This window comes from Microbacterium sp. 3J1 (assembly GCF_001049495.1).
Classification (GTDB): Bacteria; Actinomycetota; Actinomycetes; order Actinomycetales; family Microbacteriaceae; genus Microbacterium.
The window spans coordinates 226,405-276,741 of sequence record NZ_CDWI01000009.1; the positions used below are offsets into that span (position 1 = coordinate 226,405).

General features: G+C 70.4%; 31 protein-coding genes. 20 read left to right on the forward strand and 11 right to left on the reverse strand.

Translation table 11 applies throughout. The features are described from left to right. Nucleotides 1-107: 107 nt before the first annotated feature. Nucleotides 108-1,004, reverse strand: a complete 897-nt coding sequence (locus BN2660_RS07650) for an aldose 1-epimerase family protein (protein WP_255305074.1) — start codon at nucleotides 1,002-1,004, stop codon at nucleotides 108-110. Between the two features lie 294 nt (nucleotides 1,005-1,298). Between BN2660_RS07650 and BN2660_RS07655 the strand changes: the two genes are divergently transcribed. Next, nucleotides 1,299-3,635: a DEAD/DEAH box helicase gene (locus BN2660_RS07655; protein ID WP_091229558.1), complete on the forward strand. Its 2,337-nt coding sequence runs from the start codon at nucleotides 1,299-1,301 to the stop codon at nucleotides 3,633-3,635. Nucleotides 3,636-4,317: 682 nt separating this feature from the next. Here BN2660_RS07655 and BN2660_RS07660 read toward each other — a convergent pair. After that, complete coding sequence (locus tag BN2660_RS07660) at nucleotides 4,318-4,857, reverse strand: YaeQ family protein (RefSeq protein ID WP_091229561.1); 540 nt, start codon at nucleotides 4,855-4,857, stop codon at nucleotides 4,318-4,320. 49 nt (nucleotides 4,858-4,906) lie between these two features. Next, on the reverse strand, nucleotides 4,907-6,001 hold the full coding sequence (locus tag BN2660_RS07665; protein ID WP_091229564.1) for an Rv2578c family radical SAM protein: 1,095 nt from the start codon (nucleotides 5,999-6,001) through the stop codon (nucleotides 4,907-4,909). An 81-nt stretch (nucleotides 6,002-6,082) separates the two neighbouring features. Between BN2660_RS07665 and BN2660_RS07670 the strand changes: the two genes are divergently transcribed. Together BN2660_RS07670 and BN2660_RS07675 are read left to right on the forward strand one after the other, a co-directional pair. After that, nucleotides 6,083-7,015, forward strand: coding sequence for a M15 family metallopeptidase (locus BN2660_RS07670; RefSeq protein ID WP_091229567.1), 933 nt, complete (start codon nucleotides 6,083-6,085; stop codon nucleotides 7,013-7,015). A gap of 153 nt (nucleotides 7,016-7,168) precedes the next feature. Continuing rightward, complete coding sequence (locus BN2660_RS07675) at nucleotides 7,169-8,332, forward strand: acyl-CoA dehydrogenase family protein (protein WP_091229570.1); 1,164 nt, start codon at nucleotides 7,169-7,171, stop codon at nucleotides 8,330-8,332. 446 nt (nucleotides 8,333-8,778) lie between these two features. On the opposite strand, the gene BN2660_RS07680 is transcribed toward BN2660_RS07675, so the two are convergent. From BN2660_RS07680 to BN2660_RS07700, 5 genes are all read right to left on the reverse strand, one after another. Next, the gene (locus tag BN2660_RS07680; protein ID WP_091229573.1) at nucleotides 8,779-9,339 is read right to left on the reverse strand and encodes an ECF transporter S component; all 561 of its coding nucleotides are present in this window, start codon (nucleotides 9,337-9,339) and stop codon (nucleotides 8,779-8,781) included. Beyond that, entirely contained in the window at nucleotides 9,336-10,211 is an 876-nt protein-coding gene (locus BN2660_RS07685) for a siderophore-interacting protein (RefSeq protein ID WP_091229575.1), read from the reverse strand. The genes BN2660_RS07680 and BN2660_RS07685 overlap by 4 nt, the downstream gene beginning before the upstream one ends. A gap of 11 nt (nucleotides 10,212-10,222) precedes the next feature. Next, complete coding sequence (locus BN2660_RS07690) at nucleotides 10,223-11,041, reverse strand: energy-coupling factor transporter transmembrane component T (RefSeq protein ID WP_091229578.1); 819 nt, start codon at nucleotides 11,039-11,041, stop codon at nucleotides 10,223-10,225. Then, nucleotides 11,038-12,783, reverse strand: a complete 1,746-nt coding sequence (locus tag BN2660_RS07695; protein ID WP_091229581.1) for an ABC transporter ATP-binding protein — start codon at nucleotides 12,781-12,783, stop codon at nucleotides 11,038-11,040. Before BN2660_RS07695 ends, BN2660_RS07690 begins: the two co-directional genes overlap by 4 nt. An 81-nt stretch (nucleotides 12,784-12,864) precedes the next feature. Beyond that, a complete protein-coding gene (locus BN2660_RS07700) occupies nucleotides 12,865-13,407 on the reverse strand; it encodes an ECF transporter S component (RefSeq protein WP_091229584.1) in 543 nt (180 codons plus the stop codon). 165 nt (nucleotides 13,408-13,572) lie between these two features. On the opposite strand from BN2660_RS07700, the gene BN2660_RS07705 reads away from it, so the two are divergent. Next, nucleotides 13,573-16,608, forward strand: a complete 3,036-nt coding sequence (locus BN2660_RS07705) for a S8 family peptidase (protein WP_176697131.1) — start codon at nucleotides 13,573-13,575, stop codon at nucleotides 16,606-16,608. 91 nt (nucleotides 16,609-16,699) lie between these two features. Here the strand turns inward: BN2660_RS07705 and BN2660_RS07710 are convergent, their stop codons facing one another. Both BN2660_RS07710 and BN2660_RS07715 read right to left on the reverse strand, forming a co-directional pair. Beyond that, entirely contained in the window at nucleotides 16,700-17,617 is a 918-nt protein-coding gene (locus BN2660_RS07710; protein WP_091229726.1) for a pirin family protein, read from the reverse strand. Next, nucleotides 17,617-17,934, reverse strand: a complete 318-nt coding sequence (locus BN2660_RS07715) for a GNAT family N-acetyltransferase (RefSeq protein WP_091229590.1) — start codon at nucleotides 17,932-17,934, stop codon at nucleotides 17,617-17,619. The genes BN2660_RS07710 and BN2660_RS07715 overlap by 1 nt, the downstream gene beginning before the upstream one ends. A gap of 110 nt (nucleotides 17,935-18,044) precedes the next feature. Between BN2660_RS07715 and recQ the strand changes: the two genes are divergently transcribed. After that, a complete protein-coding gene (gene recQ, locus BN2660_RS07720) occupies nucleotides 18,045-20,093 on the forward strand; it encodes a DNA helicase RecQ (RefSeq protein ID WP_091229597.1) in 2,049 nt (682 codons plus the stop codon). Between the two features lie 28 nt (nucleotides 20,094-20,121). Here recQ and BN2660_RS07725 read toward each other — a convergent pair whose 3' ends face one another. After that, complete coding sequence (locus BN2660_RS07725; protein ID WP_255305075.1) at nucleotides 20,122-21,399, reverse strand: TetR/AcrR family transcriptional regulator; 1,278 nt, start codon at nucleotides 21,397-21,399, stop codon at nucleotides 20,122-20,124. A 136-nt stretch (nucleotides 21,400-21,535) separates the two neighbouring features. Here BN2660_RS07725 and BN2660_RS07730 point away from each other — a divergent pair, with 136 nt between their 5' ends. From BN2660_RS07730 to BN2660_RS16595, 15 genes are all read left to right on the forward strand, one after another. Further along, a complete protein-coding gene (locus BN2660_RS07730; protein ID WP_091229606.1) occupies nucleotides 21,536-22,834 on the forward strand; it encodes an MFS transporter in 1,299 nt (432 codons plus the stop codon). Nucleotides 22,835-22,836: 2 nt separating this feature from the next. Continuing rightward, nucleotides 22,837-24,591: a glycoside hydrolase family 3 protein gene (locus BN2660_RS07735; protein ID WP_091229609.1), complete on the forward strand. Its 1,755-nt coding sequence runs from the start codon at nucleotides 22,837-22,839 to the stop codon at nucleotides 24,589-24,591. Between the two features lie 306 nt (nucleotides 24,592-24,897). Next, entirely contained in the window at nucleotides 24,898-29,514 is a 4,617-nt protein-coding gene (locus BN2660_RS07740) for a choice-of-anchor G family protein (protein ID WP_176697132.1), read from the forward strand. Between the two features lie 89 nt (nucleotides 29,515-29,603). Continuing rightward, on the forward strand, nucleotides 29,604-30,419 hold the full coding sequence (locus BN2660_RS07745; protein ID WP_255305076.1) for a DUF5819 family protein: 816 nt from the start codon (nucleotides 29,604-29,606) through the stop codon (nucleotides 30,417-30,419). Next, on the forward strand, nucleotides 30,416-31,627 hold the full coding sequence (locus BN2660_RS07750; RefSeq protein WP_091229618.1) for an HTTM domain-containing protein: 1,212 nt from the start codon (nucleotides 30,416-30,418) through the stop codon (nucleotides 31,625-31,627). The genes BN2660_RS07745 and BN2660_RS07750 overlap by 4 nt, the downstream gene beginning before the upstream one ends. Before the next feature lie 120 nt (nucleotides 31,628-31,747). Next, complete coding sequence (locus BN2660_RS07755; RefSeq protein ID WP_091229621.1) at nucleotides 31,748-33,811, forward strand: acyl-CoA dehydrogenase family protein; 2,064 nt, start codon at nucleotides 31,748-31,750, stop codon at nucleotides 33,809-33,811. Nucleotides 33,812-33,942: 131 nt separating this feature from the next. Next, nucleotides 33,943-34,989, forward strand: a complete 1,047-nt coding sequence (locus tag BN2660_RS07760; RefSeq protein WP_091229624.1) for an NAD(P)-dependent alcohol dehydrogenase — start codon at nucleotides 33,943-33,945, stop codon at nucleotides 34,987-34,989. Between the two features lie 133 nt (nucleotides 34,990-35,122). Next, nucleotides 35,123-36,694, forward strand: a complete 1,572-nt coding sequence (locus tag BN2660_RS07765) for an HNH endonuclease signature motif containing protein (protein ID WP_091229627.1) — start codon at nucleotides 35,123-35,125, stop codon at nucleotides 36,692-36,694. Continuing rightward, the gene (locus BN2660_RS07770) at nucleotides 36,691-37,260 is read left to right on the forward strand and encodes a DNA-3-methyladenine glycosylase I (protein WP_091229631.1); all 570 of its coding nucleotides are present in this window, start codon (nucleotides 36,691-36,693) and stop codon (nucleotides 37,258-37,260) included. Before BN2660_RS07765 ends, BN2660_RS07770 begins: the two co-directional genes overlap by 4 nt. A 121-nt stretch (nucleotides 37,261-37,381) precedes the next feature. Next, nucleotides 37,382-38,515 (forward strand): serine/threonine-protein kinase, encoded by a 1,134-nt coding sequence (locus BN2660_RS07775; protein ID WP_255305077.1) that lies wholly within the window; start codon nucleotides 37,382-37,384, stop codon nucleotides 38,513-38,515. After that, a complete protein-coding gene (locus tag BN2660_RS07780; protein ID WP_091229638.1) occupies nucleotides 38,515-44,481 on the forward strand; it encodes an Ig-like domain-containing protein in 5,967 nt (1,988 codons plus the stop codon). Before BN2660_RS07775 ends, BN2660_RS07780 begins: the two co-directional genes overlap by 1 nt. Nucleotides 44,482-44,578: 97 nt before the next feature. Then, on the forward strand, nucleotides 44,579-45,544 hold the full coding sequence (locus tag BN2660_RS07785; RefSeq protein WP_091229731.1) for an AAA family ATPase: 966 nt from the start codon (nucleotides 44,579-44,581) through the stop codon (nucleotides 45,542-45,544). Further along, nucleotides 45,541-46,911 (forward strand): DUF58 domain-containing protein, encoded by a 1,371-nt coding sequence (locus BN2660_RS07790; RefSeq protein WP_091229641.1) that lies wholly within the window; start codon nucleotides 45,541-45,543, stop codon nucleotides 46,909-46,911. The genes BN2660_RS07785 and BN2660_RS07790 overlap by 4 nt, the downstream gene beginning before the upstream one ends. Beyond that, nucleotides 46,908-49,475, forward strand: a complete 2,568-nt coding sequence (locus BN2660_RS07795) for a transglutaminase domain-containing protein (protein ID WP_091229645.1) — start codon at nucleotides 46,908-46,910, stop codon at nucleotides 49,473-49,475. Before BN2660_RS07790 ends, BN2660_RS07795 begins: the two co-directional genes overlap by 4 nt. Then, on the forward strand, nucleotides 49,472-50,337 hold an 866-nt coding region (locus tag BN2660_RS16595), incomplete at its 3' end, for a DUF5684 domain-containing protein (protein ID WP_255305078.1). The genes BN2660_RS07795 and BN2660_RS16595, both read left to right, overlap by 4 nt.

The following is a 50,337-nucleotide window of genomic DNA, read 5'->3' on the forward strand; positions in this document are numbered from 1 at the left end:
CCCGATGCCCGCCCGGAACCGTTTTCCGGGCGGGCATCGGCGCATTCATGCTGAATTGTGAACGCCCCAGGTGCCGCAACTCCGGAGTTATGGAACCGGAGGGGAGGTCAGTCCAGCGTGATGCCCCACTGCAGGGTCCACGTCTCGCCAGGGGACAGCCGGCGGACACCGAGCCCGCTGTTGAACGCATCGGCGGGCGCCGTCATGGGCTCGATCGCGAGCGCGAGCGCCTGCCCGGGGTACTTGACCGTCGTGAAGACCTGCACGAAGTCGAATCCGGCACCCTGCCACAGGGTGAGACGCCTGCCGTCCGGAGCGGTCACCGACGTGCGGACCAGGCCATCGGGATCGCGCTCGAGGTCGGTGAATCCGGTGTCGAGCTTCGCGTCGCCGAGACGGATGCCGTCGCGAAGCGCCGCATCCGCGGGACGGGTGCCCGTGGGCAGCATCCGCTCGTCGGTCTCGAACGCGGTCTGCGCCGGGACGCGCAGCACGAGGTCGTGCGGATCCACGTCACCGATCGTGAGGAAGGGATGCGTGCCGACGGCGACGGGCGCGGCGGTCGCCGATCGGTTCGTGAGGGCGTGCGTGACGTCGATCCCGTCCGTCCGGAGCACATAGGTGACGCTCGTCTCGACCAGATACGGGTAGCCGGTCTGCGGGAAGATCGTCGCGCTCAGCGTCGTCGCCGACGCGGTCTCCTCGACCGTGTAGGCCGTGTACCGCAGCAGTCCGTGGCTGGCGTTGCCGAGCTTGGGCTCGCTGATCGCGAGCTGCCGCTCGGTGCCGTCGTCGTCCCACCGGCCGTCGCGGATCCGGTTCGGCCACGGCACCAGCACCACTCCCGAGCCTGAGGGCGTGGGTGCGTCCAGCGGGTAGGGGGCGATCAGATCGACGGATCCGATGCGGAGCGAGCGGAGCGAGGCGCCGACCTGCGCGATCTGCGCGCTGACGTCGCCCAGCTGGAGGTGCACCTGTGTGCCGGTGGGGGATGCTGAGTTCACTCCGCAATCGTATGGCGCGCCGGGTCGCCGCGGGGACCGGGGTTTCTCCCAGGTGCGACCGCTACACTTGTCGGGTCGGCTTCGGACACCCGCGCATGGCGCGGACGTTTTTGTGTAAGAAGTGTGAGTCCAGGGGCCGATGGTGAGCGTCGATCGACGTAAATCAACCATCACATGAATGGCCCCGGCCGCTGACAGTCCGGAACCCCGAGCCCGATCACGTTGGATCAGGCGCAGGGTGCTCGCGCGTGTGCGCAGCGCTGTTCTCGTGCGAGAACTCAGAAGGACACCTCCATGCCCAAGAACAAGAAGCCGCGCGGCGGACGCCCCGCCGCCAACTTCGAGCCGCGCTACGGCGCGAACAAGACCTCGTTCCACGACCGCCACGCGGGTGGACGCGACGCGGGTCGCGACTCGCGTGACGCACGAGACACACGCGGCGGCCGAGCGGATGCCGGTGAGCGGCGCGCCCCGTCGGCCGGATTCGACCGTCGTCCCGGCAGCCGCAGCGCCGGCCACCGCGGCTACCGTCCCGCTGAAGAGGGCGGTGCCCCCAAGCAGCGCTGGTCCGCGCAGGAGCGCGCGGGCCGCGATGAGGCCCGCGGCATCCGCAACCGCGCCGAGTCCGGTCGCCGCGAGGCGCCCCACCGTCGTGATGAGCGTCCTCGCTTCGAGGAGCGCACCGAGCGTCCGCGTTTCAGCAACGACCGTCCGACCGCAGGCCGGCGCTTCGACGACCGTCCCCGCCGCGACGACCGCGGCGCCGAGCGCACCGAGCGTCCGCGTTTCGATCGCGACAGCCAGCGCTCCACCGGACCCGGAACCTACCGCGACGACCGTGGCGGCCAGCGCTTCTCGCGCGATGACCGCCCGCAGCGCGATGACCGCCCGCAGCGCGATGACCGCGGCTACGGTGACCGTCCGAACCGTGGTGGCGACGCCGCGGGCCGTGGCGGCGCGAACCGTGGTGCCGACCGTCCCCGCTTCGATCGGAACGACCGTCCGCAGCGCGATGACCGCGGCTACGGCGACCGTGCGAACCGTGGCGGCGACCGCACCGAGGGCCGTGGGGGCGACCGCACCGAGCGTCCGCGCTTCACCGACCGTGGTGCCGACCGTCCCCGCTTCGATCGCAACGACCGTCCGCAGCGCGATGACCGCGGCTCCGCGGAGCGCCCCGAGCGCTCCTTCGACGCCGATCGCGCGCGTCGCGCCTTCGACCGCGACCGCACCCAGCGTTCGTTCGACGGCGGCGAGCGTTCGCGTCCGTCGACCGGTGGCGCGTACCGCACCGACCGTCCCCGTCGCGACGACCGCCCGCGCGATCAGCGTCCGAGCCGTGACGACTGGAACAAGAAGCCGAAGGCGGCGTTCGAGCCCACCGATGACGTCGTGCACGAGCGCCTCGAGGCGAAGTCCGTCGCGGCTGTCGAGGTCGACGGTGTGACCTTCGGCGACCTGGGTCTCGGATCCAACATCGTCGAGACGCTGGTCGGGATGGGCGCGGCGACGCCGTTTCCGATCCAGGCCGCCAGCATCCCGGCCGTGCTCGAGGGTCGTGACGTTCTCGCCCGTGGCCGCACCGGATCCGGCAAGACCATCGCGTTCGGTGCGCCGCTCGTCGAGCGCGTGCTGCAGTCGCAGGCTGGCAAGCGTCGGGAGTTCGGCCGGTCGCCGCGTGCGATCATCCTCGCTCCGACGCGCGAGCTCGCGCTGCAGATCGACCGCACCATCCAGCCGATCGCCCGCAGCGTCGGCCTCTTCACCACGCAGATCTACGGTGGCGTGCCGCAGGGCCGCCAGGTGGGTGCGCTGAAGAAGGGCGTCGACATCGTGATCGGCACGCCCGGACGCATCGAAGACCTCGTCAACCAGGGCAAGCTCGACCTCTCGGACTGCCGCATCGCGGTGCTCGATGAGGCCGACCACATGTGCGAGCTCGGATTCGTCGAGCCCGTGCAGCGCATCCTGCGACACACCGCCGACGGCAGCCAGAAGCTCCTCTTCTCGGCGACCCTCGACCGTGAGGTCGCGGCGCTCGTCGACGAGTTCCTCGTCGACCCGGCCGTGTACGAGGTCGCCGGTGAGGACCAGGACTCGAGCACGATCGAGCACCGTGTGCTCGTGATCGAGCACCGCGACAAGGCCGACATCCTCACCGCGCTCGTCGACCGCGACGGCAAGACCCTCGTCTTCGCCCGTACCCGTGCGTACGCCGACATGCTCGCCGAGCAGTTCGACGACGCCGGCATCCCCGCGGTCTCGCTGCACGGCGATCTCAATCAGGCCAAGCGCACGCGCAACCTCGAGCGCCTGACGTCGGGTCGCGTGAACGTGCTCGTCGCGACGGATGTCGCCGCGCGCGGCATCCACGTCGACGACATCGATCTGGTCGTCCAGGCCGATGCGCCCGACGAGTACAAGACGTACCTGCACCGGTCGGGTCGTACCGGTCGCGCCGGTCGCTCGGGACGAGTCGTGACGCTGATCACGCGTCAGCGTCAGCGCCGCATGACCGAGCTGCTCGAGCGCGCCGAGATCGAGGCGCCGTTCGAGAACGCTCGCGTGGACGACGACCTGATCGAGGAGATCGCGGGTCGCGTGCCGACCGCCGCCGACCTCACCTCCTGACGCGTCTGACACGAAGGCCCCGCCACGGCATCCGCCGGGCGGGGCCTTCGTCGTCTCCGGGGGCCGCGGGCAGCCGTCACGGCGTGAGCGGAGTTCTCCGTGTGGGGCGGCGCGCTGAGTGGGCTTGCCTCGTGGGGTGTGGGTCTCCCCGTGGGGCGGCGCGCTGAGTGGGCTTGCCTCGTGGGGCGTTGGTCTCCTCGTGGGGCGGAGTTCTCCGTGTGGGGCGGACGAATCGGAGTGAATTCTCCGCCCATGGGGGAGTTCTCCGCCCGAGACGGCGCTACCGGGAGGGCGGGGCATCTGTAGGGCGGCGCGCTGAGTGGGCTGGTCTCGTGGGGTGCGGGTCTCCCGTGGGGCGGAGTTCTCCGTGTGGGGCGGACGAATCGGAGTGAATTCTCCTCCCATGGGGGAGTTCTCCGCCCGAGACGGCGCGCCCGAGACCGCGCTACCGGGAGGGCGGGGCATCCTGTGGGGCGGCGCGCTGAGTGAGCTGGTCTCGTGGGGTGCGGGTCTCCCCGTGGGGCGGAGTTCTCCGTGTGGGGCGGACGAATCGGAGTGGATTCTGCTCCCATGGGGGAGTTCTCCGCCCGTGGCGGCGCGCCCGGGGGCAGACCCCGGGAGGGAGCCAGGCCTAATCAGGCAGGCCCCGGCGGGACGACAGCGGATGCCGCAGCATCCGCCGTCAGGAGAGCTCGTGCTCGTGGATCGGCGTCGTCAGGCTCGTGCCGTTGAGATCGAGGTACATCGTGCCCTCGGTGACGGTGATCGTCATGGTGTTGCGGCGTTCGATCAGCGGGGCCGCGGCGTCGATGAAGCCGGGGTCGAAGCTGAAGACGCGGATGTCCTCGGCGCGGTGGATCCGCTTGTCCGCCCACGGTGCCATCACCTTGGCGGGGTCGCGATGCGTGTAGACGACGGTGCGTTCGGACAGGCGGCTCCCGTAGTGCAGCCGCTCGGCATCCGGAGCGCCGACCTCGACCCACGCGGTGATCGCGCCGGTCAGGTCTCGGACCAGCACGGCGGGCTCGTCTGTCTGCGAGATCCCTCCGCCGAATGCGATGCCCTCGCCGAACTCGAGGCCGTAGGCCAGTACGCGCGTGAGCATGTAGGCGTCGGTCTCGGACGGATGCCGGGCAGCACGGAGCGAGAAGTCTTCGTAGACGCCCCGATCGGTGTCCGCGAGCTGGACGTCGAACGTGTGCATGGTGGAACCGATCGCCATGCCTTCGAGCCTAGGCTCTCGGGGGAGCGCCGCCCGACGCGGTCGCGCCTCAGAACAGCATGGGCTGCGTCGAAGCAGATGCGGATGACGTCACAGGCCGCACGGGACCGCCGCCCACCCCCGACGGTCGCGCGGGGCGGGTCGACGAGGTTCCCGACCAGGTGCCTCGCACCGGGTAGTCGTCCTCATGTTGTCCGTCGAGGCCGTGGAGGCGGATGAGCGGGCGGGCGCGCTTGGCCAGCCATTGCCGGTAGCCCTTCGGCGCCTCCGCCGAGACTCCCGGATACAGGCCGCGATAGGACGAGACCAGGTCGGGTCGGAACTCGCCGAGCCACTGCATGAACCACGGCTTGACGCCCGCGCGCAGGTGCAGTGCTCCGTAGATGACGCGCGCGGCCCCCGCCTCCTTGATGCGCCGCAACGCGGTATCGATCGCCTCCACCGAATCGGTCATGTGCGGCATGATCGGCATCAGGAAGACGGTGACGCGGAAGCCGGCATCCGTCAGCGCTCGCACCGTGTCGAGCCGCGCCTGGGTCGAGGGCGTGCCGGGCTCGATCGCCTTCTGCAGCTCGTCGTCGTACATCGCGATAGACATCTGGACGTCGACGGGTACCCGCTGGGCCGCCTTCACCAGCAGCGGGATGTCGCGACGGATCAGCGTGCCCTTGGTGAGGATGGAGATCGGCGTCCCCGAAGCCGCGAGCGTCTCGATGATCCCCGGCATCAGCTTGTAGCGGCCTTCGGCGCGCTGGTACGGATCGGTGTTCGTGCCGAGCGCGACCGTCTCGTGCTCCCAGCTGCCGCGTCGCAGCTCCCGCTGCAGCACCTCGACCACGTTCACCTTCACGACGATCTGGGAGTCGAAATCGGAGCCGCCGTCGAGGTCGAGGTACTCGTGCGTGCCGCGGGCGAAACAATAGACGCACGCGTGACTGCACCCGCGATACGGATTGATCGTCCAGGCGAACGGCATCCGTGACGCGCCGGGGACGTGATTGAGCGCCGACTTCGACAGGACCTCGTGGAAGGTCATCCCCGCGAACTCCGGCGTCGTGACCGTGCGCAGCACCCCGGCCCGGTTCTCGAGTCCGGGCAGCGCAGCGTCGTCGACGTCACCGAGCTTCTGACCTTGCCACCGCATACGGACATTCGAACATAAGAACGAATGCACGTCAAGACGAACCGCATCTGTGTTCGAATCGACTTAAGAGACAATGGAGGCATGTCCTCCGTGCCGCAGCCTCAGCATGCGGCGCCACGCTCCCCGATCCGCGGACCGGCTCTGCCGATCGGCCTCGCGGCGACCGCCGTCGGCATCCTCCTGTCGATCGCGAGCGCGCCCGTCGCGACGTCGGCGGAACGTGCGGAGATGCCCGAGCCGGTCGTCGTGCGGGAGGTCCCGTCAGTGCAGGTCGGCGCCACCACGGCGGCCGATCCGTGCTCGGAGCCCCGCGTGCTCGAGGCGATCTCGGTCGCCGACGACGCGGCGATCATCGCGGGTTTCGGGGGCGGCGAGAGCTTCCGTGCGGCCGTCGTCGCCGGCAATGCGCCCTGCATCTCGCTCGGCGACCCGGCTCACGTCTGGGTGGTCGTGAACAAGGCCAGGCCGCTCGATCCGCTCACCTTCGCGCCCACGTCGCTCGCCGAGCTCCCGCTGCAGATGACGACGCGATCAGGGCAGGCGAGGGGCGACGCTGCGGCCGCGGTGGGCGAGCTCGCGGCAGCGGCCGCTGCGGAGGGCGCCGGGCGGATCGGCGCCAACAACGGCTATCGGTCGTACGACCTGCAGGTCGCGACGCACGCCTCGCACGTGCGCGAGAACGGCCAGGCCGAAGCGGATGCGGCGTCGGCACGCGCCGGGCACAGCGAGCATCAGACCGGGCTCGCGGTCGATCTCGTCGCGTGCGATGCGTCGTGCGGCGGCATCGAGACCTTCGGCGAGAGCGTGCAGGCCGCGTGGGTCGCCGAGAACGCGTGGGAGTACGGCTTCATCGTCCGCTACGAGCAGGTGGGCGCCGGCGTCACCGGCTACATGCCGGAACCCTGGCATCTTCGCTACCTCGGGCACGAGCTCGCGGCGGCCTACCACCACGGCGGCTACCACACGCTCGAGGAGTTCTTTGGGCTCCCCGCGGCACCCGACTACGCCCACTGATCCCGCGGAAAGCGGCCGGCTGGCGGCATCCGACAATCGCGGTACCCGGTGTCACCGGATGTGGGACGCATTCTCACAACGCGTTGTTCCGGTGTCGGAGGTCCGGCATACAATCGCCGGAGCAACGACGCACGACACGTTCGGGAGGACGCCATGGAACGCGACATCTACGAAGAGGATCACGAGGCCTTCCGCGACCTCGTCAAGGACTTCGTCAAGCGCCACGTCACGCACGAGGCCATCGAGAGGTGGGATGCCGCGGGCGAGGTCGACCGCGGCACGATGCTCGCCGCGGGTGAGGCCGGGATCATCGGGCTCTCCGTCCCCGAGGAGTTCGGCGGCGCCGGCATGCTGCAGGATTACCGCTTCCGCGCCGTCGTGAACGAGGAGGTCATCGCCGCCGGAGCAGGGTCCCTGGCCGGGGCCTTCGGCATCCAGGACGACCTGGCCGTGCCCTACCTCGTGCACATGGGCACGCAGGAGCAGAAGGAGAAGTGGCTGCCCCGCATGGCGACGGGTGAGGTGATCGGCGCGCTCGCGATGACCGAGCCCGGCGCCGGTTCCGACCTCCGCGGCATCAAGACCACCGCGAAGAAGACCGACGGCGGGTACATCGTCAACGGTGCGAAGACGTTCATCTCCTCGGGGGCGACCGCCGACCTCGTCGTCACGTTTGTGAAGACCGGTGAGGGGAACCGCCCCGATGCGTTCAGCCTGGTGCTGATCGAGAACGGCATGGAGGGTTTCGACCACGGCAAGAAGCTGCACAAGATGGGCTTCCAGGGGCACGACACCGCCGAGCTGTCGTTCAGCGACGTCTTCGTGCCGGAGGAGAACCTCATCGGGGGCAAAGAGGGCATGGGCTTCATCCAGCTCATGATGAACCTGCCGCTCGAGCGCCTGTCGATCGGCGTCGCCGGAGCGGCGGCAGCCCAGGCCGCCCTCGACTGGACCGTCGCCTACACGAAGGACCGCGAGGCCTTCGGCGAGCGGATCATCGACTTCCAGAACACGCGTTTCAAGATCGCCGACATGGCCACCACCGTCGACGCGCTCTGGGCGTACATCGACCGCGCGCTGCTCGCCTACAAGGAGGGCAAGCTCTCGGCCGAAGAGGCTGCGAAGGTCAAGTTCTGGGCGACGGAGCGCGAGTGGGAGGTGCTCGACACCGGCGTCCAGCTGCACGGCGGATACGGGTACATCACCGAGTACCCGATCGCCCGTGCGTTCCTCGACGCTCGCGTGCACCGCATCTACGGCGGCACGAACGAGATCATGCGCGAGATCGTCGGTCGCCAGATCGCCGGCAAGCGCTGACGCCAGACAGACACAGACAGAAGGGCCTCGGATGCCGGCATCCGGGGCCCTTCTCGCGCCCTTGGGGGTGGGAGTCCTGAACCCGGGCCCGTCGTTGCCCCCGCGGCCCCCGCCCCTGCCGCTGCCCCTGCCCCCTGGGCACAACTTCGGAGATCGGGCGCGACGCGCCGTGAGCGGATGCCGGAACCCGGCGCGCCGGACACCGGTATCCGAAATTGTGCGCGGAGGCCGGGTCCCAGGCGGAGCCCGCCCTGGCCCGTCGTCGCTCACCCGGGTCCGTCCTCGCCCCCGCCCCCTGGGCACAACTTCGGAGATCGGACGCGACGCGCCGTGAGCGGATGCCGGAACACGGCGCGCCGGACACCGGCATCCGAAGCTGTGCGCGGAGGCCGGGCACCAGACGGGAGCCCGAGGCCGAGCCCGAGCCCGAGCCCGAGCCCGAGCGCTCAGCGCGGCAGACGCGCTCCGACCCCGGCACGACGCAGCCGGTCGGCGATGAGGATGCCGAGGGCGGTACCGCCCGCGCAGCTCGCGAGCGTCACGGCGAAGAAGACGACCTGCAGGCCCACATCGAAGCTGCCGAGGTCGAACGACGCCCACGCCAGCACGGGGTAGACGATGCCGACGACGAGGGCGCCGACGTAGTGCAGCCAGGTGCCCCAGTAGCGCCACAGCACGAACAGGAAGGGCAGCTCGGTGAACGCCGCCCACCACAGATTGGTGGCGACGCTGCTGAAGCCGTAGCCCGAGAACGGGACGATGACGAGTCCGGCGAGGAGTCCGACCAAGAGCCCGACGAGCGGCCGGCGCAGCAGACGCAGCGCGATCACGGAGGGCAGCAGCCAGAGTCCTGCGAGGGCGACGCTCACGAACGGGAGACCGGGGAACAGGATGGTCGAGATCCAGTTGGCGGGTGCGAGGAGCGCTCCGCCCGCGACACCGAGGGCGGCGCAGGTCAGGAGGATCGCGGTCGGGAACCGGAACCGGCTGCGCGTCCCGGTGGTCATGCGAGCGGCTCCGCAGCAGTCTCGCGCGCAGACTTGGAGGCGGGCGACGCGGCGCCGATCTTCCAGTACCCGCAGAAGCTGACGGCATCCTTCGACACTCCGCGCTCGCTGACGAGGAGCTTTCGAACACCGGACGCCAGGGACTGCTCGCCGGCCGCGTAGGCGTGGAACGGCTCGTCGGGGAGCGGCAGGTCCCGCAGGACCGGGAGTGCGCGAGAGCCGGGCGGGAACTCGTGCGGCCGGACGGTCCAGACGACGTCGACTCCGGGTGGATGCGGGAACTCGAGGGCGTCCTCGTCCGACGGCGCCTCGATGATGGCCGTGCCGGTCGCGGTCTCCGGAAGAGACGCGCAGATGGAGGCGATCGCCGGCAGCGCCGTCTCATCGCCGACGAGCACGACCCGGTCGACGCCGCGCTGCGGGTTGAATGCGAGTCCCTCGTCGATGATCAGCACGTTCTCTCCGGGCCGGCACGTCTCCGCCCATCGGGAGGCGGGCCCGGCGGTGCCGTCGGACGCCGAGCCGTGCAGCACGAAGTCCACGTCGATCTCGGCGCCGGCATCCGCGGTCGCCGGGCGGTGGGCGCGCACCGTGTAGTTGCGCATGACAGGGCGCTCGCCGTCGGGGATGCGCAGGAACTTCAGATAGCCGAACATGCGGTTGGCCTTGGCGGGCACGCGGTCGAGACCGGCATCGCCTCCGATGGGCAGGAAGAGGCGGAACCACTGGTCGAACCCCATCGGGCGGAACTTCTCGATCTCGCCGCCCCCGAGCGTGACCCTCATCCAGTGCTCGGAGAGTCGTTCGGTGCGCACCACGCTGAGATGGATGAGCTCGGACGACTCGGGCTTGACCAGTTTGCTGTATGCCATGAGGGCGCCTTTCAGGGCAGCTGCCAAGGGAAGAAGAACGCGAAGATCGAGGCGGATGCTGCGAGGCAGCAGACGATGAAGACGGTGTCCCGCACGCGGAACGGCACGAGGTGGCGTTCGGTGCGTGTCGGGTGGGCGCCGAAGGCGCGGGAGTCCATGGCGAGAGCCACGCGCTCGGCGTGACGGATCGCCCCGGCGAGGAGCGGCACGATGTACCCCCATCCTCGGGCGATCCGCGCGAACGGCCCGCTGCCGCCGTGGTGGCCGCGCACGCGATGAGCGGCTCGGATCACCGCGAGCTCATGCCCGAACCGCGGCACGAATCGGAACGCGGCGAGGGCGGTGTATCCGATGCGGTACGGCACCCGCAGCTGCTGCACGGTCGAGCGGACGAGGTCGGGGCCGGTGGTCGTGAGTCCGCCGATGAGAGCCAGGGCGACGATCGCACCGAGACGGAGCGCCGTGGCGAACCCGATCGCGAGGGCCCCCTCACGCAGAGTCCATTCGCCGATCTGCAGCGTCGCCGGGGTGTCGCCGACGAGCGCCGGATCGACCCAGAGGGAGAAGCCGATGCCGATCGCCAGGATGCCGATGGGCATCGCGCCGAAGAGCAGGGCGACGGTGCGCACGGTCAGACGCGCACCGATCACGATCGTGAGGAGGGCGAGCACGAGGAACGCGGCCGGGGTGGCGAGGTCGCGGACGAAGATCAGGACGAGCATCGCGGGGGCCACCGCAGCGACCTTGGCGAGGGGATTGAGGGCGTAGAGGAACTGCCGCGGCGAGGTCGCGACGACTGCGGCGTAGGGGTCGAAGGTCGATGCGCTCACGCGACACTCCTGCCTGCCGCGGCCAGTACTCGCTGCAGTGCCGGAAGACGCAGCCCCGCCTGCGTGAACGTCGTCTCGTCGCGGAAGAGCTCGTTCGTCGGCCGGGCGGCGTGCACGCGCCCGTCGGCGAGGATCACCGTGTGCGACGCGTGCTCGGCGACGAGCTGGAGGTCATGGGTGACGATGAGGATGGTCGTCCCCTCGCCGCGCAGGTCGTGCAGGAGTGCGAGGAGCTCGGAGGCCCTGGCGCGGTCCTGGCCGAACGTCGGCTCGTCGAGGGCCAGCACGGTCGGCCGCGTGATCAGCGCCGTGCCCACGGAGAGTCGTCGCTTCTCGCCGCCGGAGAGGAGGAACGGGTGCACGTCGGCCTTGGCCTCGAGCCCGAACCGGTCGAGCATCGCGCCCACGCGCTCCGAGATCGCGGCATCCGGTGTGCGGCGCAGCCGGAGTCCGTGCGCCAGCTCGTCGAACACCGTGTGGGCGATGAACTGGTGCTCGGGGTTCTGGAACACGAAGCCGATGCGGTTCGAGAGCTCGCGCGGCGACGCGGAACCCGGATCGATGCCGTCGACGGTGACCTGATGCCTCGGTGGAGCAACGACACCGGCGAGCGACTGCAGCAGCGTCGTCTTGCCCGCGCCGTTCGCTCCGACGATCGCGGTCAGCGTGCCGGCCTCGACGTCGAGGTCGATGCCGTGCAGGATCTCGGTGCGTTGACGGCGGACGGTGAGGCCCCGGGCGCGGATGAGGGGGGCGGGGCGTCTCGTCTCGGTGCTCCGCGGCTCGCTCGACGACCGGGAGGGAGCGGTGCTCCGCTCCTCGCTCGACGGAGCGCCCCTCTCGGTCGTCGAGCGAGCGGAGTGAGACGGCACGGGCTGAGGCGTCTCGGGAAGCGCGAGCGCCGCAGCGAGCTCGCCGGGCGTCAGCGGCAGCTCGTCGAAGACGGCGCCGGCGGCCCGCATCCGCAGTGCCGCGAGCGTCGCCGCGGGGAGCCAGACCCCCATCGCGACGAGCTCGTCGGCGTGGGTGCGGATGATCTCGGCGGCCGGACCGTCGAAGGCGACGCGTCCGGCGCGGTCGAGGACGATCGTGCGGGTCACGAAGCCCATCGCGGCGTCGAGGTTGTGCTCGACCAGGAGGATCGCCCGGTCACCCGTGGCGATCACGTCGGTCAGAGCGGCGTAGACGTCGTCGATCCCCTGCGGGTCGAGGTTCGCCGTCGGCTCGTCGAGCACGATCAGCGGCGACCCCATCGCGAGCGCGCAGGCGATCGCGAGGCGCTGCCGGCCGCCGCCGGACAGGCGATCGGGGTTCTCGTCGCGCCGTGCCCAGAGACCGACGCGACGCAGCGCGTCCTCGATGCGCGCGCGGACGTCGTCGAGCGGCAGTCGGAGGTTCTCGGGACCGAAGGCGACCTCGTCGTACACCGTGCCCGTGACGATCTGGGCGTCCGGATCCTGGAACACCATCGCGACGTGGGTGCTCAGGGTGGCCGTGAGCTCGTTCGCCGTGTCGAGGCCGCCGGCCTCGACGGCTCCCGTCATGGTCACGGGCACCGCATGCGGGATCAGACCGTTGAGCGCGAGGGTGAGGGTGGACTTGCCCGACCCGGACGGGCCGAGGAGCAGCACGATCTCGCCGGGGTGGATGTCGAAGGTGACATCGGCGGGCGAAGGGTGCGCCGCATCGGCGTGGGTGATCGAGAGGTCACGCACGCGCAGAAGGGGGGCGGATGGGCGCACGGCGAGCCTCGGTTCGGCGGGTGATACCCGTCTAACTTAGCTGAGCCTTACCTGAACCGCCACGGAGCGATGCCGGACGGCTCAACGACGGGCGACGCCGGCGCGACTCAGGGAGGTGCCGATCGCGAGACCGACGGCCGTCCACGCGACGGGGCCGAGCACCGAGATCGCGAGGTAGGCGATCTGCACCCAGAGGGGGAACGCACCGAGGTCGACCGCGAAGAAGACCACGACGGCCACGAGCACGCCGATCACGCCGGCCGACACGAAGAAGCGCCATGCTCCCCACGCGCGATAGCGAGTCACTGCGGCGATGCCCTCCTGGATCGCGCCGAAGAGCAGGGCGGTCCCGATGAATCGCACCGACCATGCCGGGTTGAACGCGCTCGAGATGAGGGCTGCGATGAGGTGGGTCACCAGCGCGACGAGGGGGCGACGGAGCACCTCCTGCGCGATGATCCCCGGCAGCACGTGCGAGCCCAGCACGAGCCCGTAGAGGTAGGGAGTGAGCACGATGACGCCCGGTGTGATGAGCCCCGCGATGCCCCCGAGGATGCCCGTGGCGACGCCGATCGCCGCGCAGACCAGCAGAACGCGGGTCGTCAGGACGGGGGAGGATGCCACCGTTCCAGCCTACTGTCGACCAATGGCGAGGCGGCTGGCCGTTCGTCCAGGAATAATCCCCGACTCTGGTGTGGGGACGGAAGCCCGGCGTAGCTTGAGCGGCGGTGCGGCACCCAGCCGCACCGTGATCATCGGGAGAAGCACATGGGTCGAACACCCCTCCGGATGGCAGCTGCCACCACCCTGGCCACGCTGTTCATCGCATCGACGGCAACCGCAGGCTACGCAGGCGTCGAGGAGGTGACCACCGCTCCCACGCCTGTCGAGGGCACGCCGGGACATTACATCGTCGTGATGAAGTCCGACCCGCTCGCGAGCTACACCGGCGACGTGAACGGCCTGAAGGCGACGAAGCCGGCCGAGGGCGAGCAGCTCGAGACGCAGTCGGATGACTCGCAGCGCTACGTCCAGCATCTCGAGACCGAGCAGAAGAGCCTCGCGCAGGAGGTCGGCGTCACCCCGGACACCACCTATCAGGTCGTGCTCAACGGCTTCAGCGCCCAGCTCTCGGGCGAGCAGGTCGACAAGCTGCGCGCCTCGAAGGACGTCTACGGCGTGTACCCCGACTTCGTCCGTCACCCGGACGCGCAGACCTCGACGGACTTCCTCGGTCTGGGCGACGATCGCAAGGGACGCGGTGGCGTCTGGCAGCAGACCGGTGGCGTCGACAAGGCCGGCGAGGGCGTCGTGGTCGGCGTGATCGACACGGGCATCGCTCCCGAGCATCCCTCGTTCGCGGGCAAGAAGCTGAAGAAGCAGAAGAAGGACAACAACCGCCACAAGGGCTCGCAGCCGTACACGGATGGCTCGTTCGTCTACTTCGACAAGTCGGACGGCGGACGGTTCCAGGCCGCGATGGTCGAAGGTCAGGAGTGGGACCGGAGCGACTACTCGAGCAAGCTCATCGGCGCCCAGTACTTCTACTCCGGCGCGGAGGCTGCGGAGTTCGACTTCCAGTACGACTACCTCTCGCCGCGCGACGGCGACGGACACGGTTCGCACACCGCCAGCACCGCGGCCGGCAACTTCGGCGTCGAGGCCGGGATCGAGGACGTCGACTTCGGGAGGATCTCGGGAGTGGCCCCCGCCGCGAAGATCTCCGCCTACAAGGCTTGCTACGTCGGACCCGACGTCACCGTCACCACCGACGACATCTGCGCCGGCAGCGACCTCATCGCCGCGATCGACCAGGCCGTCGCCGACGGCGTCGACGTGATCAACTACTCCATCGGCGGCGGTGCGGCGACGACCGTGCTGGCTCCGGAGGACATCGCGTTCTTCAACGCGGCCGCGGCCGGCGTCTTCGTCGCCACGAGCGCGGGCAACGACGGACCGGATCCGGTGACCGCCGACCACGCGTCGCCCTGGTACACCACGGTCGCGGCATCCACCGTCCCGACCTGGGAGGGCACCGTGCAGTTCGACGGGTTCGCGCAGGCCGGCGCCTCGGTGAGCGTGCCGTTCGGCGAATCCGTGACGGGGCCGTCGGTCTACGCCGGAGACGCCGCCGCTGCAGGTCAGCTGGCCGCCGATGCGGCGCTGTGCCTTCCCGGCAGCCTGGACCCGGCGAAGGTCGCGGGTCACATCGTGGTCTGCGATCGCGGCGGCAACGCCCGCGCAGAGAAGTCGCAGGTCGTGAAGGATGCCGGTGGCATCGGCGTCGTGCTCGTCAACGTCCCCGGCGGCGCCGACTCGCTCGACAACGACTTCCACGCCGTGCCCACCGTGCACCTCTCATCGGTGCACCGTGCGGCCGTGCTGGCCTACGTGCAGGGCGGCGTCGACCGCCCGATCACCCTCGTCGGCGAGAACACCACGGGCGTCACGACCCCTGTGCCGCAGATCGCGGGCTTCTCGAGCCGCGGGCCCATGCTCGCCGACGGCAGCGACATCATGAAGCCGGACATCGCGGCCCCCGGCGTGGCGATCCTCGCCGCGACGCACAACGCCCCGGGAGAGGCGCCGACCTTCGGCATCCTGTCGGGAACCTCGATGGCATCGCCGCACATCGCCGGTCTCGCGGCGCTGTACCTCGGCGAGCGTCCGAACGCGAAGCCGGCCGAGATCAAGTCGGCCATGATGACGACGGCATACGACACCGTGAACGCGGACGGCACGAAGAACACCGACCCGTTCCAGCAGGGCGCAGGCCAGGTGGACGCGAGGCGGTACTTCAGCCCCGGGCTGCTGTACCTCAACGACGTGGCGGACTGGACGGCGTATCTCGAGGGCAAGGGCCTCGCCGACTTCCCGGGCGACCCGATCGACGGCAGCGATCTCAACGTCGCCTCGTTCTCGATCGGTTCGCTCGCGAGCGCGCAGACCGTGACCCGCACGGTGACCGCGACGGAGAAGGGCACGTTCACGGCATCCGTCGATCTGCCCGGAGTGGCCGTCACGGTGCAGCCGTCGACGCTGAAGTTCGACAGGCCAGGACAGACCGCGACGTACACGGTCACGTTCGACAACCAGAGCGCGCCGGTGGAGCAGTGGGCGACCGGATCGCTCACATGGACGAGCAAGACCAACACGGTGCGGTCCCCGATCGCGGTGTTCCCGGTCACGGCGGATGCTCCGGCCGAGGCCTCGGGCACCGGCGTCGACGGCTCGACCGTCGTGGAGATCACGCCCGGTGTCGACGGAGACCTCGCCCTCGGGCTGTCGGGTCTCACGCCGTTCACGCTGCTCGATGACCCCGACGGCCGTGTCGTCGGACACTCGGGCGACGAGGCGTCGGGCGACGAGAACAAGGACGTCGCGTGGATCGTGGAGGTGCCCGAGGGCACGACCCTCTCGCGCTTCGACCTCGACTCGTCGGATGACGCGGGCAGCGATCTCGACCTCACGGTCTACCGGATCGTCAGCCCCGACGACCAGCGCTACTACGAGAGCTGGCAGTCGGCGTCGGGCTCGGCGGATGAGCAGGTGACGATCGCGGCACCGACGGCGGGTACATACCTCGTGGTCGCGAACGTGTACGCCACCTCGGCGCCGATGACGTGGGACATGACCTACGCCAACGTCCAGCCGGAGGGGGAGGGCGCGTTCACCGCGACGCCGAACCCGATCGCCGCCGTGCGCGGGGAGAAGACGAGCTACGAGCTCAGCTGGACGGGCCTCGAGGCCGGCACCCGCTACCTCGGCGTCGTGCAGTACGGCGACTCCGCGGTGCGCACGGTGGTCACGGTCGACGCCCCGTAGCCGAGCATCGGAACGAGACGCGGTGGGGCGCAGAGATCGCCTCACCGCGTCTCGTCTGTCGAGGCGTCACCGGCGTCGCCGGGTCCTCTCGTCAGATCTTGCGGCCCCGAGGCATCAGACGAACGTCGGGCAGCGGGGGCGCGGGAATCCGGACGTCATGTCCCTCGACGACGCCGAAGCGGTCGGATGCCGCCTCCCAGCCCTCGCGGGCCTCGACGATCTCCTCGTGCGTGCGGCCGGCGAAGTTCCACCACATGACGATGTCGGCCTCGAACGGCTCTCCGCCGATGAGGAACAGCAGCGCGCCGTCGGTGCTCGTCACCTCGACGGCATCCCTCGAGTCGCCGAGGTACAGCATGTCGTTCTGCGACAGCGGATGCTCGGCCACGGCCGCATCGCCCTCGACGAGCATGAGGGCGTGCTCCCACTCGGGCCGCAGCGGCAGCCGCACGGCGGACCCGGCGGGGATGACGATCTCGGCACCGACGATCGGCGTGTGCACGGTCGCCGGCGACGAGGTGCCGGAGAACTCGCCCAGCACGACGGTGGCCGTGGCATCCTGGCCCGTCGTCGCCGGCAGCGAGACCGCGGGCAGATCCGTGTGCCGTTCGAAGCCGCCCTCCCCGTGGCGCGCCCCGTCGGGCAGGACGACCCAGAACTGCAGGGCGTCGAGGGGGATCGGATCGTCGCCGACGGAGTACTCGGAGTGCGAGATCCCGTTGCCGGCGGTCATGAGATTGAGCTGCCCTCGACGCAGGTCGGCGTCGCTGCCGAGCGAGTCCCGATGACGGATCTCGCCGACGAGCGGCCAGGTGACGGTCTGCAGGCCGATATGCGGATGCGGCTCCACCCGCATCCTCGTGTCGGCGGGGCCGAATCGGTCGAGGAAGCACCAGGCGCCGATGGTCGGCAGGTTGCGGTGCGGCAGCACACGCAGCACGTTCATCCCGCGCACGCCGCCGAGGGGGACCTCGCGAGGCTCGAGCACGAGGCGGCGCTCGCCGATCATCATGCCTCTGCGGGGGCTGCGCCCGGGCGCTTCGGCCAGCGGATCTCGGCGCCCTCGATGTCGTGGGTCGTGAGGTACTTCGCGATGTACGGGCACAGCGGCACGATCGCGTCGCCGGTCGCGGCGGCATCCTTCAACGCGTCCGCGGCCAGTACGCTCGCGAGCCCCTGACCCTGGAAGACCGGGTCGATCTCGGTGTGGATGAAGCGGATGGCTCCAGGACGCAGCTCGAACTCCGCGAAGCCGGCGAGCGTGTCGCCGGAGCGGATCTCGTAGCGCGAGGCGTCGTCGTTGCGGGTCACGGTGATGTCGGTCATCAGAGGCTCCTTCGGGCGTCTGCGTCAAACCTACGCCCGCGGGGCGCTCCTGGCGCCGGGGAGGCCCCGCCGGCGCCTCCGACGTCGGCGGGGGTCGTTACGCTGGAGGGATGCCGCAGACTCCCCGTGACCCGTACGAGGATCTGCCCTATGCAGACGCACCGTGGGACGACGGAGGGTGGGAGCCCTCCGAGCCCCCCGAGCCGATGGACTGGGAGCCGCAGGGCGCCGGATTCGAGCCTCCGCTCGACTGGGGCCCCGGCCCGTCGACGCCGGTCACGGCGTCGGCCGCACGCCCTGCGCCCTCGGTGACGCGCGCGACGCCGAGCAGGTATCCGACGGCCCGCGAGGCTCTGCACACGGTCTTCGGCTACGACGACTTCCGCGGCGATCAGGCGGCGATCGTCGACCAGGTGATCGGCGGCGGAGACGCGGTCGTGCTCATGCCGACCGGCGGCGGCAAGAGCATCACCTACCAGGTGCCCGCGCTCGTGCGTGAGGGCACCGGACTCGTCATCAGCCCGCTCATCGCCCTCATGCACGATCAGGTCGACGCGCTCCGCGCGAACGGCGTGAACGCGGCCTATCTCAACTCGACGCAGTCGATCGACGAACGCCGCGACGTCGAGAGGGCCTACGTCGCGGGGGAGCTCGACCTCCTCTACGTCGCGCCCGAGCGGCTGTCGTCCTCGCAGACGACGGCTCTGCTGCAGCGCGGCACCCTCAGCGTCATCGCGATCGACGAGGCGCACTGCGTGTCGCAGTGGGGACATGACTTCCGCCCCGACTATCTCGCCCTCGGCGACCTCGGCGAACGGTTCCCCGGCGTCCCGCGCATGGCGCTCACCGCGACGGCCACGCGCGCCACGCACCAGGAGCTGACCGAGCGACTGCATCTCGACACCGCGAAGCACTTCGTGGCGAGCTTCGATCGTCCGAACATCCAGTACCGGATCGTGCCGAAGGTCGACCCGCGCAAGCAGCTCGTCGCCTTCATCCGCGACACGCTCGGTCAGTCGGCGGGGCCCGATCAGGGCGCCGGGATCGTGTACGCGCTCAGCCGCAAGTCGGTGGAGCAGACGGCGACGTATCTCGTCGCCCAGGGCTTCGACGCGCTCCCGTATCACGCGGGTCTCCCGTCTGAGGTGCGCGCCGCCAATCAGTCGAGGTTCCTCCGCGAAGACGGTGTCGTGATGGTGGCGACGATCGCGTTCGGCATGGGCATCGACAAGCCCGATGTGCGCTTCGTCGCGCACATCGACCTCCCGAAGTCCGTCGAGGGGTACTACCAGGAGACCGGTCGCGCGGGTCGCGACGGCGAGCCCGCGGTCGCGTGGATGGCGTACGGGCTGGGCGACGTGGTGCAGCAGCGGCGGCTCATCGACCAGAGCCCCGGCGACCGCACCTTCAAGATGCGCATGGGCCAGCACCTCGACGCGATGCTGGCGCTGTGCGAGACGGTGGAGTGCCGCCGGCAGAACCTGCTCGGGTACTTCGGCCAGGACTCGACGCCCTGCGGCAACTGCGACACGTGTCTCGAGGACACCGCGACGTTCGACGGACTCATCCCCGCGCAGAAGCTGCTCTCGACGATCGTGCGTCTGAAGCGCGAGCGCAATCAGGCGTTCGGCGCCGGACACCTGATCGATGTCCTCCGCGGATCCTCGACGGAGCGCATCCGTCAGCAGGGGCACGACAAGCTCGCGACCTACGGCATCGGGGCCGAGCTCTCGGAGCAGGACTGGCGCAGCGTCGTGCGGCAGCTGCTGGCACGCGGCATCCTCACCGCTCAGGGGGACTACGGCACTCTCGCGCCCGGTGAGCAGGCGGCCGGCGTGCTGCGAGGCGAGACGCCGGTGCCGCTGCGCAAGGACACGATCGGGCGGCCCTCCTCTCCCTCGCGTGCGCGCAAGGCGAGTGCGGCGGATGCCCTCGACGCCGGCGACCGGGGGCTGTTCGAGGCCCTGCGCTCCTGGCGGGCGGAGACGGCGCGCGAGCAGGGGGTGCCGGCGTACATCGTCTTCGGCGATGCCACGCTGCGCGCGCTGGCCGAGCATCGACCCGCGTCGCTGGCGGACCTCGAGGGCATCACGGGAATCGGCGCGAAGAAGCGAGACGCCTACGGTGAGGGCGTGCTCGCGGTCGTCGCCGCGAACTGACGGCTGCGCGCTCGGCGACCGCCGCTGATCAGCGTCGCGGCAGCACGTCGTCGAGGTGCGCGCGCAGCTGAGCCGCGACGTCGACGGCCTCGCGGTCGTAGAGCCACTGGTACTGCAGCCCGTCCCAAAGGGCGACGAGCCAGACGGCCTCGTGCGCCGGGTCGCGGTGCTCCGGCAGGTCGCCGTCGAGCTGCGCCAGTCGGAACAGCTCGGTGAAGTAGTCGATGGCCTGGTCGAAGCGCCGCGTGAAGTACTCGTGGGCCGGGTGCGCCTCCGGCACGGCCTCGCACGACAGCACGGCGTACACCTCCACGAGTCCCGGCTCGTCGAGGGCGCTCACCCTGGCACCGTCGGGGATGCTCCGCAGGGCGGCGCTCGCCCTATCGGCGACCCCTCCGGAGTTGCGTTCACGGATGGCCGTGTCGCGCTCGGCGAGGACGGCGCTGAGCAGCACCTCCTTCGACGGGTAGTGGTGCAGCAGGGTCGACTTCGAGACGCCCACGGCCTCGGCGATGTCGCGCAGGCTCGTGTCGCCGTACCCGCCCCGGGCGAACAGCCGCGAGGCGTCGGCGAGGATCTGCGTTCGCCGCCGGCGGCCCACCGCGTATCCGGGCTCGTCCTCACCGGACGGCTCGGTGCCGAAGAGCGGGGGCAGCGGACCGGAAGCGCGCTCGGTCGGCGTCGCGGCGTCGGGTTCGTGCCATCCCGGGGGCAGCGCCCACAGCGACTCCCGCTCCTCGAGCATGTCCACGACGTCGACGCGATCCGGCAGATACTGCGACAGCAGCTGCAGGCCGTCCCATCCGGCCATGTGCCGCGTGGTCTCGCCGTCGACGTCCCGATCGCGATCCACAGCCCCGTGGAATCGGGCGTCCTCCATGACCTCGGAGCTCAGGGTGCGGAGCCGCGCATACCGCGTGCGCATCCGCTCGTGTGCCGGGTGGCCCGGTGCCGACGCCTCGCCCGTCAGCGCGGCGAAGAGCTGCAGGTATCCGGGTGTGCGGGCGTTCCGGCGGGCGACGTCGGCGAAGACCAGCTCACCGGGCTCGGCGGCGGCCGAGACCATGTCGAACGCCGTCTCGTTGTCGACCTCGAAGCCGGCGACGACCTCGGCGAGCAGGTCGTCCTTCGAGGCGAAGTGGCCGAGGAGCCCCGGATGACTGACGGATGCCGCGGCGGCGATGTCGCGGAGCGAGGTCGTGCGGTAGCCGCGGGTGACGAAGAGGTCTCGGGCCGACTCGACGATGCGCTGCCGGGTCGCCGCGGCGCGCGTGCTCCGTGCGCCCGTCGCCGTGATCGTCGTCATCGCCGCCTCCTCCTGCATCCTATCCTCGCTCATTACCAATCGGTCGACATTCACTTACCAAACGGTCGAGATTCGGGTATCGTCGGGTCAGCCCCGCGTCGCCGATGACCGGAGCCCCTTGCCCGAAAGGAATCTCATGACAGAGTTGTCACCCGCCGCGAACGCGGCGGCCGTCGGAACGACCGGGGTCAAACTCCCCGGAACCACGCCCGCGCGCACCCCTCGCGGCTACGCCCCTGGCCTCGCCGCCGTGAACTTCGGGGTCTTCCTGGCGCTGCTGACCCCGGTCATGGTGTCGATGGCATTCAAGATCCAGCGCATCGACCCCGTCACCACCGAGGCGAGCCTGGGACTGGTCATGGGCGTGGGCGCGGCTTTCGCCCTCGTCGCCAACCCGCTGGTCGGCCGCCTCTCCGACCGCACGACGTCGTCCTGGGGCATGCGCCGCCCCTGGATCCTCGGCGGAGCGATCGTCGGCCTCGGCGGCTTCGTGCTCATCGGCGTCGCCACGTCGCTGTGGGTCGTGCTGCTCGCCTGGTGCCTCGTGCAGGCCGCGATGAACGCCGTGCTCGCCGCCGCCAACGCGACGCTGCCCGATCAGGTGCCCGTCGGAAGCCGCGGCAAGGTCTCCGGCCTCGTAGGCATCACCACGCCCATCGGCATCCTCGCCGGAAGCTTCATCGTGAACTTCCTGCCCGGCGACTTCGAGCGCTTCGTCGTGCCCGGAGTCATCGCGCTCGTGCTCGTCATCGTCTTCGTGCTGGTGCTCAAGGATCGTCGTCTGACGCAGAAGCCCGCCGAGCGGTTCACCATCGGCATGTTCTTCGGGTCGTTCGTCTTCAACCCGCGCAAGCACCCCGACTTCGGGTGGACCTGGCTGACGAAGTTCTTCGTCATGTTCGGATACGCCGGCATCGCGACCTTCCTCCCTCTGTACCTGGTCGCGAAGTTCGGCCTCGACGAGCAGGGCGCCGTGGGCACGATCCTGCTCGCCAACCTCGCCTCGATGGCCGCGATGGCGATCTCGGCGCCGCTCGGCGGCTACCTCTCCGACAGGATCGGCAAGCGCCGCCCGTTCGTCGCGGTCGCCGGCCTCATCATGGTCGTCGGTCTCGTGATCCTCGCGGTCGCCCCCAGCATCGAGGTCGTGATCGTGGCACAGGCCATCATCGGCCTCGGCGCCGGATCCTTCCTCTCGGTCGACCTCGCGCTCGCCACCGAGGTGCTGCCCAACCCCGACGACGTCGCGAAGGACCTCGGCGTGCTCAACATCGCGAACGCGCTGCCGCAGTCGATCGCACCCGCCCTCGCCCCCGCGATCATCGCGCTGGGTGCGGCGACGCCGCTGGGCGGCTACACCACCTGGTACCTGTTCGGCGCGCTCGTCGCGCTCGCCGGTGCCGTGCTCGTCTACCGCATCAAGGGAGTCAAGTGACCATGACCGAAGTGACCACCGCGCGCCCCTGGCTCGACACTGACCTGCCCGTCGACGAGCGGGTGGAGCTGCTGCTCGGCGAGATGACCGTCGAGGAGAAGGCCGGACTCTTCTTCCACACGATGATCGCGATCGGCGATCTCGACGAGACCAACCCCGTGTTCGGCACGCCGAGCGCCCGCGAGTTCGTGGACGTCAAGCAGATGACGCACTTCAACCTGCTCGGCGCGGCGCCGACCGGACGCGAGATCGCCGCATGGCAGAACTCGCTGCAGAGGCTCGCGGCATCCACGCGTCTCGGCATCCCGGTGACGCTCTCGACGGATCCGCGCCACTCCTTCAGCGAGAATCCCGGCGCCTCCATCCTCGCCGGACCCTTCTCGCAGTGGCCCGAGACCCTCGGTCTCGCGGCGACGCGCGACCCCGCTCTCGTGGAGCGATTCGGCGATATCGCACGTCAGGAATATACGGCCGTCGGACTCCGGGTCGCCCTGCATCCGCAGGTCGATCTGGCGACCGAGCCGCGATGGGCGAGGCAGACCGCCACGTTCGGCGAGGACCCCGAACTGTCGGGCATTCTCGGTGCGGCATATATCCGCGGCTTCCAGGGCCAGGCGTTCGGGCCGGGCTCGGTCTCGACCATGACGAAGCACTTCCCGGGTGGGGGGCCGCAGAAGGACGGCGAGGACCCGCACTTCCCGTACGGGCGCGAGCAGGTGTATCCGGGAGGCGAATTCGAGCTGCACCTCAGGCCGTTCGAGGATGCTCTCGCCGCGGGCACGAGGCAGATGATGCCGTACTACGGCATGCCCGTGGGGACGGAGTACGAGGAGGTCGGCTTCGGGTTCAATCGATCGGTCATCACGGGTCTGCTGCGGGAACGGTTCGGGTTCGACGGCCTGGTGTGCACGGACTGGGGTCTGATCAACGACGCCGAGATCTTCGGTCAGCCGTTCCCGGCGAGAGCCTGGGGCGTCGAGCACCTGACGCCGAGGGAGCGCATGCGCAAGGTCCTCGACGCGGGCGTCGATCAGTTCGGCGGCGAGGACTGCCCCGAGCTGCTCGTCGAGCTCGTCGCGGACGGGTCGGTCTCCGAGGACCGCCTCGACGTGTCGGCGCGGCGCATCCTGCGCGAGAAGTTCGAGCTCGGACTGTTCGAGAATCCCTACGTCGACGAAGATGCCGCCGATGCGATCGTCGGCCGGGCCGAGTTCCGCGCGGCGGGCGAAGCCGCGCAGCGCGCCTCCATCACGGTGCTCACGAACGACGGCGCCCTGCCCTTCGCTCCCGGTCTGAAGCTCTACGTCGAGGGCGTCGACCGCGCGGTGGCGGCGTCCTACGGCACGACCGTCGACGACCCGGCGGCGGCCGACCTCGCGGTGATCCGACTGCAGGCCCCGTTCGACGAGCGCGAGACGATGTTCGAGAACTTCTTCCACGCCGGATCCCTGGAGTTCCCCGCCGACGTGATCGCCCGCATCCGGAGCATCGCCGCCGTGGTTCCGACGGTCGTCGACGTGCTCGCCGACCGTCCGCCCATCCTCGAGCCGATCACGGATGCCGCGTCGGCCGTGACGGTCAACTGGGGTGCGTCGGGTGCCGCGCTGCTCGACGTCCTGGCGGGAGTCGTTCCCGCCCAGGGCCGGCTTCCGTTCGACCTCCCGAGGTCGATGGCGGCGGTCGAGGCGTCGCGTCCCGACGTGCCGTTCGACACCGTTGATCCGCTCTTCCGATTCGGGCACGGCCTCACGGTGTAGTCGACGACCCGTCCGTCCGAACCGCCCCGCAGGAGTCACCTGCGGGGCGGTTCTGCGTCGGGCGGCAGAAATGTCTCATGTGATGACGTGAACGGAAAGAAGTCTGGACAAACGCTGGACTTTCTCTTCGCGGTCAAGAAACACTGTCTGCACATGAGCTCGGCCGACTCCTGTCGGCGCCTGGGGAGGGCCTTGTGACGCGGAACATCTGCATCACGGGAGAGGCGAATGGTTTACTCGGAGGGGAGGGTTCTGCGGCGACGCAGAGTCCTCGGAGGGGGCATCGCGGGCACGACAGCCGCGGCTGTGGTCCTGGCAAGTGCATTGATCCCATCGGCGGCGAATGCGCTGGATGCGGCGGATCCCAGCGATCCGTCGGTCGCGCAGGGCCAGATCATCCAGCTGCCCGCCGGGTTGCTGGGCGGTCTGGACATCGCGGCGCTCGGTCACACCGTGACGAGCAATCCGTCTGCTCCCGGCTCGGAGCTCGGCGGTCTCGATGTGGGCGTGCTGGAGGCACTGAGCATCGACGTGGGCACGCTCAACGTGCCGCTGCTGACCGACGGCACGACGCCGGGTCTTCTGCAGCTCGGTGATCTGGGCGGAACGCAGAGCTTCAGCTCCTCGCCCACGCAGACACAGTCGGTCGCCTCCTCCGGGACGGTCACCTCGGGTGGTGCGATCGACACGGGCGCGATCGACGGCAGCACGACCCCTGCGCAGCTCGAGCTCACGGACCTGTTCGACCAGCTCGGCGTCGCCGGGCTCACCGACGCGATCCTCGACGAGGCGTCGATCGGCATCGGGGCGCTCGCCTCACGGGCCGACTCGACCACCGGCGTCGCGACATCCGAGTACCGCATCTCGGACCTCGGCCTCGATCTCCACAGCAACCTCGTGGCCGGCCTGTCGACCACTCTCGCCTCCACCATCCAGGGCACGCTGACCCCCGTGAGCGACCTCGTCGGTCCGACCGGCGCCCTCACGGGTCTGGTCACGACGGTCGTCAACACGATCGACGCGATCCCGAACATCCCGCTCGTCGCCGCCTTCGAGGCGACCGGGGGCACCGTCTCGATCGCCGGGCTCGACACCGTCGGCCAGACCGTGGCATCCGAAGTTCTGCTCGAGCCGCTCGAGAACACCACCGGCTCGGTGCTGGTGGATCTCAGCGACGGCACCATCTCGGTCGACCTCGCGGCGATCCTCGTCGAGACGGGGGCAGGAGCAGATCTCAACTCGCTTCCCGCCAACACAGACGTGCTGTCCGCCACGACCATCGCGGCGATCCAGCAGGGAATCACGTCGGCACTCACCGGCACTCACCCCGAGAGCCTGAACGGCAAGATCACGTCGATCCTCGACACGACCATCGAAGCTCTGCAGGCCACCATCACGGTCGGTGTGGACCTCACGAACCCCCTCACCGGCATCGATCTGGTCTCGGGAGACGTGACGATCCAAGGCTCCCTCGCGCAGTTCGCAGGAACCGCGACGCCCGCACCGACCGTCACCACCGACATCTCGCTCGCCGGCCTCAACATCGGCGCTCTGCTGAACCCGGTGGTGAGCGCGCTGACGGGCGCCATCGCCGGCTCGACGGGCCCGCTCGTCGACACGGCGCTGACCAGCGTCATCCCACTGCTGCAGCCGGCGCTCGCCGCCACCACCGGGCCGGTGCTGACCGCTCTCGACCCCGTGCTCGCGGGCGTGCTCTCAGAGGTCGCGGACATCACGATCAACGAGCAGCTCATGCCGGGCGGCATCCCGGGCGACAGCTTCACGGTCCGTGCACTCGCCGTCGACCTGCTCCCCGCAGTGGGTGGCGGGGTGTCTCTGGACCTCGGATCGTCGACCGTGAAGGCCGCGGTCGCCGCGGTCGCTCTCCTCGACGCCGCCGAGACGGTGCAGGCGGGCATCGACCTCGCGGTCACGGGCTCCGGCTGGCCGGCGAGCACCGAGGTGTCGGTGCAGCTGACCGCTCCCGGCGGCGCCGCCGTCGGTGCTCCGGTGCCGGTGACGACGGACGCGACAGGCGGCTTCACGGTCGCGTATCCCGTTCCCGCATCGGCTGAGGCGGGCGCCGGATACACGGTCACCGCCACGGCCGGCACCGTCTCGGCGACCGACACGACCGAGGTCACGGCCGCCGCTGCGGTGGATGCCGCACCCGCCGTGCAGGAGGGCACCGACCTGGCTGTGAGCGGCACGAACTGGCCCGCGAGCACTCAGGTGTCGGTGCAGCTGACCGCACCGGGCACCGGAGCGGCCATCGGCGGACCCGTCGTCGTGACGACGGACGGGACAGGTTTCTTCACGACCGCATATCCGGTTCCCGCGGGGACCCCGGCCGCGACCGGCTACACGGTGACCGCGACCGCGGGCACGCAGTCCGCGACGGACACCACCGAGGTCACCGCGGTTCCGGTGCCGACGGTGGATGCCGCGGCGACCGTGCAGGCGGGTACCGACCTGGCCGTCTCGGGCACCACCTGGCCGGCCGACACGGAGGTGTCCGTCCAGCTGACCGCACCCGGTGGCGAGGCCGTCGGCGGCCCTGAGGTCGTGACGACGGACGGGACGGGCGGCTTCACGCTGGCGTACCCGGTTCCTGCGACGGCGACGCCGGGCACCGACTACACGGTGACCGCGACCGTCGGCACGCAGGTGGCGACGGACACCACCGACGTCACCGCGGCCGCGACCGTGGATGCCGCACCGACCGTCGAGGACGGCGCTGACCTTCCCGTGACGGGCACCGGCTGGCCCGCCGACACGGAGGTCACGGTGCAGCTCACCGGCCCGGGCGGCGGTGCGAACGTCGGCGGTCCCGTGACTGTGACGACGGGCGCTCTCGGCGGATTCTCGATCGACTACCCCGTTCCCGCAGGCACCCCCGCCGGCGTCGGATACACCGTCACGGCGAGAGTCGGAACGCAGACCGCGACCGACACGACTGAGGTCACGGACGCTCCCGAGACCGTCGAGGTCGCGTCGAGTGTGCCGGCGGGCACGAACCTCGCCGTCACCGGATCCGGATGGCCGCTCGACACCACCGTGTCGCTGCAGCTGACGGCACCTGGCGGCGAGAACGTCGGCGGACCCGTGAGCGCGACCACCGACGGAACCGGTGCCTTCACGGCGACCTACCCCGTGCCGTCGGATGCGACCCCGGCCACCGGCTACACGCTCACCGCCACAGCGGGTGCGGAGACCGCGACCGACACCACCGAGGTGACGGCGGGCGACCCTGACGACGCCAACACGAATGCGGCGGCCTCTGCCTCGGCATCGGCTGACGCGACGGCTGACGCAGACCCCTCGGCACAGGCGGCGGCAGAAGCAGCGGCTCTCGCCGATGCGACCTCCGCGGCCTCGGCGGCGGCGACCGCCGACGCCACGGCGGCAGCAGAAGCTGCGGCGACGACGGATGCGACCACCACCGCTTCCAGCGACGCGACCTCGACGGCGAACGCCTCCGCGGCGATCGCGGCTCAGGCCGCGGCCCTGGCAGATGCATCGGACGACGCCGACGCCTCGGCCTCCACGGCGGCGGAGTCGAACTCCGCGGCATCGTCGGAGTCGGCAGCCACGACGGATTCGTCGAGCGACGCGTCGTCGGAGGCATCGACCAACGCGAACGCGGCTGCCTCGGCATCCGCCTCCGCCGACGCCGATGCCTCTACCGCAGCAGTCGCCGAGGCATCCGCTCAGGCGGCGGCCTTCGCCGACGCGACGGCGGAGGGCTCGGCCGCGGCCGACCCCACGGCGGAAGCGGCGGCTCAGACGGCGGCCACGGCCACGGCCACCACGGCGGCGACCGCGGACTCCACGTCTGACGCGAATGCCGGTGCGGCGATCGCGGCTCAGGCAGCGGCACTGGCGGATGCGACGACCGACACTACGGCCGAGGCCTCGGCCACGTCTGACGCGAGCACGAGCGCTGCCTCGAACTCGAGTGCCGCTGCGATCGCGACAGCATCGTCGGACGCCTCGTCTGATGCGGTCGCCTCGGCTTCCGCTGACGCGTCGGCGGAGCTGAACACCAACGCCTCGGCATCGGCCACGGCGTCGGCGCAGGCCGACAGCGACGCCAACGCAGCAGTCGAGGCCGCAGCGGTCGCTGCGGCACTGGCCGACGCGACGAGCACCGCTTCTGCGGCGGCCGATGTGACGGCGGATGCGGCGGCCTCGGCTGCGGCGACCGACGACGCATCGACGGATGCCTCGACGACGGCGACGACGGATGCGAACGCCTCCGCCGCCGCGGCTGCCCAGGCTGCCGCGGACACCGCCGCGGAGAACGATGCGACCGCGACGAGCGCCGCCGACGCCTCCGCGTCCGCGGATGCCGATCCGACGGCATCGGCGGCGGCAGCCGCGAACGCCTCATCGTCCGCGACGGCATCGGCATCGGCGGCGGCCGACGCGACGGCCGAGGCGGAGGCAGAAGCAGCGGCGTCCGCCACCGCCTCATCGTCGGCATCGGCGGCGGCATCGGCATCGGCGGATGCCGGAGCCGACCCGACCGGCTCGATCGCGATCACCGTGCAGATCCCGAGTCTGGAGCGGGGCCAGCAGCAGACGGCTGTGGGCACCGGCTTCCAGCCCGGCGAGGTGGTCACCGGGGTCATGACATCGGAGCCGCTCGCACTCGGGACCCAGGTCGCGAACGCGCAGGGAACGGTCACCTTCGTCTGGACGATCCCGGCCGACTCCGATCTCGGCACCCACACGGTGACGTTGACCGGAGCAGCCTCGGGGAGCGTGGCCGCCACGTTCCAGGTCGTCGCCTCGGGCCTCGCCGCCACTGGCGGTCAGGTGCAGGGCGGATGGATCGCGCTGGCCGCGCTGCTCCTGATGCTCGGCCTCGGAGCGATGCGGGTCGCACGACCCCGTCGGGCGATGGTCGACACGGAGTGAGTGCGGAGTGAGCACGGAGTGAGACGCGAGAAGGTCGGGGCCGCCGATGCGGCGGTCCCGACCTTCTGGGGCGAGAGATGAGGGAGACCGTGGCGATCAGGACGACGGATGCCGTGGACGATGCCGCCGCGACGGACGGCCAGGCTCAGGTGAGGCCGAGGCCCGCGTGGTGGGTGAAGCTCATCGCGTTCGGCGCGTGCCTGCTCACGCTGTGGCACATCGGGGCGTCCTTCCTCTGGATCGCGCCGTACTCCGCGCTCCGCGAGATCCCGACGCAGGAGGTGCTGGCGGGCTACATGCTGCCGATGTTCGGGCAGTCCTGGAGCGTCTTCGCGCCGGAGCCCATCAATGGGGACTACCACTTCAACGTGCGCGCCGTCATCGAGAAGGACGGCGAGCAGGTCGAGACGGGTTGGGTGAGCGCCACCGACGTCGAGCTCTCGATGATCCGGTACAACCTGTTCCCGCCACGGGCCGGCATCCAGTCGAGCGAGGTCGCCAGCGGGCAGATGAACGCCTACAACAAGCTCGACGAGGACCAGCAGGCGGTCGCCGCCCTCGACTTCGACGAGGAGGGCTGGGAGGAGTGGATGGTCCGCTCGTTCGACGACCTCGAGGGGGAGAAGCCCTCCACCGAGGTCTATATGGCAGAGGAGCGCCTCTCGACCGCGTACGCCACGCAGGTCGCGTACGCGATCTGGGGAGCGGATGCCGTCGTCGCGGTGCAGTACCGCGTGAGCCGTCAGAACGTGGTGCCGTATGAGGACCGCAACGACCCGAGCGCGCAGCGCCCGGACCCCACGTTCTCGACCACCGGATGGCGACTCCCTATAGAAGAGGAAGGGCAGAGTCGCGAGAACTTCGCAGACACCTTCCGCAGCCAGTTCGAGAGGACTCAGCGATGAGCGCGCCCGTCAAGACCGGCGCCCCGCGTCCGAAGGCACCGAAGAAGACGGATGCCGTGCCGCAGCGCATCGCGGATCCCGTCACGGATCCCGTATCCGCGCCGGCGCCTGCGCCGTCTGCGCCCTCTGCTCCGCCGCCGCAGCAGGCCTCTCTTCCTGCACGCGTGCTGACCTTCGCAGCATCCATGATCGCCGGGTTCTGGGCGATGGTCGTGTCGGCGATCGACCGCATCTCGGCTTTCGTCGGCGATTGGCTCTTCAGCGGCAAGAAGGCCCTGTACGGCCTCGCCGTCACCCGCATCCTGTTCGGCGTCACCGCGCTCGGACTCCTGGCGTCGAACTTCAGCACGCGCCTCTACACGTTCGGCTCAGGATCGGCGTGGAACGGCGAGCTCGCGCAGCCGGTCAGCGATTTCCCCAAGATCTGGGTCTTCAGCGCGTTCCACGCGGCGATGGGCAACGACGTCCTCTATACCGCCCTCTATCTGCTTCTCGGCGTGCTCGCCGTGCTGTTCGTGCTCGGATGGCGCTTCCGCATCGTGCTGCCGATCTTCTTCTGCCTGTGGGTCGGGTTCATCGAGGCCGACGACATGGTGGGGGACCAGGGCGACAACATGTTCCGCATCGCCCTGCTGCTCCTCTTCTTCGCGGATCCCGCCGCACGCTGGTCGCTCGACGCGAAGCGCCGGGCGCGGAACGGCGACTGGTTCGCCCCCGGCAGCCAGCCCGCGCTGCTCGGCACCGTGTTCCACAACCTCGCCCTGGTGGCTCTCACCGCCCAGGTCTGCTTCGTGTACGCGTCCGGTGCGCTGTTCAAGGCCGGCGGCTCGCCCTGGGAAGAGGGGTACGCGGTCTACAACCCGCTGCAGACGGCCCGCTTCGGGACCTGGCCGGTGCTCAGCGATCTCGTGACCGCGTGGGGCCCGATGGTGACCGTCGCGAGCTGGGGCTCGATCATCCTGCAGGTGGCCTTCCCGCTGATGCTGCTCACCCGGCCCACCCGGTTGATCGGCCTGCTCGGCATCCTCTCGTTCCACATCGGCATCGCCGTGCTGATGGGTCTTCCCTGGTTCTCGCTCACGATGATCGCGATCGACTCCATCTTCATCCGCGACCGCACCTGGTCGCGACTGAGCTCGGGCACGAAGCGGCGATGGGATGCGACGAAGACGACGGCGCCGCCGGGGGCGCCCGCGACTGTGGTCTGACGACAATCCGGCCCGGCGGCGTGGCCGGGACCCCTTGTCGGTACCCCACAGGCGAGTTCCACCCTGGTTGTGGCACACCTACCATGAACGTATCCCTACTTCTCCCTGAGAGGAACGCTCATGGTCGACGCCGCCGTCCGTCCGAAGACGACCCGCACCGATGCCGCCGATGCCGCACTGCAGGTCGATGTCTCGCGCATCAACGAGCTGCTGATGGGCACGTGGGCCGACACCCGCCGCGAGGCGCGCGAGATGATCAAGGACTCGGCGTTCTGGCGCAAGGACGAGCTGGGCAAGGACGAGCACCGCGAGCGCGTGCTGAGCCAGCTCCACCTCCTCGTCGAGAACAAGGCCGTGCACCGTGCCTTCCCGAAGGCCCTCGGCGGCGAGGAGAACAACGGCGGGAACATCGCCGGCTTCGAGGAGCTCGTCGTCGCCGACCCGAGCCTGCAGATCAAGTCGGGCGTGCAGTGGGGGCTCTTCGGCTCCGCGATCCTGCAGCTCGGCACCGCCGAGCACCACGAGAAGTGGCTGCCCGGCGTGATGGACCTCACCATCCCCGGCGCGTTCGCCATGACCGAGATCGGTCACGGATCGGATGTCGCGGCGGTGGGCACGACGGCGACGTACGACCCCGAGACCGAGGAGTTTGTGATCCACACGCCGTTCCGCGGTGCGACGAAGGAGTACCTCGGCAACGCGGCTCTCCACGGTGTGGCGGCGACCGTGTTCGCGCAGCTGATCACGAACGGCGTCAACCACGGCGTGCACTGCTTCTACGTCCCGCTGCGCGGAGAGGACGGCGTCGACCTGCCGGGCATCGGGCGCGAGGACGACGGCCTCAAGGGCGGCCTCAACGGCATCGACAACGGACGCCTCTCGTTCGACCACGTGCGCGTACCGCGTACGAACCTCCTCAACCGGTATGGCGACGTCGCCGCAGACGGCACCTACTCGAGCGCGATAGACAGCCCGGGTCGCCGGTTCTTCACGATGCTCGGCACCCTGGTGCAGGGGCGCGTCTCGCTCGACGGCGCGGCGTCGTGGGCATCCGCGCTGGGCCTGAAGATCGCGATCACCTACGCCACGCAGCGACGCCAGTTCGACGGCGCCGACGGGCAGGAGGTCGTGCTGATGGACTACGGCAAGCACCAGCGCCGACTGCTGCCGCGCCTCGCCACGACCTACGCGATGATCTTCGCCCACGACGAGTTCCTGCAGAAGTTCGACGGCGTGTTCTCGGGTCGCATCGACACCCCCGAAGACCGCGAGGACCTCGAGACCCTCGCCGCGGCCCTCAAGCCGCTGTCGACCTGGCACGCCCTCGACACGCTGCAGGAGGCGCGGGAGGCCTGCGGAGGTGCGGGCTTCATGTTCGAGAACCGCCTCGTCGGGCTCCGGGCCGACCTCGACATCTACGTCACCTTCGAGGGCGACAACAACGTGCTGCTGCAGCTCGTCGGCAAGCGACTGCTCACCGACTACGCCAAGCAGTTCACCGGCAAGGATGCTGCGGCGCTGGCCAAGTTCGCGGTCGGGATGACGGCGGGCAAGCTGTTCCACGGGGCGGGTCTGCGTCAGTTCGGTCAGTCGGTGCTCGACCTCGGCCAGGTCTCGCGGGCGGTGGAGAACGGACTCCGCGAGGAGCAGCAGCACATGCTCCTCGCCGAGCGCGTGCAGCAGATGGTCGCCGACGTCGCCGGCCGCCTTCGGGCTGCCGGCAAGGACAAGGCGCTGGGTGCCCGACTCTTCAACGAGAACCAGGCGGAGCTCATCGAGGCGGCCCGCGCCCACGGTGAGCTGCTGCAGTGGGAGGCGTTCACCGACGCCGTGCACCGGGTCGACGATGCCGACACCAAGAAGGTGCTCACGTGGCTGCGCGACCTCTTCGGGCTGCAGCTGATCGAGAAGCACCTCGCCTGGCACCTGATCCACGGCCGACTGTCGATGCAGCGCGCCGCCGCGGTGTCGAGCTACATCGACCGCCTGTGCGCCCGCCTGCGGCCGTACTCCCTCGACCTCGTCGACGCGTTCGGCTACGAGCCCGAGCATGTGCGCGCGCCCATCGCGTCGGGCGCCGAGAAGGAGCGTCAGGACGAGGCGCGCGCGTACTACGCCGATCTCGCGGCATCCGGCGCGGCGCCCGTTCTGGAGAAGACGCTGAAGAAGAGCGCCAAGCGCTGAGGCGCGACGACCGCTTCTGACGAAGGCCGGGATCGTGCGATCCCGGCCTTCGTCGTATGCGATCAGGTGCCGCCGAGGACGGCGAGAGTAGTGTCGATCTGGCCCATCCGCACCGATCAGAGGAGTCAGAGATGACCCGTGTCACCGCTTACGCCGCACCCAGTGAGGCCGCGCCTCTCGAGAAGACGACAATCGAGCGCCGGGAACTCGGACCGCACGACGTCCGCATCGACATCGCGTTCGCCGGCATCTGCCACTCCGACATCCACACGGTCCGCGGCGACTGGGGGCCGCAGAGCTACCCGCTCGCGCCGGGGCACGAGATCGCCGGAACGGTCGCCGAGGTCGGGTCCGAGGTCACGAAGCATGCGGTCGGCGATCGGGTGGGCGTCGGCTGTCTGGTGAACTCCTGCGGCGAATGCCGCAACTGCCTCCGCGGCGACGAGCAGTTCTGCTCGAACGGCGCGGTCTTCACGTACGGCAGCCCGGACCGTGACGGCACGGTGACGCAGGGCGGATACTCCGAGCAGGTCGTCGTCACGGAGTCGTTCGTGGTGCGCATCCCCGATGCCCTTCCGCTCGATGCCGCCGCTCCTCTTCTCTGTGCGGGCATCACGACGTACTCCCCGCTGCGTCACTGGAACGTCGGGCCGGACTCCCGGGTGGCGGTCGTCGGACTCGGTGGCCTCGGGCACATGGGGGTCCAGATCGCGCACGCCCTGGGAGCAGAGGTGACTGTGCTGTCGCAGACGCTGAGCAAGAAGGATGACGGGCTGCGACTCGGCGCCGACAACTACTACGCGACGAGCGACCGCGAGACGTTCCGCACCCTGCGCAGCTCGTTCGACGTGATCCTCAACACCGTGAGCGCTCCGGTCGATCTGCGCGCGTACCTCAGCCTGCTCGACGTCGGAGGATCCATGGTGTGCGTGGGGGCGCCGGCCGAGCCGCTGCCTGTGAACGTGTCGTCGTTGATCGGCGGACGGCGTTCGCTCGCAGGCTCGAACATCGGCGGGATCGCCGAGACCCAGGAGATGCTGGACTTCTGTGCCGAGCACGGCATCGCCGCCGAGATCGAGGTGATTCCTGCGTCGCAGATCAACGAGGCGTATGAGCGTGTGCTCGCCTCGGACGTGCGCTACCGGTTCGTGATCGACGGGTCGACGTTCGCGGACTGAGCGCGCTGATCGTCGGGGTTCCCGGCTCGTCTGGAGTCGGTGTTCCGGTGTTCCGGAATACGTCTTCTGAACTGGGGTAAAGCGTCGGCATCGCGGCGTGGGAATGTCGGTGGGTGCCGGTTGACTGAGGGGTATGAGCAGCACCAGCACTCTTCTGGATCGGGTCGTGTCCGACCTCGATTCGGTGCTGTCCGACGACATGCTGGCGGGGTTGTCTGATGCGGAGCGGGTCGCGGTGTTGCAGCGCGCGGGGGCGGCGTTCCGGCGGGTGGAGGCGGTGGTCGTGGAGACGATCGCGACCGGCCACTCGGTGGAGTTCCCCCACGCGGTGGGGTGCCGCAACGCGCACGAGCTGGTGCAGCGCGCCCTGCGGGTGGATGCGGCGGGTGCGACGCGAGTGATGCGGGCGGCGGGTCTGGTCAGGCGAGAGGTGAGCGTCTCCTCGGGGGAGCGGATGCCGGCGCGGTGGCCGTGCATGCGAGACGCGCTCTTGGATGGAGTGGTCGGGGTGGCGGGGCTGCTCGCGGCGACGGGCCCGGTGGAGAAAGTCGCCGACCGGGTGGGTCAGGCGGGGCGCCTCGCCGCGGACATCTGTCTCGCGCACGAAGCCCGCGGCTACACCGGCGACGATGCCGATGCCGATGCCGATGCCGATGCCGACGATACCGACGGCGTCGGTGACGGCGCGGGGCCGGGGATGACGGCGGAGGATCTGGGGCGGGCGGCGGAGGAGTTCGCGGCCCGTCTGGATCCGGATGGCCCCGAACCGGATGACAAGGGGGCTCAGCATCGACGGGGGATCACGGTGGGCCGGGTGCAGCACGGGCTCCGCTCGGTGAAGGGGCATCTGTTGCCGGAGGTCGCTGCGCAGCTGGAGGCGATCCTCGATGCGATCCTGAACCCGAAAGGCCCCGGAGCGCCGATGCCCGGCGTCGCCTTCCGACCCTCCGACTCCGACACACCCGAGTCTGACCCGTCCGTCGGCGACGACGGCGATGGACCCGATGCGGTGAACACCGATCCGCGGGCGGTGATCGATGGGCGCTCTGCGGCCCAGAAACGTCATGACGCGTTCGCTGCCGCCCTCGGCGTCGCCGCTCGTCACAGGGACATGCCCACCCACGGCGGCGCGGCGCCGGTCGTCGTCGTCACCGTCGAGGCGAAAGACCTCACCCCGCACGGCGCAGCCGGAGCGTGGGCCGGGTGGGGTCGCGCGCGAGTCGGTGCCGACGGGATCGTCCCCGCGTTCGTCGCCGCGCAGATCGGGTGCGCGGGCACGATCCAACGGGTCCTCATGGATGAGGGCCGCATCATCGGGATCAGCTCGACCGACCGGGTGTTCTCCGTGCATCAGCGGCGGGCGATCATCGCCAGAGATAAGGAGTGTCTGATCCCGGGGTGTCACGTTCCGGCGTCGTGGTGCGAGATCCACCACGTCACCGAGCACGCGAGGGGCGGACCGACGCACACCGACAACGGAGTCCCGTTGTGCTGGTGGCATCACCGATCTCTCGACGCTTCCGGGTGGGAGATCCGCATGAACGACGGCGTCCCCCAAGTCCGCGGACCCCTCTGGTGGGACCCTCACGGGAGATGGCGCACCCCCGCGCACAGCATCACCCACCACCGCGTCGACTGTGCCCGACGAGCGCCCACTCGCGATCGCACACGCGTGTCCGACATCGCCGCTAGCGTGATGCCATGACCTCTCTGATCACCGGGCCCGACGGACGAGCTCGGTGCGCCTGGGCCGGCACCGATGACGAGTACTGCCGGTACCACGACGAGGAGTGGGGCACCCCGCTGCACGGCGACCGGGCGCTGTTCGAGAAGATGTCGCTCGAGGGCTTCCAAGCCGGGCTGTCCTGGATCACCATCCTCCGCAAGCGACCGAGGTTCCGCGAGGTCTTCGAGGGGTTCGACCCCGCCGCCGTCGCGCAGTTCGACGAGACCGACGTCGAGCGCCTGATGACCGACGCCGGAATCATCCGCAACCGCGCGAAGATCGAAGCCGCGATCGGCAACGCTCGTCTCGTGCGGACGATGGCCGACGGAGAGCTCGACGAACTGATGTGGTCGTTCGCACCTCCGGCATCCGACAGCCGTCCCGCGGAGTTCGCCGAGGTGCCCGCGGTGACCCCCGAATCCACCGCGCTCAGCAAGGAGCTGCGGCGTCGCGGATTCCGCTTCGTCGGCCCGACGACGATGTACGCGCTCATGCAGTCCACCGGCATGGTCGACGACCACGTCGCCGGATGCTGGCGGGCATGACCTTCCCGTCTCTTCAGCCGACACGCCGCCGATATACTCTGTGATCGGGGGGATCGTCCTGCGCTCGGCGCGAGGGCTCAGGCTCGCGCGGTCTCTCCGGAATCGACCGTGAGGAGCATGGGTGGCAACGCGCATGGCATCGACCCCGCCGACTCTGGCGGGCTACAGCTACGTGCGCCCCCTCGGCTCCGGCGGCTTCGCCGACGTCTTCCTCTACGAGCAGGACATGCCGCGACGCGTCGCGGCCGTCAAGGTCCTCCTGGCCGACGCCGTCAACCCCGAGGTGCTGCGCACGTTCAACGTCGAGGCCGACATCTCCGCGCGCCTCAGCGCGCACCCCTCCATCGTCACGATCTACCAGGCGTCGATCTCCGCCGACGGTCGCCCGTACTTCGCGATGGAGTACTGCCCCGACACCATGAGCGCCCGCTACAAGAAGGGGCCGCTTCCGCTCGCAGAGGTCCTCGACACGGGCGTCCGCATCGCGGGGGCTCTCGAGACCGTGCACCGCGCCGGTCTCCTGCACCGTGACATCAAGCCGTCGAACATCCTCATCAACTCCCTCGGCGCCCCCGTGCTCGCCGACTTCGGCATCGCCGCCGCCGTGATCGACGAGGGCGACGGCGAGACGATCGCCATGTCGGTGCCCTGGAGCTCGCCCGAGGTGCTGCAGGAGAAGGTGTCCGGCTCGGTGCCGAGCGAGATCTGGAGCCTCGGCGCGACGCTCTACACGCTGCTCGCCGGCCGCAGCCCCTTCGAGCGGGCGGATCGCGGATCGAACTCCCGCGACCAGCTGACCGACCGCATCGTCAAGGCGCGGTACACCGCGGTCCCTGTTTCCGGCATCCCCCCGATCATCGACGACATCTTCGCGACCGCTATGCAGCGAGACCCTGCCAAGCGCTTCACCAGCATGGCCGACTTCGCCGAGCGCCTGCGCTGGGCGCAGTACGAGCTCGGCATCCACCCCACGGCTTTCGAAGCGGCATCCGCCGAATGGGCCGCCGCCGCGCCCGTGAGCTTCTCCGACTCCGCCCCGCGCGGGCCGGTGATCACCACCGTCGCACCCGACTCGCGCCGCGCGGTCCGCGCAGCGCGACAGCAGGCGGCACCCCGTGACCGAGACGACCTTCCTGCCTCGCCGCGCACGAGGACCCGCTCGCCCCTGGTCGCCGGCATCATCGGCGCGGTCATCGGAGCGACGGTCCTCGCGGGCGTGGGCGTCGCGGCTCTCTTCATGACGGGAGTGCTGTGATGGCGATCGGGGACCGCCGCAAGGCCGACGCGAACCCGCGCCCGCGCGGGCGCCTCATCGCCGCCGTCTCCGGTGTCGCCGCTCTCGCCACCGTGGTCACGCTCGCGATCACCGCGCAGGGCTACGAATCGCAGGAGGTCCCGCGGCTCGAATCCGCCGTGTGGGTCATGCGCGACAGCGGCCAGTACGCCCGCGTGAACACCGAGCTCGCCGAGATCGACACGGTGCGCAACGTCGACGACCCCGAAGCCGTCTGGCAGAGCGGCTCCGCCGCCGTCCTCTACGCGCAGGGCAACCGTCAGCGCTGGAACCTGGATCCCGCCAGCCCCACCGACCTGCTCACCGACTCACCCGAGGCGGGCGCACCGCTCGCGTCCGAGCCCACCCCGGCGGGCACGCGGGAGATCGTCTCGGCCGGCCCCTACGTCGCGTACCGCACCGACACGGGCCAGGTGTCCGTCACGACTCTCGAGACGGGCGCCGCAACGGCTCTCGTCGACCCGTTCGCCGCTGTCGAGGTCGAAGAGGGCGAGGATCCGCCGACCTACACCGCCGATGCGATCGGCCTGTCGCCGGACGGGCTGCTGGCGCTGTACTCGGCCGAAGAAGGCGCTGTTCGCAGATTCGACATCGACGAGCACCGTTTCCTCGGCGACGGAGTGACGGTGCCCGAAGCGCCGGACGGCGGCGACGGACTCGCTCTGACGGTGGTCGGCGACCGGTGGGCGATGCTCCAGGCGGCATCCGGCGAGCTCTGGCTGCCCGACCGCGACCAGCCTGTCGAACTCGACGTCGTCGAAGACGCCCAGCTGCAGAGCGGGGCCGCCACGGGCGACGCTCTCGTCGTCGCCGACTCCGACGGCCTGGTGTCCGTCGACCTCGCCAGCGGCGATTCCGAGCGCATCGCCGAAGCGACGGGCGTCCCCGCCGCTCCGGTCGTCGTCGCAGGTGAGACCTATGCGGCGTGGCTCGACACCGGCGCGGGCACCCTCTGGGCCGACGGCGAGTCGGTTCCGCTCAGCGTGCCCGACGAGGCGCTCGACTCCGCGACCATCGAGCCCGTCTTCCGGAGCAACGGCGACCGCGCCGTGCTCAGCGAGGTCGGCACCGGACTCATCTGGACCGCCCCGCAGGGCGTGCTGATCCCGCTCGAGCAGTGGGCCATCGAAGACGAGACGGAGCAGGAGGAAGGCACGATCATCGTCGAGGACGTGGCGGAGCAGATGCCGCCCGTCGCCGTCAATGACGCCTTCGGTGTGCGGGCCGGCGAGCAGGTGATCCTCCCCGTACTCCTCAACGACCACGACCCGAACAAGAAGGACGTGCTCACGATCGATCCGGCGTCGCTCTCGGGCCTGGCCGACCCGGCCTTCGGCGACGTGTCACTCGTCGCGAACGGCCAGTCGCTCGTCGTGAACGTCCGCGCGGGCTCCGGTCAGACCTCCTTCACGTATGCCGCCACCGACGGCTCCGCCACATCGTCACCCGCGAGCGTGACCCTGACCGTCGTGGACGCCGGTGTGAACTCCGCCCCGGTCTGGTGCGGCGTCGATGCGTGCCAGCAGGACTGGCCCACCCCGCAGCTGCTGCCCGGCGGCAGCACCATCGTGTCGGCGCTCTCGGGCTGGGTCGATCCCGAGGGAGACCCGTTCGTCCTCAGCGACGCCTACGAGACCGACTCCGCCGCTCCGGTGATGGTGGTCCCGATGGCCGACGGCCGCGTCGCGATCCGCCACACCGATCCGAACGCCCCCGATGCTGCCATCTCGGTCACCGTCGTCGTCGAGGACGTGCACGGCGCGACAGCCGAGAAGACGCTCGATGTGCAGGTGACGGGCAGCCCCGCACTGCTCGCATCGCCGGTGGCCGTGACGGCTCGGGTCGGCGAGCTGCAGTCGATCCGCATCTCCGACCACCTCTCCGGCGGCTCCGGCTCGTACCGGCTCGTCGATGCCGTGCAGACGGCCGCCACCGCTCAGGGCCTCGAGGTCGTCCCGAATGCGGCGTCGGGCACGGTCGAGCTGACGGTCGCCGAACCCGGCCAGTACGTCGTGACCTACACCGCACAGGATGCCTCGACCCAGGCCGAGCAGTCCGCCGTCATCCGCATCACGGCGGTCGACGGCTCCGCCGCGATCGCCATGGCGCCGTTGACCGCGTTCGTCCGCGAGGGCGAGGACACGACCGTCGACGTGCTGCGCGCCGTGCAGAACACCAGCGGCCGCGTGCTCATGCTGTCCGATGCGGTGAGCTCCACCCCGCAGCTCAACGTGCGCGTCGTCGGCAACGAGAGCATCCGCGTCAACGGCACCACCGAGAGCGGCGAGCCGGGGGTCATCGGCAAGGCCACCGTCACCGTGGCCGACGGCGCCGGTGCCGCGGTGCAGGGAACGGTGACCGTCTTCCTCACTCCGCCGTCGACCGTCACGCGACCGATCGTCTTCCCCGACGCCATCACGGTGCGTGCGGGGTCGCTCACGCGCATCAGCGTCGCCGCGAACGACGTGGCGCCCCGTGGCGAACCCCTCGTCGTGCTCCCGGAGGTCACCGGATCCGGCGAGGCCGGAGAGCTCGTCTTCGCCGACGGCAATGCGCTGCGCTACCTCGCGCCCACCACTCCGGGCACCTACCGGCTGACGTACTCCGTCTCCCTCGAGCGCAACCCCGCGCTGTACGACAACGGCTCCGTCACCGTGACCGTGATCCCGCCGGGCACGAACCGCGCCCCGACGCCGACCACGCTGACCGGCCGCGTGCTGAGCGGGCAGACGGTCTCACTGCCCGTGCCCGCGACGGGGATGGACAGCGACGGCGACCGGGTCGTCCTTGCCAGCATCGAGCAGCCCGACAGGGGGGCGGGAACGGCGACGATCTCGGCGAGCGGCGACGCGATCGTGTACCGCGCTCCCGCCGGCGGAGTGTCGGGCGGCCAGGCGAGCTTCACCTACACGGTGCGGGATCCGCAGGGCGAGGTCGGCTCCGGGAGCGTCCGCATCGGCGTCCTCGACGCGGACGTCGAGGACGCCGCCCCTGTGACCTTCAGCGACTACGTGCGCGTCGAGGCGGGATCGAGCACCCCGGTCGTGCTGGACCCGCGGTCGAACGACCTCGACCCGGCGCAGAGCGATCTCGAGATCACCGAGCTCGTGCCCAACGCGCCGCCGGTCAAGGGCAACCCGCTGTACGAGCGCCTCAACGCCCTGATCGACTCCGACACCTCTCTGGAGGACGGCCGGGTCGTGCTGCGGGCCGGCGACACCGCAGGCACCAACTCGTACTTCTACACCGTCAGGTCGGCCCGCACGGGCAGCACCTCGCAGGGCCTCATCGTCGTGACCGTCACGGACGGCGCGGTCACCGACCAGCCGACCGTGGCCGATACCGTGCTGACCGCCCGCGACCGCGGCGAGCTCGCCGAGAGCGGCATCGACGTGGTCACCGATCGCGTGAGCTGGCCGTCCGGCGACGCGGGTTCGCTGCGCCTCAGCCTCTGGGGAGACCGGCCCGGATTCTCGGTCGAGGGCAATCGCATCGTCGGCACCGCTCCCGAAGAGGGCGCGCTCATCCCCTTCCAGCTCGCCGGCACGGCCTCCGGTGGACGCGACGTCGTCGGCTACGGGTTCCTGCACATCCCCGCCTTCGACGACATGCAGGTGCAGCTGAAGCCCGGCGCGACGCCCGTCGTCGTCGACGAGGACGCCTCGGCGACCTTCTCCCTCAGCGACTACGTCGATCTGCCCGCGTCGGATGCCGTCGAGATCGGCTCCGGGCAGTTCACCGCGCAGCGCACTGCCGCGTCGTGCGTCGCGGAGGGCTCGGGCAGCGCCACCTATCGCGCCGGTCGCGAGGCACCGTGGTCCGACACCTGCCTCGTGCCCGTCCGCCTGCAGGGCCAGGAGCGCTGGTCTCACATCGACGTGCCCGTCAGCATCCGTCCCGCCGAGCCGCAGCTGCTGCTGTCGTCGATCTCGCACACGATCGCTCCCGGGGCGACCGAGACAATCGACCTCTACTCCAACATGGCGAGCTGGGAGGGCGGACGCGAGGGCGACGTCGCCTCGCTCGACTATCGCGAGGTGTACTCCGGGTCGGCGTTCATCGTCACCCGCAGCGGGTCGACGCTGACGGTCGAGGCGCGGGCGGATGCTCGTCCCGGCAACACCGAGAACGTCAGCATCACCGTCGCCCAGTACGGTGAGCCGTCGGCATCCGTGCGTCTCGTGGTGGGCGCCGCGCCGCCGGACGCGCCGCGCGGCGCGACCTTCACCCGGCAGTGCGTCGTCACGAGCCCGAGCTGCTCGATCGAGGTCGTCGACGTCGCGGGCGAGTACGACCCGTTCGCGGGCAAGCCGGGCTCGGGACTCCGCCTCATGTCGCTGGGTGGCGGAGCACGCTGCGATGTCGCGTCGATCTCCGTCTCCGGCAGCACCGCCATCACGGCGAGCTGGCCGGGCGGCGGACAGGCGCCCGGTGGCCAGTGCGTCATCCCGTTCGTGGTGTCCGACGCGCAGGGACGCACCGGCACGGGCACCCTGACGCTCGATCTGCAGGGCTTCCCGCAGGCGCCGTCGAGCGTCACCACCGTCGGGTTCACCCGCACGTCCGTGGTGCTCGAGGTTCCTCTGGGCGAGGCGGGCCGGGCGCACCCGTCGGTCAGCGGTCTCACGATCCTGCAGGACGGCGCCCCCGCGAACGCCTCGTGCAGCCCCGCCGGCGGAGGGCTGTACCGCTGCACCGTGAACGGTCTCGTCAACGGCGAACCGCACTCCTTCTCCGCGTCGGCCGTCAACTCGGTCGGCACGTCCGCCGCGACTTCGCCGCACACCACCTGGGCGTACGCCGCGCCCGTGGTGACGAACGCGTCGGCGACGCCGGTGTACCGCCCGGGAACCACGGACCGCGGGCGAGGTGTCGTCGCGCTCACCATCGACGCCTCCGACGATTCGCGGGCGTTCCGCATCGAGGAGACCGGTCAGGTCATCAACCGCACGGGAGCGACCACGACGGCCGACGTCGCCCTCGCACCGGGCGCGCAGACGCTGACACTCGTGCCCATCAGCCAGTTCCAGCCGCCCACCGGCGGCGGGAGCAACGAGGGCGGAGCGTTCCGCACCTCGGTCACCGTCGCGGGCGCCCCGTACTTCGACCCCGCAGGCACCACGGCCACGGCCGCGTCGAACACCTCGGTGAGCGTCGCGGGCGTCCGCGCCCAGGCGAACGGCAGCGCTCAGCCCCTCGAGGTGGTCTACCTGGCCTGGCGCTCGGGGAACGCATCCTGCAACACCGACGGCAACGGCCGACTCGCGATCTCGGGCGCCGAGGCGCAGTCGTCCTCCGCGACGCTCACCGGTCTCGCCGAGTACACGATGTACAACGTCAAGGCGTGTGCGACGAACGGATTCGGGGTCGCGGAGTCGAGCACAGTGCAGGTGTTCACGTTCACCTTCGTGGACGGACCGGCCGGAGACGCGAGCTACACCGTCGACACCAAGCCGAACCGGCAGGGCGACACGTACACCTACGGGCTCGCGGCAGGGCCCTCGATCGCGGCGGAGGACCGGTTCGTCCCGGAGTACAACGTCTACGGCTCGTGGAAGCGCGAGTTCGGCCTGAGCTCCGACTCCTCGCCCTCAGGGGTGAGTGCGCGCTCGTGCCACGAGTCACTGGGCTTCTACTGCTCGAATCCCATCGCCATCAGGGCCAACACCGCACCGACGACCGTCACGGTCGAGTTCGAGCCGTGCGTTCCGGCGAAGAACGACGACGCGTTCCGGGTCACCAGCGCCGCACGGGGATCGTTCACACCGACGTTCACCCCGAACATCGTCGACGGCGTCTCGGTGATGGACATGAAGATCACCTGGACCGGGGCGTTCGCACCGCTCACCCCGATCACGCATCGAGCCCCGCTCTGCACGCAGCCCGCACCGACCGACCCCGCCGACCCCGCTGATCCTGCCGGATGAGCGCCCCCGCCATGACCGCCCGCTCCGCCCGCCCCTGCCCGTCGCAGGCGCACTGACGAAATACGGTTGCCTTATGCCCGCTCCCACCGCCGCCCCCGTGACCATCGCGCCCGAACAGGCGTCCTGGTTCGCCGAGACGTTCTCGATCCTCACCGGCAACGTCGAACAGGCGATCCTCGGCAAACGGCACGTCGTCGAGCTCGTGCTCGCCGCCGCGGTCAGCGGAGGACACGTGCTGCTCGAGGACTACCCGGGCACCGGCAAGACGGCGCTCGCCCGTGCGATCGCGCAGACCGTCAACGGCACGAGCACCCGCATCCAGTTCACTCCCGACCTGCTGCCCGGCGACGTGACCGGCATCACCGTCTACGACCAGAAGGCGGGTGCCTTCGAGTTCCACGCCGGGCCGGTGTTCGCGAACATCGTGCTCGCCGACGAGATCAACCGCGCCAGCCCGAAGACCCAGTCCGCGCTCCTCGAGGTCATGGAGGAGGGGACCGTCACGATCGACGGCGTGACGCGTCCGGTCGGCTCGCCGTTCCTCGTCATGGCGACGCAGAACCCCATCGAGCAGGGCGGCACCTACCGTCTGCCCGAAGCGCAGCTCGACCGCTTCATGATCAAGACCTCGATCGGCTACCCCGACGAGGCGGCGACGATGCGCATCCTGCAGGGGGCGGCGCAGCCCACGCGCATCCTCGACGGCATCGTCGACATCGACACCATCCTGACGATGGCCGAGATGTCGCGTGGCGTGTACGTGAACCCGCTCGTGTCGGACTACATCATGCGCATCGTCGACGCCACGCGTCGCGCATCCGAGGTCCGCCTCGGGGCGAGCGTGCGCGGCGCCCTCGCTCTCTCGCGCCTCGTGATGACCTGGGCGGCGAAGAACGGCCGCACCTTCGTCACCCCCGACGACGTGCGGGAGCTCGCGGTCGTCGCGCTGGCACACCGTCTGGTGCTGGAACCTGAGGCCGAGTTCGACGGCGTCACGGCCGTCGCGGTCGTCGGGCAGATCCTGCTCGACGTCGAGCCGCCGCGCGAGAACGGCACTGCGTGAGCTTCAACACCGAATCGCGTCTGACGCGGACGACGGCGCGGACGAGCACGTCCACTCGCACGTCGACGGTGACGCGCTACGACCGCACGCGCCGCGGCCCCGTCCGCGGAGCGGTGTTCGGCATGCGCCGGGCGATGCGGAACACCGGTCGCGCCGCGCGTCGGACGGCCGACTGGCTGCGTGAGACGGTCACTGCCGCCGGGATGCTCGTGGCCGTCGCTCTCGTGCTCGGCATCGCCGCCGGTGCGCTGTTCGGCTGGGTCGAGGCCTGGTCCGTGGCGGCGATCGCCCTCGTGCTGCTGATCGTCTGCATCCCCTTCATCCTCGGAGCCCACGACTACCGCATCGACCTCACCCTCGACCGCGACCGAGTCGTCGCGGGGACCGAGATCGGTGCGACCCTCGACGTGCGCAACAACGGCACGCGCCTCTCGCTCCCCGGCGTCGTCGACGTGCCGGTGGGCGAAGGACTCGTCGAGGCGCACGTCCCCCTGCTGCGCCCGGCGGCGCATCACCGCGAGCAGCTCACGATCGCCGCGCACCGCCGCGGGGTGATCGACGTCGGTCCCATGACGATCACGCGCGGCGACCCGATCGGCATCCTCCGCCGCGAGCTGCGCTGGCCCGACGTGCAGCGCATCCATGTGCACCCCGTCACCGTGCGCCTGCCGAGCACGAGCGCCGGACTCATCCGCGACCTCGAGGGCACGCCCAGCTCGACCCTCGTCGACGCCGATCTGTCGTTCCACGCGGTGCGCGAGTACGTCGTCGGCGACTCGCAGCGCCACGTGCACTGGAAGTCCACGGCGAAGACGGGGCGGCTGATGGTCCGCCAGTACGAGGAGTCGCGCCACGCGCGCATCGCCATCATCCTCGACCTCGACACCGAGTCGTACGAGAGCGACGACGAGTTCGAGAACACCGTCAGCGCCGCGGCGTCCCTCGCGCTGCAGGGGGTCCGTGACGGACGTGACGTGCTGTTCGCCGTCAGCAACGAGATCCCCGAGCACAGTCGCGCAGAGGTGCTGTCCATCCGCACGCTGCCCACCGTGACCCCGAAGGCTCTCCTCGACGCGACCTCGATGATCGACGCCGCCGATCGCGTGATGCGCCTCGAAGCAGTGACCGCGCTCACCGTGCAGTCGTATCCTGACCTCTCGATCGGCTTCCTCCTCACGGGATCGCGCATGCCGCTCGACCGTCTGCGGCTCGCCGCGGTGAAGCTCCCCGCCGCGGTCGAGGCGGTCGCGGTGCGCAGCGAGCTCGGTGAGCAGCCCACTCTGCGCTCGGCGCGTGAGCTCGCGGTGATGACCCTCGGCGCACTCGGCGACCTCCCGCAGATGCTCGCGCGCGGAGCACTGCGATGAACGCCGCCGGCCCCCGTCGGGGTGTATCGGCGCGCCGCCGCGATCTGTCCGTCTCGGCGCTCACCGTCTGGTCGCTCGCGTACGTGCTCGTCGGCATCGGCCTCGCGACGGCCGCTGTCTGGCCCGTCTACGAATCACCCCGCGCCCTGGTCGTCGGACTCGTCGGCGGTGTGCTCGGCATCGGCATCGCGGTGCTCGCTCGTGCGCTGCGCTGGCGGATGCTGTTCGCAGCCCTCGCCGTCGCGGGGGCGTACCTCGTCGTGGCCGTGCCGCTGGCGATCCCGTCGGCGCTCACCTCCGTTCCCGCGTTCCTCGGCGGCCTGCGCGACGCCGTGCTCGGGGTGGTCCTCGGCTGGAAGCAGATGCTCACGCTCAACCCGCCGCTCGGCGAGTACCAGGCCGTGCTCATCCCCTTCCTCGTCGTGATGCTGTTCGGCGGATTCCTCGCCACTCTCCTCGTTCTCCAGCCCGGTCGCCGGGCCCTCCTCGCCGTTCCCGTCCTCACCGCCATGAGCGTGTTCGGCATCGCGTTCGGACTGAGCGGCGTCAGCGCCCCCGTCACCGTGCTGGGCGTGACGCTTCCCGCTCCGCGAGAGTGGCTGATCGGCGTCGCGGTCTTCGCCTCGGCCCTCGTGTGGATCGTGGGGCGGGCGCGACTGCAGCGCGCCGCCGCACTCAGGGCCGTCGCAGCCGCGAACATCTCGCGTCGCGCGACCCCGGTGTGGCTGGCGGTGAGACGTCACATCCTCGCCGGCGTGCTCGTCGTGGCGGCCCTCGTGGCGGGTTTCGCCGTCGCCCCTGCCGCGGCCGGCTGGTCCGACCGCTCGGTGCTGCGCGACGAGGTCGAGCCGATGATCGTGGTGCAGCAGCAGCCGAGCCCGCTGAGCGCGTACCGGTCGTGGTTCTCCGGGGGTCGGCTCGACGACGCGGTGATCCGACTCGAGGGGGATTCCGGATCGCTGGACCGCATCCGACTCGTCACCCTCGACTCCTACGACGGCGAGGACTTCCACGTCGCGCCCGACGACCGCTTCAGCCGACTTCCGCGCACGGCGCTGCCCGCAGGCGGGCGCATCTCTCTAGAGATCACGGTCGGGGACGCGTATCGAGGCATCTGGGTCCCGGCACCGGCAGGACTCGCCGAGGCACCCGAGTTCACAGGGTCGCGCGCCGAGGACCTGGCCGACGGCTTCCATGTCGACGACGACGGGGACACCGCCATCACGGTCGCCGACGCCCCGGGCGGCGGTCACGGACTCGTTCCGGGCGACCGCTATGAGGTGCTCGTCGACGCGCCCGTCGAGGGCACGGACATCGCATCGCTGCAGGGCGGCGAGTCGGCTCTCGACTCCGACCGCTACCCGGCTCTCGTCGAGTGGGCGGAGATGCAGGAGCAGCCGCGCACCGGAGCCGGCTACCTCGAGGTCATCGATCGCCTGCGCGAACGCGGCTATCTGAGCCATGCGCTCCTGGAGGATCCGGCGGCGGCGGGCTGGATCGCCGCGCTCGAGGAATCCGAGGGGTACGCGTTCGCTCCGAGCTACGCCGGACACTCGGCATCCCGCGTCGAGGAGCTGTTCACCGAGATGGTCGAGCAGGAGCGCAGGGCGGGATCGGACGCTGCCCCCGAGCTGCTGGTCTCCGCCGTCGGCGACGACGAGCAGTTCTCGGTCGCGGCCGCGCTGCTCGCCGAGCACTGGGGGCTGGAGTCCCGGGTGGTCATCGGAGCGCGCCTCGGCGCCGCCGAAGAGGTGCCCGGAATCCCCGCGTGCACCGACGTCTGCACCGGGGGGAGCATGAGCGCGTGGGTCGAGGTGCGCGCCTCCGGCGGCGAGTGGATGCCGGTCGACACCACGCCCCAGTTCGCGATGCTGCCCAGCTCGATCACCGAGGGCGAGCAGCTTCCCGAGCATCCGACGGTGCCTGAGCAGCCGCGCTCGGAGGCCCTCGACCCGCCCCAGGCGCAGAGCGACTCGAACAACGACGCCCCACCGCTGGACGGCCCGCAGTCGGAGGTCCTCGCGATCCTGCTGCCCATCCTGCGAGCCGTCGGCCTGACTCTGCTCGCCGCGCTGCTGCTGGCCCTCCCGTTCCTCGTGCTGCTGTTCGCCAAGCGGCGTCGGGCACGGATGCGCCGCACGGCAGACGACCCCGAGGTCCGGCTGGCCGGTGCCTGGGAGGAGCTCGTCGACGTGTACGCCGATCATGACGTGGCGATGGCATCGCAGGGGACTCGCCTGCAGCGCGCGCACTCCGCCGATCGCGATGCGGCGGAGAGGCTCGCGATCCTCGTCGACCGCGCCGTCTTCGCCGAGCATCCGCCCACGGCGGAGGACGCGGCGGCCGCGTGGGAGATCGTCGATGCGGAGCGCGCAGAGCTCGGTCGTGTCGGCCGATGGTGGCGACGGATCGCCAGGAGGGTGCGTCCGACATCGTTCGTCACCCGCGCACGGCCGACGGGCGGCATCCCGTTCGTCGGCATCCCGCTCATCGGGCGCAGGCCGGCGCTCGGTACGCTCGGATCACCCGGTTCACTCGACGACCCGAAGAAGGGGACCCCATGACACCGTCTGCGGAGACCGGTCTCGCCACGATGCTCGCCATCGTCGGCGGACTCGGACTGCTCATCGCCATCGCCATCTACGTCTGGTACGCGCTGGCGCTGTCGCGTCTCTTCCCGCGCATCGACGGCGAGGGGTGGAAGGGCTGGGTCCCCGTGCTCAACGAGGCCGAGATCCTCGCGCGAGGGGGCGTGCCCGCCTGGTCGGTCGTGTTCTACTTCATCCCGCTCGTGCAGCTGTACGGCCTGTACCTCAAGGTCGTCGCCACGCACCGCATCAACAAGCGCTTCGGACGGGGCGCGGGCATGACCGTGCTCGCGATCCTCCTCCCGCCGGTCTGGGCCACGGTGCTCGCATGGGGAGCACCGCCGTATCCCGAGGGCGAGCGGCTCGCGGCACTGCAGCCGGGTCCGCGACGCACACCCCAGCCAGCGGCGGCCCCCGCGCGCGACGCCTCGGGCTACACGATCCCGTCGCTGGCTCCGCACAACGCCACGCAGACGGATGCTCCGGCGCTCGTCTTCCCGGACTACGCGGCGCCCTCGCGGACCCCCGCTCCCGCGGAGCAGCCCGCATCGTCGGCGCCGGCTCCAGCGCAGGCTGCTCCGGCGCCGTCGGCGTGGGGTGCGCCGCCACAGCCTCCCACGGCCTTCGGCGCTCCGCTCGCGCCGGGAGCCCCGGCCACGTCGTTCGCTCCGCCGGCTGCGGCGGCGCCCGCTCCGCCGGCCTTCGCAGCCCAGCCTCCGGCACCTCCGGCTCCCGTCTCGCCGACGCCCGTCTCATCGGCTCCCGTCTCGCCGCCTCCCGCGCCCCGGCCTCCGGTGGCGCCGGCCTCTGAGCCGACTTCCGACAGCCGCCCGGTGAC

Coding starts and splice junctions, on each gene's coding strand:
- BN2660_RS07655 (WP_091229558.1), top strand. CDS start 1,299: ATGCCCAAGAACAAGAAGCCGCGCGGCGGACGCCCCGCCGCCAACTTC.
- BN2660_RS07660 (WP_091229561.1), bottom strand. CDS start 4,857: ATGGCGATCGGTTCCACCATGCACACGTTCGACGTCCAGCTCGCGGAC.
- BN2660_RS07665 (WP_091229564.1), bottom strand. CDS start 6,001: ATGCGGTGGCAAGGTCAGAAGCTCGGTGACGTCGACGACGCTGCGCTG.
- BN2660_RS07670 (WP_091229567.1), top strand. CDS start 6,083: ATGTCCTCCGTGCCGCAGCCTCAGCATGCGGCGCCACGCTCCCCGATC.
- BN2660_RS07675 (WP_091229570.1), top strand. CDS start 7,169: ATGGAACGCGACATCTACGAAGAGGATCACGAGGCCTTCCGCGACCTC.
- BN2660_RS07680 (WP_091229573.1), bottom strand. CDS start 9,339: ATGACCACCGGGACGCGCAGCCGGTTCCGGTTCCCGACCGCGATCCTC.
- BN2660_RS07685 (WP_091229575.1), bottom strand. CDS start 10,211: ATGGCATACAGCAAACTGGTCAAGCCCGAGTCGTCCGAGCTCATCCAT.
- BN2660_RS07705 (WP_176697131.1), top strand. CDS start 13,573: ATGGCAGCTGCCACCACCCTGGCCACGCTGTTCATCGCATCGACGGCA.
- BN2660_RS07710 (WP_091229726.1), bottom strand. CDS start 17,617: ATGATCGGCGAGCGCCGCCTCGTGCTCGAGCCTCGCGAGGTCCCCCTC.
- BN2660_RS07715 (WP_091229590.1), bottom strand. CDS start 17,934: ATGACCGACATCACCGTGACCCGCAACGACGACGCCTCGCGCTACGAG.
- recQ (WP_091229597.1), top strand. CDS start 18,045: ATGCCGCAGACTCCCCGTGACCCGTACGAGGATCTGCCCTATGCAGAC.
- BN2660_RS07725 (WP_255305075.1), bottom strand. CDS start 21,399: ATGACGACGATCACGGCGACGGGCGCACGGAGCACGCGCGCCGCGGCG.
- BN2660_RS07730 (WP_091229606.1), top strand. CDS start 21,536: ATGACAGAGTTGTCACCCGCCGCGAACGCGGCGGCCGTCGGAACGACC.
- BN2660_RS07735 (WP_091229609.1), top strand. CDS start 22,837: ATGACCGAAGTGACCACCGCGCGCCCCTGGCTCGACACTGACCTGCCC.
- BN2660_RS07750 (WP_091229618.1), top strand. CDS start 30,416: ATGAGCGCGCCCGTCAAGACCGGCGCCCCGCGTCCGAAGGCACCGAAG.
- BN2660_RS07755 (WP_091229621.1), top strand. CDS start 31,748: ATGGTCGACGCCGCCGTCCGTCCGAAGACGACCCGCACCGATGCCGCC.
- BN2660_RS07760 (WP_091229624.1), top strand. CDS start 33,943: ATGACCCGTGTCACCGCTTACGCCGCACCCAGTGAGGCCGCGCCTCTC.
- BN2660_RS07765 (WP_091229627.1), top strand. CDS start 35,123: ATGAGCAGCACCAGCACTCTTCTGGATCGGGTCGTGTCCGACCTCGAT.
- BN2660_RS07770 (WP_091229631.1), top strand. CDS start 36,691: ATGACCTCTCTGATCACCGGGCCCGACGGACGAGCTCGGTGCGCCTGG.
- BN2660_RS07780 (WP_091229638.1), top strand. CDS start 38,515: ATGGCGATCGGGGACCGCCGCAAGGCCGACGCGAACCCGCGCCCGCGC.
- BN2660_RS07795 (WP_091229645.1), top strand. CDS start 46,908: ATGAACGCCGCCGGCCCCCGTCGGGGTGTATCGGCGCGCCGCCGCGAT.